Origin of the sequence: Porphyromonas sp. oral taxon 278 str. W7784 (assembly GCF_000467855.2) — a bacterium.
GTDB lineage: Bacteria > Bacteroidota > Bacteroidia > Bacteroidales > Porphyromonadaceae > Porphyromonas.
On record NZ_KI259258.1, the window covers coordinates 215584 to 256251 of the forward strand.

The 40668-nt window shown below is 55.2% G+C and carries 32 protein-coding genes, 5 tRNA genes and 1 pseudogene; 30 read left to right on the forward strand and 8 right to left on the reverse strand.

The window, feature by feature from the left end:
- Positions 1-342: 342 nt before the first annotated feature.
- The 8 genes from HMPREF1556_RS07420 (at position 343) to HMPREF1556_RS07455 (ending at position 5222) form a co-directional block, all read left to right on the forward strand.
- Positions 343-413 (forward strand) — tRNA-Gln (locus HMPREF1556_RS07420).
- Between the two features lie 159 nt (positions 414-572).
- A tRNA-Asp gene (locus HMPREF1556_RS07425) sits at positions 573-646 on the forward strand.
- A gap of 69 nt (positions 647-715) precedes the next feature.
- A tRNA-Pro gene (locus HMPREF1556_RS07430) sits at positions 716-790 on the forward strand.
- 175 nt (positions 791-965) lie between these two features.
- Positions 966-2654: a class I SAM-dependent RNA methyltransferase gene (locus tag HMPREF1556_RS07435; protein WP_021667808.1), complete on the forward strand. Its 1689-nt coding sequence runs from the start codon at positions 966-968 to the stop codon at positions 2652-2654.
- 89 nt (positions 2655-2743) lie between these two features.
- Positions 2744-2826: transfer RNA gene (locus HMPREF1556_RS07440), tRNA-Leu, on the forward strand.
- A 41-nt stretch (positions 2827-2867) separates the two neighbouring features.
- Positions 2868-2951 (forward strand) — tRNA-Leu (locus HMPREF1556_RS07445).
- 83 nt (positions 2952-3034) lie between these two features.
- Positions 3035-3874: a 4-(cytidine 5'-diphospho)-2-C-methyl-D-erythritol kinase gene (gene ispE, locus HMPREF1556_RS07450; protein ID WP_021667809.1), complete on the forward strand. Its 840-nt coding sequence runs from the start codon at positions 3035-3037 to the stop codon at positions 3872-3874.
- A gap of 34 nt (positions 3875-3908) precedes the next feature.
- Complete coding sequence (locus HMPREF1556_RS07455) at positions 3909-5222, forward strand: cobyrinate a,c-diamide synthase (RefSeq protein ID WP_021667810.1); 1314 nt, start codon at positions 3909-3911, stop codon at positions 5220-5222.
- Between the two features lie 16 nt (positions 5223-5238).
- Here HMPREF1556_RS07455 and HMPREF1556_RS07460 read toward each other — a convergent pair whose 3' ends face one another.
- The 4 genes from HMPREF1556_RS07460 to HMPREF1556_RS07475 all read right to left on the reverse strand — a co-directional run bounded on the left by HMPREF1556_RS07460 (position 5239) and on the right by HMPREF1556_RS07475 (position 10893).
- A complete protein-coding gene (locus tag HMPREF1556_RS07460) occupies positions 5239-6318 on the reverse strand; it encodes an acyltransferase (RefSeq protein ID WP_021667811.1) in 1080 nt (359 codons plus the stop codon).
- Between the two features lie 586 nt (positions 6319-6904).
- Positions 6905-9010 (reverse strand): M3 family metallopeptidase, encoded by a 2106-nt coding sequence (locus tag HMPREF1556_RS07465; RefSeq protein WP_021667814.1) that lies wholly within the window; start codon positions 9008-9010, stop codon positions 6905-6907.
- 36 nt (positions 9011-9046) lie between these two features.
- Entirely contained in the window at positions 9047-9562 is a 516-nt protein-coding gene (locus HMPREF1556_RS07470; protein ID WP_021667815.1) for an isochorismatase family protein, read from the reverse strand.
- 137 nt (positions 9563-9699) lie between these two features.
- Positions 9700-10893, reverse strand: coding sequence for a saccharopine dehydrogenase family protein (locus tag HMPREF1556_RS07475; protein WP_021667816.1), 1194 nt, complete (start codon positions 10891-10893; stop codon positions 9700-9702).
- A 354-nt stretch (positions 10894-11247) separates the two neighbouring features.
- On the opposite strand from HMPREF1556_RS07475, the gene HMPREF1556_RS07480 reads away from it, so the two are divergent.
- The 15 genes from HMPREF1556_RS07480 (at position 11248) to HMPREF1556_RS07550 (ending at position 30250) form a co-directional block, all read left to right on the forward strand.
- Positions 11248-13086, forward strand: a complete 1839-nt coding sequence (locus tag HMPREF1556_RS07480; protein WP_021667818.1) for a DNA polymerase III subunit gamma/tau — start codon at positions 11248-11250, stop codon at positions 13084-13086.
- A 54-nt stretch (positions 13087-13140) separates the two neighbouring features.
- Positions 13141-15192 (forward strand): S9 family peptidase, encoded by a 2052-nt coding sequence (locus HMPREF1556_RS07485; RefSeq protein ID WP_021667819.1) that lies wholly within the window; start codon positions 13141-13143, stop codon positions 15190-15192.
- Positions 15193-16073: 881 nt separating this feature from the next.
- Positions 16074-17738 (forward strand): formate--tetrahydrofolate ligase, encoded by a 1665-nt coding sequence (locus tag HMPREF1556_RS07490; RefSeq protein WP_021667821.1) that lies wholly within the window; start codon positions 16074-16076, stop codon positions 17736-17738.
- 91 nt (positions 17739-17829) lie between these two features.
- The gene (lpdA, locus tag HMPREF1556_RS07495; protein WP_021667822.1) at positions 17830-19176 is read left to right on the forward strand and encodes a dihydrolipoyl dehydrogenase; all 1347 of its coding nucleotides are present in this window, start codon (positions 17830-17832) and stop codon (positions 19174-19176) included.
- A gap of 623 nt (positions 19177-19799) precedes the next feature.
- Positions 19800-20876 (forward strand): 3-phosphoserine/phosphohydroxythreonine transaminase, encoded by a 1077-nt coding sequence (serC, locus tag HMPREF1556_RS07500; protein ID WP_021667823.1) that lies wholly within the window; start codon positions 19800-19802, stop codon positions 20874-20876.
- A 125-nt stretch (positions 20877-21001) separates the two neighbouring features.
- Positions 21002-21925: an NAD(P)-dependent oxidoreductase gene (locus HMPREF1556_RS07505; RefSeq protein ID WP_021667824.1), complete on the forward strand. Its 924-nt coding sequence runs from the start codon at positions 21002-21004 to the stop codon at positions 21923-21925.
- A 45-nt stretch (positions 21926-21970) separates the two neighbouring features.
- Positions 21971-23218 carry a DUF1015 domain-containing protein gene (locus HMPREF1556_RS07510; protein ID WP_021667825.1) on the forward strand — a complete coding sequence of 416 codons (1248 nt, stop codon included), beginning with the start codon at positions 21971-21973 and terminating at the stop codon, positions 23216-23218.
- 98 nt (positions 23219-23316) lie between these two features.
- Entirely contained in the window at positions 23317-24771 is a 1455-nt protein-coding gene (locus tag HMPREF1556_RS07515) for a fimbria major subunit (protein WP_198141871.1), read from the forward strand.
- A 426-nt stretch (positions 24772-25197) separates the two neighbouring features.
- Complete coding sequence (thrS, locus tag HMPREF1556_RS07520) at positions 25198-27159, forward strand: threonine--tRNA ligase (RefSeq protein WP_044125390.1); 1962 nt, start codon at positions 25198-25200, stop codon at positions 27157-27159.
- Between the two features lie 36 nt (positions 27160-27195).
- Positions 27196-27795 (forward strand): translation initiation factor IF-3, encoded by a 600-nt coding sequence (gene infC, locus HMPREF1556_RS07525; protein ID WP_021667829.1) that lies wholly within the window; start codon positions 27196-27198, stop codon positions 27793-27795.
- 83 nt (positions 27796-27878) lie between these two features.
- The gene (gene rpmI / locus HMPREF1556_RS07530; protein ID WP_009432744.1) at positions 27879-28076 is read left to right on the forward strand and encodes a 50S ribosomal protein L35; all 198 of its coding nucleotides are present in this window, start codon (positions 27879-27881) and stop codon (positions 28074-28076) included.
- Positions 28077-28190: 114 nt separating this feature from the next.
- Positions 28191-28535, forward strand: coding sequence for a 50S ribosomal protein L20 (gene rplT / locus HMPREF1556_RS07535; protein WP_009432755.1), 345 nt, complete (start codon positions 28191-28193; stop codon positions 28533-28535).
- A 407-nt stretch (positions 28536-28942) separates the two neighbouring features.
- Positions 28943-29368, forward strand: a complete 426-nt coding sequence (locus tag HMPREF1556_RS07540; protein WP_021667830.1) for a hypothetical protein — start codon at positions 28943-28945, stop codon at positions 29366-29368.
- Positions 29369-29380: 12 nt separating this feature from the next.
- Entirely contained in the window at positions 29381-29809 is a 429-nt protein-coding gene (locus HMPREF1556_RS07545; RefSeq protein ID WP_021667831.1) for a hypothetical protein, read from the forward strand.
- Positions 29810-29821: 12 nt separating this feature from the next.
- A complete protein-coding gene (locus HMPREF1556_RS07550) occupies positions 29822-30250 on the forward strand; it encodes a hypothetical protein (protein ID WP_021667832.1) in 429 nt (142 codons plus the stop codon).
- Between the two features lie 24 nt (positions 30251-30274).
- Here the strand turns inward: HMPREF1556_RS07550 and HMPREF1556_RS08690 are convergent, their stop codons facing one another.
- Positions 30275-30604, reverse strand: a complete 330-nt coding sequence (locus tag HMPREF1556_RS08690; protein WP_157047525.1) for a hypothetical protein — start codon at positions 30602-30604, stop codon at positions 30275-30277.
- Positions 30605-30704: 100 nt separating this feature from the next.
- Between HMPREF1556_RS08690 and HMPREF1556_RS07560 the strand changes: the two genes are divergently transcribed.
- The 4 genes and pseudogenes from HMPREF1556_RS07560 to HMPREF1556_RS07575 form a co-directional block, all read left to right on the forward strand.
- On the forward strand, positions 30705-31133 hold the full coding sequence (locus tag HMPREF1556_RS07560) for a hypothetical protein (RefSeq protein WP_021667834.1): 429 nt from the start codon (positions 30705-30707) through the stop codon (positions 31131-31133).
- 393 nt (positions 31134-31526) lie between these two features.
- Positions 31527-32255: a carbonic anhydrase family protein gene (locus HMPREF1556_RS07565; RefSeq protein WP_021667835.1), complete on the forward strand. Its 729-nt coding sequence runs from the start codon at positions 31527-31529 to the stop codon at positions 32253-32255.
- A 260-nt stretch (positions 32256-32515) separates the two neighbouring features.
- On the forward strand, positions 32516-33142 hold the full coding sequence (locus tag HMPREF1556_RS07570; RefSeq protein WP_044125391.1) for a TetR/AcrR family transcriptional regulator: 627 nt from the start codon (positions 32516-32518) through the stop codon (positions 33140-33142).
- Between the two features lie 148 nt (positions 33143-33290).
- Positions 33291-34565, forward strand: a pseudogene (locus HMPREF1556_RS07575) (malic enzyme-like NAD(P)-binding protein); the annotation flags it as partial.
- Positions 34566-34800: 235 nt separating this feature from the next.
- Here HMPREF1556_RS07575 and efp read toward each other — a convergent pair.
- The 3 genes from efp to HMPREF1556_RS07590 all read right to left on the reverse strand — a co-directional run bounded on the left by efp (position 34801) and on the right by HMPREF1556_RS07590 (position 36687).
- Positions 34801-35370 (reverse strand): elongation factor P, encoded by a 570-nt coding sequence (gene efp, locus HMPREF1556_RS07580; protein WP_021667839.1) that lies wholly within the window; start codon positions 35368-35370, stop codon positions 34801-34803.
- Positions 35371-35443: 73 nt separating this feature from the next.
- Complete coding sequence (locus HMPREF1556_RS07585) at positions 35444-35986, reverse strand: HD domain-containing protein (protein WP_021667840.1); 543 nt, start codon at positions 35984-35986, stop codon at positions 35444-35446.
- Entirely contained in the window at positions 35983-36687 is a 705-nt protein-coding gene (locus tag HMPREF1556_RS07590) for a CvpA family protein (protein WP_021667841.1), read from the reverse strand. The genes HMPREF1556_RS07585 and HMPREF1556_RS07590 overlap by 4 nt, the downstream gene beginning before the upstream one ends.
- Positions 36688-37175: 488 nt before the next feature.
- On the opposite strand from HMPREF1556_RS07590, the gene HMPREF1556_RS07595 reads away from it, so the two are divergent.
- The 3 genes from HMPREF1556_RS07595 (at position 37176) to HMPREF1556_RS07605 (ending at position 40541) form a co-directional block, all read left to right on the forward strand.
- Positions 37176-37796: an SIS domain-containing protein gene (locus HMPREF1556_RS07595; RefSeq protein WP_021667842.1), complete on the forward strand. Its 621-nt coding sequence runs from the start codon at positions 37176-37178 to the stop codon at positions 37794-37796.
- A 189-nt stretch (positions 37797-37985) separates the two neighbouring features.
- Positions 37986-39806, forward strand: a complete 1821-nt coding sequence (locus tag HMPREF1556_RS07600) for a DEAD/DEAH box helicase (protein WP_021667843.1) — start codon at positions 37986-37988, stop codon at positions 39804-39806.
- Positions 39807-39938: 132 nt separating this feature from the next.
- A complete protein-coding gene (locus HMPREF1556_RS07605) occupies positions 39939-40541 on the forward strand; it encodes a porin family protein (RefSeq protein ID WP_021667844.1) in 603 nt (200 codons plus the stop codon).
- Positions 40542-40668: the final 127 nt, after the last annotated feature.

Here is a 40668-nt window from a genome sequence, read left to right on the forward strand (position 1 = left end):
CAGTAGGTTTTTTCGACGACCTACCGTAGATCGTTTTTGCCCCCTCCGAAACCCGCTTATCCAGCGACTTTGAGCGAGCCCCCAATTTCCCTCCCCGCCTCCCCTCCCATTCTGCTGACTCAAGAGCCCTCTTACATAATATGTATTGCCTTCCCTCACCATGCCCCAAGTGTCCGATACTCGCCCGTCCTCCAGCCCGTTCTCCTCAGCTCTCTTCTCCCCGCACGTAGAGCCCTTCGGCAGGGAGCAAACAGGCGGGTCTTGCTCGAATCCATCCGAAGTACTATCTTTGCACTGCATTTCGTGCGCTCCTCTGTGGGTCTGTCACGGAATGGAAGGGCTTGTCTCGTGGTGTAATGGTAGCACAACAGGTTTTGGTTCTGTTTGTCAAGGTTCGAATCCTTGCGAGACAACAACGGTAGAGGGAGTTTCGGCTCCCTCTTTTCTTTTCCTCTCCTGCCCTAGCAATCGTCCATCTTTCCCGCAGGATGTGGGGCGGAACGTAGGGAATATTTGCAGGTATCGGAAAAAGTAGTATCTTTGCAACGTCAAAAGGCAAAACGGCCAAGCACGGTGTGGTAGTTCAGCTGGTTAGAATACCTGCCTGTCACGCAGGGGGTCGCGGGTTCGAGTCCCGTCCATACCGCTTAAAGGAGCTGTGTCATCCTTCTCTCACGGAGAAGATAGCACAGCTTCTCTGCCAAAAAGCCAAGCTCGGGATGTAGCGCAGTCCGGTTAGCGCACCTGCTTTGGGAGCAGGGGGTCCCAGGTTCGAATCCTGGTATCCCGACACAATAGGGAGGTCTGATGTAGAGCACTACATCAGACCTCTTTTCTTATATATCCAGCAGGGCAGGCTTAGAGCGCCTTCTGGAGCAGACTCTTCGACCGATGAGGGGCGCCTTCACGGGGAGAGTCGTATCTTTACGCCATGGGGCTATCTCCCCATCCCGACAACGAATCAGATGAAGCAAGAATCTCGCATGATCGCTAAGACGCTACAGGCTCTGGAGCCCGTCTTGGCACAAGAACTAGAAGCCCTCGGAGCGACAGATATAGAGGAAGGGCGCCGTATGGTCTCCTTCACCGGAGACAAGAAGCTCCTCTACAAGGCGAACTACTGCCTGCGCACCGCCCTACGTATCCTCCTGCCTATCGCTACCTTCCGAGCGACGAATCCCGACGAGCTCTACAGCCAGCTCAAGGGTCTCGACTGGAGCGCTTGGATGCGGTCTGGAGATAGCTTCGCCTTCGACACCGTGGTCTACTCGGAGACCTTCACCCACAGTAAGTATGTAGGCTATCGTGCCAAGGATGCGCTGGTCGACTACTTCGTGGAGCGTGGGGAGAATCGCCCCTCGGTACGTCTGGACAATCCCGATCGCCTCTTCCACATCCATATCGCTCATGACGAGGTGACCCTAGCGCTGGATAGCTCAGGGGAGAGCCTCCACAAGCGTGGCTGGCGTGTGGCGCAGACAGAAGCGCCGATGAGTGAAGTCCTTGCCGCCGGTATCCTACTTCTCGCAGGCTGGGACGGCTCGACGGACTTCGTCGATCCCATGTGTGGCTCGGGTACGCTCCTTATCGAAGCTGCGCTCATCGCCCGAGGGATCGCTCCGGGATCCTTCCGCCGAAGCTTCGCCTTCCAGCGCTGGCTCGACTACGATGCAGGGCTCTTCGACCTAGTCAAGCAAGAGGCCGAAGAGCAGCTTCGTCCCTTCGAGCACCATATATATGGGTCGGACAATTCGATCGAAGCCGTCAAGATCGCCCGATACAATGTACGTACGGCAGGCCTCGGGGACATCATCACCGTAGCGCACCGAGCTATGCAGGATTGCCCTGCTCCCGAGGCGCCCGTCCTTCTGGTAACTAATCCTCCTTACGGCGAACGCCTACGTCCACGCTCCATAGAAGATCTCTACCGAATGATCGGGGAGCGCCTCAAGCATAACTATGCCGGCTCCAAGGCGTGGATCATCGCCTACAAGCCCGAGCACTTCGACTCCATCGGTCTTCGGCAGAGCGTGCGTATCAAGATGCTCAACGGATCTCTCGAGTGTGAGCTCCGTGGCTATGAGCTCTTCGCAGGGAAGCGTGATGACTACAAGCGTGAGCGAGGTGGGGAAGGTCGCCCCGAAATGCCCCGCCGAGAGCGTGCCCCACGCTCTGAGCGTCCTCGCCGGGAGTTTGACCGCTCTCGTAGGCCATTCGACCGCTCTGATCGTCCTGACAGAACGGATCGTCCCGAACGTGATCGCAGGGATCGACCCGAGAGGGGGGAGTGCTTTGACCGATCCAGTCGCACTGATCGTCCCGAACGTGATCGCAGAGATCGCCCCGAGAGAGGGGAGCGCTTTGACCGAGCAAATAGATCCGAGCGTCCAGAGCGTACCGATCGGCCTAGTCGCCCTCGTCGAGACCGAGACTTCGATCGTGGCTCTTCGTCGGATCGTCCCCGTCGTCCTCGCCCTACAGATGACAGACCTCGGGAAGAAAGAGGCCCTCGCCGAGAGCACTCCGAGAAGAAAAAAGAGGGTGGTCTCTGGCCCAACGATCGCTTCCGTTACCGAGACGAAGAGGGGCGTGAACGTATTCGTTCTAAGCGCTCTAGCCATATCCAGGTATTCTCCCTCGACAAGGAGGAGTAGCCTGTAGAAGCCTCGCTAGGTACGGATATTCTCGGGAGGATATTTGGTCGTTTCGATTTTTGTTGTACCTTTGCAGTGCAAACGGGTCAGCCCAGGTGGCGGAATTGGTAGACGCGCTCGTTTCAGGTGCGAGTGTTCAAAAGACGTGCAGGTTCGATTCCTGTCCTGGGCACAGCCTGACGCTAAGCGTCTCAAGTTTGCAGAGCTTCAAATACGCGGGTGGTGAAATTGGTAGACACGCTACTTTGAGGGGGTAGTGCCGGTTACGGCGTGTGAGTTCAAATCTCATCCCGCGTACAAAGAAAGAGAGCGAGACTCCTTAAGAAGTAATTCTTGAGGAGTCTCGTTGCTTTTGTACAGATACAACGATCGTATAGCGCATGAAAGATAAGAGCATGACCGTCTATCCCAATGCCAAGATCAATCTTGGTCTCTTCATCACTGGCCGACGCTCCGATGGGTACCATCTGCTGGAGACCGGCTTTCTTCCTATTCCCCTTTGTGATGTCCTAGAGCTCTCCGTCCTAGTAGACGAAGAGGAGGATCGGCTAGAGGTCGTGGGGGGCATCGAGACGGGAGCGCTGAGTGACAACCTAGTGCTCCGTGCCGTGCGAGCCCTCCGTGCTGTCCGCCCGTTCCCTGCGCTCTCCCTTCGCCTGGCGAAGCACATCCCTTCGGGGGCAGGTATGGGTGGTGGATCGGCAGATGCTTCCTTCACCCTCACTGCTGTCAATGAGCTCTGCGCCCTCGGACTCTCCCCAGAGGAACTGGAGCAGATCGCCCTAGGCCTCGGAGCAGACTGTCCTATCTTCGTGCGCAATCAGCCTGCTTTGGGTCGAGGGATAGGCGAGGTGCTTACCCCCCTTACCCTACCACAGCTCGCTGGCTATCACCTAACGATCGTCAAGCCAGAAGTCCATATCTCCACCGCCGAAGCCTTCCGTGGACTCCTTCCCATTGAGCCTAGGGAGACTTTTCTCGAAGTACTCCTTAGTCAGCCCGTTTCCTCCTGGTCTTCGTCGGTAATCAATGACTTTGAGCCCAGCCTCTTCCCACGCTATCCTGAGCTGAAGGAGATCAAGGCGGAGCTCTACCGACTCGGGGCAGACTTCGCCCTCATGACAGGCTCGGGAGCAGCGCTCTATGCTCTGTCTAAGGAGCCCCTATCTCTAGAGACCTTCGAGAAGAAGGGCTACTTCCTCTGGCAGGACAGGATCTAAGCCCTCCCTCTCTCCCCAACCAAACCTTACCCCAATGACTCCCTCTACATCTATCCCCCAGCTACTTGTAGCCGCTGGCTCTTCGGGCAGTGGCAAGACGACCTTTACCCTCGGACTTCTTCGTGCATTGAAGAAGCGGGGTCTGAAGGTGCAGAGCTTTAAGTGTGGGCCTGACTACATCGACCCGAAGTTCCATCACCTAGCCAGTGGCAGTTCGTCGATCAATCTTGATCTCTTCATGATGAGTCCCGAGCATGTGCGTGCCGTCTATGCACGGCATACCCAGACGGCGGATGCTACCATCGTCGAGGGCGTGATGGGGCTCTATGATGGCTATGTGCGTATGCATGGCTCTTCGGCTGAGGTAGCACGGACGGTAGGTATCCCCACGGTGCTCCTGGTCGATGCCCGTTCGTCGGCCTATTCTGTCGGGGCACTACTCTATGGCTTCAAGCACTTCCGTCAGGACACGGAGGTCGTAGGCGTGGTCTTCAATCGTGTGGCGTCGGAGAATCATTACCGCTTCCTCCGTGAGGCGGCGGAGGACGCTGGAGTATGCCCCCTAGGCTATATCCCGAAGGCCAAGCTCCTCGAGATCCCCTCCCGTCATCTCGGCCTATCGCTCGAGGAACTGGAGCGTATGGATGCCTTGCCCGAAGAGGTAGCCCAGATGCTTGAGGAGCACGTCGATCTGGATCGCCTTCTCTCGCTCTGCTCCCGTCCCCGCCCTCAGCAGGTCGAGGAAGCACTCCCTCAGCCCACCAGCTCCCGACGTATCGCTATTGCCTGGGATGAAGCATTCAACTTCATCTATGAGGAGAATGTACTTCGTCTGAAGGACTTCGGGGAAGTCGTCTTCTTCTCCCCGCTGAGGGACGAGCCCCTACCCCAGTGTGATCTGCTGTATCTACCTGGGGGGTACCCCGAGTTCTACCTCACGGAGCTGACGAAGGCAGAGCACACCCGACGGAGCATCCAAGCTCATGCAGAGGCGGGTGGGAAGATCCTAGCCGAATGTGGAGGGATGATGTACCTCTGCCGGGCTATCCGTAATGAGGAAGGCCGTAGCTATCCCATGTGCGGGGTCCTTGACCTAGAGGCGACGATGGAAGGGATGCGCCTCAAGCTCGGTTACCGCAAGCTCTATGTCGGAGGCAAGGAATGGCGTGGGCATGAATTCCACTACTCCAGTATCGTCGCTGGAGTAGGAGGGGAAGAGACGACGGGACATCAGCTCACGGCTCGGGATGAGCCTGCGCCCACCCTCCTCTACCGCAAGGGGAATGTCTTAGCCGGCTACACCCACCTTTACTTCGCCGAGCAAGATCCCTTTGCCCTCTTCGACTAAGTCTATTCTTCGAGGATTATCTCCCACCTGATAGGATAGATAGTACTCGAGGAGCAACCTTCTTCATCACGGCGTAGCAAGCAAAGCTGAAGGCAAGTGTAAGTACTCCGATGAGGAAGTAGCCAAGCAAAGCACCAGAGCCCTCCTCTCGGAGAGCTGGGATACGGAAGACGATACCTCTTGCCCAGTTCACTAGGAGTACTGTATGTACGGCGTAGATGAAGAAGACATATTGGTTGAGGCTACTGAGGCGCTGGAGTACCTCGGGTGCTCTTCGCCCTACTCGTTGCATTAGTAGCAGGGCAGAAGCTGAACCCGTGAGGATGTAGATGCTCTCTACTGTCTTATATCCTGACCACTGGCTAAGCAGAGGGAGGATAAAGACTGTCGCTAAGGCGATGAGACCAGCGATATACTTGACCCTCTGGAGCTTCTCCAGGGGGTCAATTTGTTTGATGCCAAGGTATCCGCCAAACATGAAGCAGAAGAAGGAGATGGTGCCGAAGCCAAACTCCGCAAAGCTACACTCCCAAGCCATAAGGAAGCATACGAATAGAGGGAGAAGGATATAGCCCCTGCTCCATGTGATGAGTCGATAGAGGATGGGGCTAAGAGCACAGAGTACGATTAGATCTCGTAGGTACCAGAGAGGGTAGACGATGACCTCATTCCAATAATAGCTTAGGAACTCGGGGATACTTGTGATATAGAATGGATCGTGAGGACCTGAGCCTAGTCTGGTCTCTAGCTGGGTCTTGGATAGGAGTATGATGATGTAGAGACTATTCCAAAGGAGATAGGGTACAAGTAGTGTCTTTACTCGCTTCTTCAGTTCGATAGTCCATACCGAGCGTTGGCTCCAATCCTTCTTGTAGAAAGCATAGTAGCCAGAGATGAAGAAGAACATGGGTACAGCGATTCGAGCTAAGCTATGAGATATAAACTCGGTGGTATATAGGTAGAACCAGTCCGAAGTGCCCCACTGTGGTAGCCTCAGATCTTCTCCGACGAGGTGAATGGCTACGACGAAGAGGATGAGAGGGAAGCGCAGGGCTGTGATGACAGACGAAAAATTAGGGGTAGAGCTTGTACTCATAGGGGGAGAATAGTGAAATAGAGGATTTGTCTTGCGAGGCAAAAATAGCTATTTCCTCTTACTCTAACTCCTTAGCTTATCCTTCCACTAGGGCTGAGGTATGATAGTGTACCTCTCTGATCACGAGCCTGCATCTGAGGAAGAGCTAGGTGCGCATGCCGAGCAGGAGAAGAGTCGCATCACTAATTCGATCGCTGTGTCCAGCTCGCTACCGCATCTGACTTGCTAACAAGGGGGAAGAAGTAGACCCCGAAGTAGGGTGGTTTGGGGATCTACGGTGGATCGCTTCGACGACCTACCGTGGGTCGTCAAGGCGACCTACAGTAGGTTTTTCTTGCGACCTACCGTAGGTCACTTTTTAGCCTCTTTGTGGGAAGGGGAGAAAGGGGCTGTAGATCCCGCTTGGTAAGCGGGGAGTCTCGACCTTGGATGGGGTGAGGTGAAGGGATGAGAAATGACCCGATTTTTGTCCCCTTTCTGAGGGGTGAAGACGAAGGCGATTTTCCTACCCAAATGATAAAAATGAGTAAGCCCCGAGCATCAGATCATCTGATGCTCGGGGCTTGCTCGTTGGGGCAGTCGGAGCTTACTTTGCTAGGCCACGAGAGCGGAGTAGGCTCGACATATCGGGCTCGGTGAGCCCTGTGAATTCGGTGAAGAACGTGCCGACGGGCTTCGTGTTGCCTCGTGAGATGACGAGGTCACGGAAGCGCTGACCATTCTCACGAGTCATACCGCCGTGCGCCTGGAACCAGTCGAAGATATTGTCATCGAGGACTTCGGTCCAGAGGTAGGAATAGTACCCTGAGGCGTAGCCACCACCGAAGACATGGAGGTAGTAAGCCGAGCGGTAGCGGGGAGGCACGAGGGTGAAGGGAAGACCCGACTTCGTCAGGGCTTCACGCTCGAAGGCATCCACGTCGGTGATCTTCGTCCCTGCAGGGAGTAGTCCCCAGGCCATGTCGATGGTCACGGAGGCGAGGTTCTCACCGAGCGCATAGGACTGACCGAAGTTCGCCGAGGCCTTGAATTTGTCGATCAGTTCCTGAGGCATGGGCTCGCCCGTCTGGTAGTGGCGTGCGTAGTTGCGCAGGACGACGGAGTCGGTCATCCAATGCTCGTTGAACTGCGAAGGCATCTCGACGAAGTCTCGTGGGGTGTTAGTCCCCGAGAGGGTCTCGTACTTCTGCGAAGCGAAGATGCCGTGGAGTGCGTGCCCGAACTCATGGAACATCGTCTCTACGTTGTCCGACGACAGGAAGGCAGGAGCTCCCTTGGCAGGGGCGGGGAAGTTGCAGACGTTGTAGATGACAGGCTTCGTACCGAAGAGGGTGCTCTGCTGGACGAAGTTGGACATCCAGGCGCCACCGGTCTTGGTGGGGCGACGGAAGTAGTCGGTGTAGAAGAGGGCCAGTGGGGTGTTGTCCTTGTCGAAGACCTCATAGACCTTCACGCCGTCTGCATAGACGGGGATGTCAGGACGAGGCTTGAAGGTCAGACCGTAGAGGCGGTTAGCGGCGAAGAAGATACCATTCTCTAGGATGCTGTCGAGGACAAAGTAGGGCTTGAGGTCGGACTCATTGAGGTCGAACTTCTCCTTCTTCAGACGTTCGGCATAGTAGTCCCAGTCCCAAGCTTCGAGTTTGAACTCTTTACCTTCGGTCTTCTGTGCGAAGGCTTGTAGCTCGGCAGCATCTTCGGCTACCTTGGCACGGCAGGCTGGAGCGAGCTGGTCGACGAGGCGAAGGACGGCCTCGGGGCGCTGTGCCATCTGGTCACTCAGAGCCCAGGCAGAGAAGCTGGAGAAGCCGAGGAGCTTGGCCTTGGTGGCACGAAGCTCTGCGATGCGGGTGATCGTGGCGTGGGTGCCTGTGCTATCGCTTCCGGAGCAACGATTGAGCGAGGCTTCGAGCACACGACGACGCAGGTCTCGGTTGTTCAGCTCGGCGATATAGCCTGGGCGGGTGGTGTTGGCTTGCTCGAGGAGGTACTTACCTTTCTGCCCAGCCTGAGTAGCCGCTTCGGCAGCACGAGCGATGGCTTCTTCGGAGAGGCCATCGAGGTCTTCTACTCGATCCACGAGGACGGCGGCGGCCTTAGTCCCTGCATTCACCTGATTGGTGAACTTGGTCTGAAGGACGGCGATCTCGCTATTGATCTTCTTGAGCTCCTCCTTGTCTTGGGGTGAGAGGAGCGCTCCTTCATGGACGAACTGATCATAGAGGAGCTCGGTGAGGCGTAGGTCTTCGCCCTTGAGACTAGCGCGCTGGTCGTAGACGGCCTTGATACGGGCGAAGAGCTTCTCGTTCAGCAGGAGGGCATCCTGATGATCGGAGAGCATGGGGGTAGTCTCTTCGTCGATCTTCTGGAGCTCCTCCGTGCCGTCGGCACCGACGAGCCCTGAGAGGATGGCGGTAGCACGGGCAAGGAGTCGTCCGGACTTCTCATACGCTAGGACGGTATTCTCGAAGGTCGGAGCTTCGGGATTCTTGGTGATGCTGTCGATCTCGGCCAGCTGGATACGTATCCCCTCTTCGATGGCGGGGATGAAGTGCTCAGGGCGGATCTTGCTGAAGTCTGGCGCATGGTAGTCCAGAGTACTCTCGGTGAGTAGCGGGTTCTCCTTCGTAGAGGAGGAGTGACAGGCTGCGAGCATAGCTAGGAGGCTAAGGGTAGCGATGAGTCGTTTCATTGTCGTATGGGTTAGCTCGTATGGTTAGCGGTGGGGCTAGAGAAGAGGCTGGGGCTCACCGATCCAAGCGATACCCTGGTCGATGGTGCGGATCTCTGTGATGTGGAGCAGGCGACGTAGGTCTTCGATGGTGCACTTGACGCAGTAGTCACCCGCCAGACCTGCTATGTCGACACGCATGGCATTCATCAGGAGGTCGGGCACGGCATCATGGAAGGCACTGTAGGCATCCTTCTGACGGGTCATGGCCTTAGGGATGAAGAGGACGTTCATCCCCTTGCGCTTGAGGTCCATGATGACGTCTGCTAGAGGAGGGTAGAGCGCAGCCCCGACGGTGAAGCGGACGCAGTGGATGGGCCACTGTCCCCCCTGTACTTCGAAGCTACAGTGATCAGCAGGATGCTGGTCCATGGTGATGATGATGGCATCGTACTCCGCATGGTGCTCTCGGGTCCAAGCGGTGATGTAGTCCATCGCAGCGGTTGCTCCTGGGACAGGGAGGGTACCGGTGATGAAGTCGTTCTGAGGGTCTACGATGAGTAGGACGTTCATAATCTGTAGTTGAGCGAGGTGATGTGTGAGATGTGTGATGTGTATGGTAAGGGCAGAGGCTGTACCCCGACCTTGTCCCACGAGGGGACTAAGCGAAGGATACAGCCTCTGTCATGTGTGCTAGGAATATGGGGGGATCAGAGCTCGAGATCCAGGTCGAACTGCTCATGCCAGGGCAGACCCTGCTTCATGAGCTGCTCCATGAATGGATCGGGATCGAACTCCTCTACATTATATACACCTGGACGGCGCCACAGGCCCTTGAAGAACATCAGGGCACCGATCGTAGCGGGTACGCCCGTCGTGTAGCTCACGCCCTGGGCACCCGTCTCCTGGTAAGCGGCCTGATGGCTGCAGTTGTTCCAGACGTAGTAGGTCTTCTCCTTGCCGTCCTTGATCCCACGGATACGACAGCCGATGGAGGTCTCGCCGGTGTAGTTCTCACCGAGCTCTCCGGGGTTGGGGAGGATCGCCTTGAGGAACTGGATAGGTACGATCTCTACGCCGTTGTAGAGGACGGGGTCGATGCGGGTGATCCCGATGTTCTGCATGACGCGTAGGTGGGTGAGGTATTCCTGCCCGAAGGTCATCCAGAAGCGTGCACGACGCAGGGTGGGGTAGTTCTTGACGAGCGACTCCAGCTCCTCGTGATAGAGGAGGTACGACTCACGGACACCGATGCCGGGATAGGTCAGTGGCTTGTGGATCTCCTGTGGCTCAGTCTCACGCCACTGTCCATCTTCGTAGTACTTCCCCTTCTGGGTGATCTCACGGATGTTGATCTCGGGGTTAAAGTTCGTAGCGAAGGCCTTGTGGTGGTCACCCCCGTTGCAGTCTACGATGTCGAGGTAGTGGATCTCGTCGAAGTGATGCTTGGCGGCGTAGGCGGTGAAGACGCCCGTGACACCGGGGTCGAAGCCACAGCCGAGGATAGCCGTCAGCCCTGCTTCCTCGAAGCGCTGCTTATAGGCCCACTGCCAGCTGTATTCAAACTTCGCTTCGTCCAGCGGCTCGTAGTTCGCCGTGTCGAGGTAGTTGACACCGGCCTCCAGGCAGGCATCCATGATATGGAGATCCTGGTAGGGTAGTGCTACGTTGATGACGAGCTCGGGCTTGAAGGCCTTCATTAGGGCCACCAGCTCGGGTACATTGTCAGCATCGACGGCAGCCGTCTGGATCTTGACGTTGGTGATCTCGGAGGCGATCTTATCGCACTTACTCTTGGTGCGGCTAGCGAGCATGATCTCAGTGAATACGTCGCTATTCTGTGCCACCTTCTTGGCCACTACCGTGCCGACACCGCCGGCACCGATAATGAGGACTCTTCCCATACGCTATTTCTGTCTTCTTTGGACTAAAGGATATTGATTGATCGAATGTGGTGTCTCACCCTCTGTAGGGTGCAGACTGCTACAAAGATACGAAAAGTAGAGCAAGCGACTCACTCCGATACGTTTACCTGCTTCTCTTTGGAGCCTCGGAGTGGGGGTGCTCGGGAAGGGGGAAACGGACCCTACGGTAGGTCGCACTTGCGACCCACGGTAGGTCGGTGAGACGACCCACAGTAGGTTTTTTCGACGACCTACCGTAGGTTGTTTTCCGGCCCTAATACGTATCTTTGTTCCTACGCTCCGAAATGGGTGGTTTTTACCCTAAGGACGAACCCTAGCATCGAGATCAATCTAATGACAGACCACTACGTCGTCTCCGCACGCAAGTACCGCCCTGACACCTTCCAGAGTATCGTAGGTCAGGGGGCCATGGCCTCCACGCTACGTACGGCGGTCCTCTCGGGCAAGCTCTCCCACGCCTACCTCTTCTGTGGCCCTCGAGGGGTCGGGAAGACGACGGCGGCCCGTGTGCTGGCCAAGACCATCAACTGCATGAACCTCTCCCCCGAAGGTGAGGCGTGCAATGCGTGCGAGAGTTGCCGAGCCTTCAACGAGCAGCGCTCCTTCAATATCTTCGAGCTGGACGCTGCTTCGAATAACTCCGTCGAGGATATTCGCCAGCTCACCGAGCAGGTGCTCATGCCTCCCGCTCTGGGGCGCTACAAGGTCTACATCATCGACGAGGTGCACATGCTCTCCTCGGCGGCCTTCAACGCCTTCCTCAAGACGCTCGAAGAGCCCCCGTCCTATGCGATCTTCATCCTCGCCACGACGGAGAAGCACAAGATCCTGCCCACGATCCTCTCCCGCTGTCAGATCTATGACTTCAAGCGGATCACCGTCCCCGATATCACCCAGCATCTGAAGTATGTGGCGGAGAGCGAAGGCATCGACGCCGAAGAAGCAGCTCTGGGGCTGATCGCTGAGAAGGCGGATGGCGGGATGCGAGATGCCCTGTCGATGTTTGACCGCATAGCGAGCTTCGCTGGCGGGCATATTACCTATGAGCATGCGCTTGATAGCCTGAATGTCCTTGACTACACCTACTTCATCCGAGCCTTTGAGCTCCTACTGGCGGGGAACTATCGAGGGATACTTCTCCTGCTGGACGAACTGCTAGACAAGGGCTTCGAAGGGCAGACGATCCTCTCGGGGCTCTCGTCCTTCGTCCGTGACCTGCTGGTGGCTCAGCACCCCGAGACACTCTCCCTGCTGGAGAAGCCCACCGAAGTAGCCGCCTCCTACCAGCGTATCGCTGGGCAGTGCCCCCCGGCAAGTCTCTTCGCTGCACTCAAGACGCTTGTACAGGCCGACCAGCAGTATCGAACGGCGACGAATCGCCGTCTGCTCCTCGAGCTGAGCTTCCTGAGTCTGATCTCGCTTTTTCGCACCGGCTCTGAGCTAGCCCCAGCGCCTTCGCCTCAGAGCCCACCTCAGTCCAGCCCTTCCCCCCAGACAGCTCCTCAAGGGAATGTCTCAGCGCCAGCCCCCCGACCTGCCGTAGCTCCTGAGGCTACAGTAGCACAGCCTCCAGCCTCGCCTGTGAGGACGGAGGCTACGGCTAGTGTGCCTGCTCCCACGCCCTCCGAGCCCCAGCCTCGTCCAGCGACGGCACCTGTAGCTCCTCAGCCTGAGAGCGTCACGCCCGCCCCTTCTGCAGGGCGACCTACCCAGCGACTCTTCGGAGCACGTCGGCGGGTGGCCCCTGTAGAGACCGAAGCGACAGTTACGACCACTGAGCCCGCTCCGCCTCAGGAGGATCAACCCTTCACCGAGGAAGATCTCCAGCGGGCCTGGGTGCGCTTCGTCGAGCAGGAGCTTCGCCCCGAGCAGATCATCTGTCGCAATATCCTCAAGGCAGAGCTCCCTACGCTCCTCGAAGGGACGACGGCAGAGGTGGCCCTACCTCCAGGGGATGCTATCCGCACGACCGTCATGGAGGTGCACCCACAGCTAGAGGCCTTCCTCCGCACTAGCCTTCGTAATAGATCCCTTAGCCTCACACTCCGAGAGAAGAATCCCGAAGAGCAGGCGCAGGTAATACTCACCCCCGAAGACCGACTGCGTAAGCTCGCCGAGAGCAATCCCGATGTGCTCAAGCTCAAGGAAGCCTTGCATCTGCACTTCGCTTAGCAGTGGCACGGCGCTCCTGCCTCCTCCGCCCTTACCTATACATATATACATCCTATGAAGATCAAGAAGCAACTTACTGCGCTCATCGCTGCCTCGACGCTCGTGGGTACACTCCCCGCCTCAGCACACGAAGGACAGCACATGACCCCTGAGATGATGCTCTCGCTAGCACGTGTCGGAGCTTCGTCCCTCTCGCCCGATGGTAAGACGATCGTCTATAGCGTCGGCTTCCCCAACATCAAGGAGAATAAGATCCGCACCGAACTCTTCTCCATCGCAAGCAACGGCACGGGTCGCCGTCAGCTCACCAAGGGTATCGCCGGTCTGCACGGAGCCCGCTGGATCCAGCAGGGACGTCGTATCAGCTATATCTCTTCGGAGAGTGGCGAACCTCAGGTCTGGACGATGGCTCCCGATGGCACCGACCGCAAGCAGGTAACTCGCATCGAAGGCGGGCTCTCTGACTACCTCTTCTCGCCTGACGAGACCAAGCTGGCTTATATCAAGGAGATCACCTTCGGCAAGAGTACGAAGGAGGTATATCCTGACCTGCCGAAGGCCACGGGTCGTATCGTCACCGACCTGATGTACAAGCATTGGGACGAATGGGTAGAGACCATCCCCCATATCTTCATCGCTTCGGTGGGGAGCGAACCGATCACTTCGGGCAAGGATATATTAGAAGGCGAACCCTATGAAGCTCCTACCAAGCCCTTCGGTGGTTCGGAGGAACTCTCCTGGAGTCCCGACGGGAAGACGCTAGCCTATTCCTCCCGCAAGAAGACGGGACTTGAGTATTCCCTCTCCACGAATACCGACATCTACCTCTATGACCTCGCTTCGGGTGCTACCCGCAATATCACCGAGGGTAACGGAGGCTACGACACGCACCCACGCTTCTCTCCCGACGGATCGAAGATCAGCTGGATCAGCATGGAGCGTGATGGCTACGAAGCTGACCTGAAGCGCCTCTTCATCCAAGAGCTCAAGACGGGGAAGAAGACCTTCCTCACCGATGGCTTTGAATACGATGTCGACGAGACGGTCTGGTCTCCTGACAGCAAGTCTATCTTCTTCCTCGCCACGAAGCACGCCGAAGCCCAGCTCTGGGAGCTCGCACTCAAGGGCCGAAAGATCCGCCAGATCACCACGGGCATGCATGACTACACGTCCCTGGATCTTCAGGCGGGGCGCCTCCTTGCCGGTAGACAGAGCTACACCCTGCCCACCGACCTCTACCTCGTAGATCCAAAGACGGGACGTGCAGACCAACTTACCCACGAGAATAAGGAGACCCTCGACCGCCTCAGCCCGATCTCCGTCGAGAAGCGCTGGGTCAAGACCACCGACGGTGGTAATATGCTCGTCTGGGTCATCCTCCCACCGAACTTCGACAAGACTAAGAAGTACCCCGCACTGCTCTTCTGTCAGGGTGGACCTCAGAGTGCCGTCAGCCAGTTCTTCTCTTACCGCTGGAACATGCGTCTAATGGCTGAGCAAGGCTATATCGTCATCGCCCCGAACCGTCACGGTGTCCCCAGCTTCGGCAAGGCTTGGAATGAGCAGATCAGTGGCGACTATTCCGGGCAAAACATCCAGGACTACCTCACCGCAGTGGACGAAGTGAAGAAGGAGCCTTGGGTTGACGCCGATCGTCTTGGCTGTGTCGGCGCCAGCTACGGGGGCTATTCGGTCTTCTACCTAGCGGGTGTTCACCAGAAGCGTTTCAAGGCCTTCATCGCCCACGCCGGTATCTTCAACCTCGAGATGCAGTACATGACGACCGAGGAAATGTGGTTCGCCAACTGGGACATGGGCGGAGCGCCTTGGGAGAAGGACAATGCTGTCGCTCAGCGCACCTTCGCCAACTCCCCGCACAAGCTGGTGGGCAACTGGGATACACCTATTCTTGTCATCCACGGCGAACGTGATTACCGCATCCTCGCAGGCCAAGGCATGGCGGCCTTCAATGCGGCGAAGCTCCGAGGTATCCCTGCCGAGCTGCTGATCTACCCCGATGAGAACCATTGGATCCTTCGTCCGCAGAACGCTCTTCTTTGGCAACGCACCTACTTCGATTGGCTTGACAAGTACCTGAAGAAGTAATTCCGCCTTCCCCTACTATCGTCCGCACCCTGCGGAAATAAGTAGCCCCGCCCGCACTCGCCTTTGAGTGCCGGCGGGGCTTCTTCTTTTCCTCTCCCTCCTTCCCGAAGAAGGGGAGCAAAGTGACTGAAGAAGCGGGTCAAAGTAGCCGAAGCGGTAAGGCAAGGTCTCTTCTGTCGAAGGATTAAGCATTCGAAGTCGAAGGTCAAAGTAGCTGAAGTAGCAAGGCAAGGTCTCTACAGTAGAATGTCAAAGCGCCTGAGTAAAACCCGCAAAGCATCTGAAGGAAAAGCTAGAAACCATTGCACGTAAATGAAGAAATGCCTTATGAATAGTTAAATCCACGCTCGTTGATCTATGGAGCAACGAGCGTCGCTTAATAAAACCACGAGCGTAGTTTTATTAAGCGACGGACGTGGTTTTAATTTTTCATACTTCACTTTCTCACTTTTCTTCCTTCACTCTTCAGGTTTTAGTCCTTCACTTTCCAAGTTTTCTTACTGTGTTTCGCCATTTACATGCAATGGTTTCTGGCTTTTCCTTCGGTTGGTTTGGCCTCCAGCTTCGGGCGCTTTCACCTTCCCCGTCGGCTACTTTGCTTCGTTCCTTCGGTTAGTTTTCCTTTCGTTCTAAGGTGATTCGGAGCATCTTTTCAGGCACTTCGGAGGCTTTCGACAGAGGAAAGGGAAGAGGACTGCGGGAAGGCGACAAGCGAAGAGAAGGAGACGGCAGGCGGTCCGGCAAGAAAGTCCCTTCGGAAGTGACGTCACGGGGCGAGGAAAGTGCAGGCGGATCTTGCCCCGAGAATTATCGGTTACGGGGTGGAGTAGAGGCTATTAATTCGTATATTTGAGGCATCATTTACATAGAAACGCAAGGCTATGAAGACCGACATCGAAATCGCCCGCTCGATTGTGCTTGAGCCGATCGAGAAGATAGCAGACCAAGTCGCTATCCCCACACACCACTTAGAGCACTACGGCAGAAGTCTTGCCAAGGTGGATCTAGCAGAACTCAGTTCGCCTAACAAGCCCGGCAAGCTCATCCTTGTCACAGCCATCACCCCGACAAAGGCCGGTATCGGTAAGACTACCGTGTCGATCGGTCTGGCGCTGGGGATGAATCGCCTCGGAAAGAAGGCCGTAGTCGCCCTCCGTGAGCCGTCACTCGGCCCCTGCTTTGGGATGAAGGGCGGCGCCGCTGGAGGTGGTTACGCCCAAGTTCTCCCGATGGAGAAGATCAACCTGCACTTCACGGGGGACTTCCACGCCATCACTTCGGCGCACAACATGATCACCGCCCTCCTGGACAATTACATTTATCAGAACCGCAATACCGATAAGGGCCTCAGCGAAGTCCTCTGGAAGCGCGTCCTCGATATCAATGACCGAGCTCTGCGCTCCGTAGTCACGGGGCTCGGCGGTACGATCAATGGCGTGCCCGCTGAATCAGGATTCGACATCACGCCAGCATCGGAGATCATGGCGATCCTTTGTCTCTCCACGTCGCTGGACGATCTTCGCCGCCGACTTGAGAATATACTTCTCGGCTACACTAAGGCAGGCGAGCCCTTCACCGTACGTGATCTCGGCGTGGCTGGTGCCATCACCGTCCTGCTATTAGACGCCATCAAGCCCAACTTAGCACAGACGACGGAGCACACTCCAGCCTTCATCCACGGCGGACCATTCGCCAACATTGCCCACGGATGTAATTCGATCCTCGCCACTCGCATGGCACTCGCTCACTCGGAATACACAATCACCGAGGCGGGATTCGGTGCTGACCTCGGCGCTGAGAAGTTCTACAACATCAAGTGCCGTACAGCGGGACTCCAACCAGCGCTAACGGTGCTCGTCGCTACCCTCGGCGGGCTGAAGATGCACGGCGGAGTCGACGAAAAGTCACTGAAGGAAGAGAACCTCGAAGGCGTACGTCAGGGCTTGACTAACCTCGATCGGCACATCGCTAACCTGCAGAGCTTCGGCCAAACAGTAGTAGTGGCCTTCAATCGCTTCGCTACCGACACCGACCGAGAAATAGAACTCGTCCGCGAGCATTGCCAGAAGCAAGGCGTTGGTTTCGCAGTCAACACCGCCTTTGGCGAAGGCGGGAAGGGCGCAGAAGCTCTTGCCGAGCTCGTCATCAATACCATCGAGGAGCAACCTTCTGCACCGCTCCGCTTCACTTACCCTCTCGAGGCTTCGATCGAAGAGAAAGCCACCGAGGTCGCACGGCAGATCTACGGTGCTCGCTCCATCAATTTCTCCGCAAAGGCTCGTAAGCAGCTCGACCGTATCGCACGACACGGCTGGTCACGATTCCCCATTTGCATCGCCAAGACTCAGTATTCCTTCAGCGATGACCCGACGGCCTACGGCAGTGTGCGGGACTTCGACCTCGAGGTACGTGATGTCGTCATCAACACAGGCGCAGAGATGATCGTCCTTGTCCTAGGGACGCTCGTGCGAATGCCTGGTCTTCCGAAGGTGCCACAGGCCGAGAAGATCGACTTCATCGACGGACATATCGAGGGACTTAGTTAGACTGCTACATTGTAATCAATGGGGTTATCCCATATATAATTAGCGAGACTACTCCATTATATATATACTTCACCCAACTCAACGAAGCGCAATGAACTACGACTTAGCTATCATCGGTGCCGGTCCCGGTGGAACGGACGCTGCAGAGCACGCAGCCGCACACGGACTCAAAGTAATCCTCTTCGAGAAGAACAAGCTCGGCGGGGTCTGCCTTAATGAAGGTTGCATCCCGACAAAGACTCTTCTCCGCTCCGCTCACCTGCTCTCCGAAGCCCTCGAAGGGAAGAAATACGGCGTGACTATCCCTGAAGCTTCCTTCGAGCTATCGAAGGTCATGTCCCGCAAGACAAAGATCCTCAAGAAGCTGGGCGCTGGTATCCGACTTGGTCTCCAGAATCACGGCGTCGAGATCGTCACCGAAGAGGCTCGCCTCACGGATAAGACGGCCGACGGCTTCACGATCGCAGCCGGCGAATCCAGCTATTCGGCTCGCCGAGTGATCATAGCCACGGGCTCCAAAGCCTTCATCCCGCCGATCGATGGACTGAGCGACGTCCCCTACTGGACTGCACGCGAAGCCCTCGAAGTAGAAGAACTCCCCAAGAGTATCGTGGTACTCGGTGGTGGAGTCATTGGGATGGAGTTCGTCTCACTCTTCTCTACGCTCGGCATCGACGTGACGGTCGTGGAGATGCTGCCTAAGATCCTCGGACCGATGGACGAAGAGCTCTCGACGGAACTACAGCAGGCCTTCGAGAAGCGTAAGGTGAAGTTCCACCTCTCGACGAAGGTGACCGCCGTGCGTGACGGCCGGGTTATCGCCGAGCATGAGGGTGAGCAGCTGGAGATCCCCTTCGATAAGCTCCTGGTCAGCGTAGGACGCCGAGCCGTGACTGATGGACTTGGGCTGGAGACTGTAGGTGTCGAGCTCCAGCGTGGCGCTATCGTCGTGGACGAACATCTTGAGACTTCGGTGCCGGGTATCTATGCCGTCGGCGACGTCAACGGCGTGTCCATGCTCGCTCATACCGCAGCTCGTGAAGGACAGGTGGCTGTCCACCACATCACTGATTATCCAGATGCGATGAGCTATCGGGCTATCCCAGGGATCGTCTATACAGATCCCGAGATCGCTTCTGTAGGACAGACCGAGCAAGAGCTCCGTACTGCAGGGGTAGACTATCAGGTACACCGAGTGCCGATGTCCCTCTCTGGGCGCTTCGTCATCGAGAACGAGCAGGGTAATGGTTTCTGCAAGCTCCTCACCGATAGCGAAGGAGTGATCCTCGGCGCACATATGCTCGGCAATGGTTCTTCGGAGATTCTCGTCCCTGCTATCATGGCGGTAGAGCAGCGAATGACACTCGCTGAGCTGGCCCGTATCGTCTTCCCACACCCGACGGTATCGGAGATCGTCCGTATCGCTGCCCTCAGCTAGGGGCGCAAGTATTTGGGATGCGGGAGCTCTTCGCTCGTCCGCACCTCCGTCATCTATTGGGCTGGACACCTTCTTTGGAGGGTGCCCAGCCCTTATTATTATGGAGTCGGTGCCTCAAGCAGTAGGATGTCCAGATCTCCATGTATATGGTGACCGAAGTTCGCTACAGGTGATGTTGATGATTCTTACCCGTAATAGTATCCCCAATTATTTGTGATGGCTGTCCTACTTGCTCATTGTACCACCCTCGCTTGTAGGTAGGGCGCCTCTTCCTTCTCCGAGAAGGGCTACTCCCTTTGCCGTCCGTCTGGCTGGATGCTCTTGACGTTTGTCTACGATTCAGCCGGAGGTGAGTGGTGAGTTTTACGGAAGTCCGTGTCATTATCACAGGATAAGCGGGTCGGAAGTGCAGTAAAAGTGGATGCTTAATTATTTTAGTATGCTGTGTTTTAGAGGCTTGCTGACGGTGCTTTTTATCCGTATGTACAAAGGGTTTGTCAGCGCTTGCGATTAACCTTTTTATTGATAACTTTGCTGTGAGTAGAGCTAATGGTCCCGGTGTGCGCGACCACTTTACTCTCGAATACGTTTCTAAATATTCATCTACACAAATATCTGCTCTTATGAAGAAGCACAATTTCTCAGCCGGACCATCGATCCTCGATGAGAGCGTGATCAGAGACGCCGCCTCTGCAGTACTCAATTATCAGGGTACAGGTCTATCTATCCTCGAAGTATCTCATCGTGCAAAGGAATTCTCTGCTACGATGGAGGAAGCTCGTAATATCATGAAGGAGCTCCTCGACATCCCTGAAGGCTACGAAGTCCTCTTCCTTGGGGGCGGTGCTAGCTTGCAGTTCGCTCAGGTCCCAATGAACCTACTTAAGAAGAAGGCTGCCTATATAGACTCAGGTACGTGGGCTAATAAGGCTGCTAAGGAAGCAAAAGCCTTCGGGGAAGTTGTCACGTTCTCCTCTAAGGATGACAACTATGTCTGGTATCCAAAGCCTTGGGAAAAGAACGAAGTCCCCAGTGATGTCGACTACCTCCACATCACGACCAACAACACGGTCTATGGTACTGAGCTTCGCTACGACCCTAATGTCAACGTCCGCCTCGTCGGTGACATGTCCTCGGATATCTTCACTCGCCAAGTAGATGTATCGAAGTACGACCTGATCTATGGTGGTGCTCAGAAGAACATCGCACCTGCAGGGGTCACCTTCGTCATCGTACGTCGTGATGCAGTCGGCCATATCGAAGACAATCGTATCATCCCCACGATGCTGAAGTACGATGTACACTTCAAGGATTCGATGTACAATACGCCTCCTGTCTTCCCAGTATACGTAGCTCTTCAGACAATGAAGTGGTACAAGGAACTCGGTGGTGTGAAGGTCCTCGAACAGATGAACCTCGAGAAGTCTGCTATCCTCTACGACGAGATCGACCGCAACCGCCTCTTCCGTGGCACGGTCAACGCCGAAGACCGCTCCATCATGAACGTCTGCTTCGTACTCAATGACGAGTACAAGGAGCTGGAACAGGAGTTCCACGACTTCGCTGTCTCTCGTGGAATTTACAGCTTCAAGGGACACCGCTCTGTTGGTGGTTTCCGTGCTTCTCTCTACAATGCGCTTCCTAAGAGTAGCGTAGAGTTCCTCGTGAATCTCATGAAGGAATTCGAACGTAAGCACTAATTCGCTCCCACTCTCGTACGAGATCTATACGACGGCACAGATCATCCCGACCCTCCTCGCTGTGGGCGCGAGTGGTCTGTGCCGTCGCTCTATCCTAGTCTACACACAATACACATCAATACATCATGTCAAAGGTTCTCATCGCCACCGAAAAGCCATTCGCAGCACCTGCTGTAGCTGGCATCAAGCAGATTCTATCCGAAGCTGGATTTGACGTAGTCCTCCTGGAGAAGTACACCGCAAAGTCCGAACTCCTAGCCGCAGTCGCTGACGTCGATGCGATCATCATCCGCAGCGATATCATAGACAAGGAGGTCTTCGATGCTGCACGTCAGCTCAAGATCGTAGTACGTGCCGGAGCTGGATACGACAATGTCGACCTCGAAGCTGCTACAGCTCACGGTGTCTGTGTCATGAATACGCCTGGTCAGAATGCTAATGCGGTGGCCGAACTTGTCTTCGCTCTCCTGCTCTTCTCCGTGCGCAATCGCTTCAATGGTGCCTCTGGTACGGAGCTCAAGGATAAGAAACTCGGCCTCCTTGCTTATGGCAACACGGGGCGCAATGTAGCACGTATCGCTAAGGGTATCGGCATGGATATCTATGCTTATGACCCATTCACCCCCGCAGAAGTAATAGAAAAGGAGGGTGTACATGCCGTAGCTTCGCAGAAGGAACTCTTCTCTACCTGTGACGTCGTATCGCTACACATCCCTGCTACTCCAGAGACCAAGGGCTCGATCGGTCGTGAACTGGTGAGCCTCTTACCTAAGAAGGCGATCCTGGTGAATACTGCCCGCAAGGAGATCATCAACGAACCCGAGCTCATCGCTCTGCTGAAGGAGCGTGAAGACCTTCGCTATCTGGCTGACATCCGCCCTGCAGCACACGAAGAGTTTGAGGCAGCTGCTGGCGAACGTTACTTCTCCACGCCTAAGAAGATGGGTGCACAGACTGCTGAAGCTAATACAAATGCCGGGCTCGCTGCGGCTCGTCAGATCGTCGGCTTCATCAAGGAAGGCAACGAACGCTTCCGTCTCAACAAGTAGTTCGCCCGTAAGTATCACCCCATTCTCAATAGATACCGATCCTCTATGGCTATCATCAAACCGTTCCGTGGCATACGTCCTCCTCAGGAACTCGTAGAGCGTGTGGCTTCTCGCCCCTATGACGTACTCAATAGTGACGAAGCTCGCGCCGAAGCTGAAGGCAATGAGATGTCGCTCTATCATATCATCCGCCCAGAGATTGACTTCCCTGTGGGCACCGATGAGCATGAAGAGAAGGTCTACCAGAAGGCAGCTGAGAACTTCCGTCTCTTTAGAGACAAGGGCTGGCTCGTACAAGATCCCAAGGAGAATTACTACATCTACGCCCAGACTATGGGTGGTAAGACGCAGTATGGCCTTGTAGTCTGCGCCGCTGTCGAAGACTATATGTCTGGAGTCATTAAGAAGCACGAGCTGACTCGCCGTGATAAGGAAGAAGACCGCATGAAGCACGTCCGTGTGAATAATGCGAATATCGAACCCGTCTTCTTCGCTTATCCCTCGAAGGACGAGATCAACAAGATCGTCGCTAAGTACACGGCTAAGGAGCCTGTCTACAGCTTCGTCGCTCCTCTCGATGGATTCGGGCACGAATTCTGGATCATCGACGAGGCAAGTGATATCAAGCGCATCACCGAGCTCTTTGCTGAGATGCCTGCGCTCTATATCGCCGATGGTCACCATCGCTCGGCTGCGGCTGCTCTTGTGGGAGATGAGAAGCGCAAGCAGAACCCCAACCACACCGGCAATGAGGAATACAACTACTTCATGGCCGTGTGCTTCCCTGACGATCAGCTGACGATCATCGACTACAATCGTGTTGTCAAGGACCTCAATGGCCTCACTAAGGAAGAACTTCTCAAGAAACTCGAGAAGAACTTCATCGTCGAGGACAAGGGGACAGAGATCTACAAGCCTCAGGCTCTGCACAACTTCTCCCTCTACCTAGGTGATCACTGGTATTCGCTCACAGCTAAGCCCGGCACCTATGACGACCACGATCCGATCGGGGTACTTGACGTGACGATCTCCTCTAACCTCATCCTCGACGAGATCCTCGGTATCAAGGACCTCCGCTCAGATAAGCGCATCGACTTCGTCGGCGGTATTCGCGGCCTCGGTGAACTGAAGAAGAGAGTCGATAGTGGTGAGATGAAGTTCGCACTTGCCCTATATCCCGTCTCGATGAAACAGCTCATCGACATCGCAGATTCAGGTAATATCATGCCACCTAAGACGACATGGTTCGAGCCTAAGCTCCGCTCCGGTCTGATCATTCACGAGCTCGTCTAAGAGCACTCTCTTACGAAACCTCCGAATAGTGCCCTAAGCCTATTCGGAGGTTTTCTTTTTCCCCGACCTTCTTACCTACCACACACCCCATGATCATCATGAGACGCACTTCTTCCCTTCGATACATCCCAGCAGTCATCTGCTGTATTGCCCTCTTCGTGGGGCTTGTACTCACAGCTTGCTCTCATAGAGACTCAGGCTATCCGCTCCCACAGCCCCAGCCGAAGGGCTCTGTACTTCACCTCTCGATCGCCACACCTCGCTCCATCGTCCTTCGTGGGCTGGAGGCCGAAGACCCGATGCTTCGGATCTCCTCTCTGAGATTTGTCTTCTATTCTCCTGAGAAGTCCGTGGTGACACAGGTCAGAGAGCTCTCGGTCTCCCCGTCGACTGACCTCTCAGATCTCGTACTCGCTTTGCCCGAAGGCAATTATAAGCTCGTCGTCATCGCTAATCCTACGACCAAACTTGTCGCACGCACAGCCGTCGGGAGTCCTCTCACCCAGCTCACAGGCTACGAGCACTATTATACGGACGAGCTAGCTACCCAAGGATCGCAGCTCACGGTGAGCCTCCTCAACGAACAAGGGCCCGTCACCGTCACGTCGGCCGCCTTCTCCAGTACCACACCTCAGGTCCGGATCCAGCTGGAGTCGGTGCTGGCTCGTGTGCTGGTCTACGGCGAGCCACGGCTAGCGGGGGGAGCGAAGCGTGGTAGTGCGCCTGCGGGCTACGTGCTATCTCCCCAGGCTCGCTATACAGCGCCCCTGCGTCCACTGGGACTTCTTCGCACCGGTGGTAGTGAAGTGGCGGGTGATGGGTCGCACCCCGAGGCCCGCTATCCCACGAGTCGCATGTGTCAGGAGTGGAAGGACAGCGCTCCTCGGTCGCTCACTGAGCTCCTCTCGCACTTTGCTCTGGATAGGATGACGAGCCACGAAGGCGGGGAGGATATCTATCTGGCTAGACTCCTACCCGATGAGCAGGCGCTCGCTACGGCTGTCTCCAACATCCATGCCTATGCACGTGAGACGACGCTTCCGCCGACGGCTTACCTCGTAGGCGCTCTTCCCTCGCTCGTCATCCGCTTCCCCTACATCCCCGGTGGGCTAACGCTCCGGGAAAATGAAGGCTGGGTGAGCTTCCGTGGCAAGTACTACACGGAGAGTCAGATGAAGGAGTGGATCCGTTCAGACGACTTCGACGACTCCACTCTAGCTGAAGCGGTGAAGGCGGCTCGCATCAATGAGGACTCATTCACCGCTCCATTTGAGAAGGGCGATCTACGCTTCTACTACCGAGGGTATAATTACTACGTCGTGCCCATCCGCCACTTCGACGACACGAAGGCGCCGACCAAGACCTCGATCGGTCGCTATGGGGTGGTGCGTGGCGCTGAATATCGCATCCGTCTCACGCAGATCCTTCGCCCAGGGACGCCTGTGCCACCCGACCTTACGGCTGATCTCACCCCCGTCGCCGAAGAGAAGAACGTGCATGCCATCGTCAGCGTTCGCCCGATCGTCGTCCATTCCTCCGAAATCCATATTTAGCAGGGATGGCGAATGGTAGCACTTGCCTTCGCCCTTACTTTGTCGAGATAAGGCCATTTCCTTACTGAAGCGCCTTCTGCTGAGGCTAATCCCCCTTCCGTCACCTGTGATCTCTCGTGCTATTACCTGCAATGGAGCGTGAGATCACAGGTGATTTTTTGTCTTCTTACGGCTTGTCGTTCGGATGCTAAGCGGTGAGAAGGCCCGTATCTTCGATGGAGCACCGAGTCTTTCACCTAGGAGAAGTCGGGGCTTTGCCCTTGGTCGTTCGTCGCCCTTCGGGTAAGTCGGGCGGGGCCTTCGGTCGAAGGAGGGCGTCCCCGATCGAAAAGGCAGGCGAGATTAGTCGCTCTTACATAGCGTTCCTACAGAATTGTCGTATCTTTGTAGGAACGAATAAGTAAACATTTCATCGTAATGAGCTCAATGATAAAAGTCACATTCCCTGATGGTAGTCAGCGTGAATATCCCGTAGGTACGACCTCTTGGGATATAGCTGGTGATATAAGTCCCCGCCTACAGCAGGATGTCCTAGCTGCCGGGGTCAATGGTCAGATCTGGGATCTCATGCGTCCCCTCAAGGAAGACACCGAGCTGAAGCTCTACAAGTGGGAAGATCCCGAAGGGAAATACGCCTACTGGCACTCGAGTGCGCACCTGATGGCCGAAGCGCTTCAGGCACTTTACCCCGGCGTGAAGTTCGGGATCGGCCCCGCCATCGAGAATGGCTTCTACTATGACATTGATCTGGGTGAAGGCGTACAGCTACGTGACGCCGACTTGAGCGCTATCGAGGCCAAGATGGCTGAGTTCGCAGCCCGCAAGGAACCCATCATCCGCAAGGATATCACGAAGGCCGATGTGACGGAGTTCTTCAAGCAGAAGAATGACGAATATAAACTCGAGCTCATCGCTGACCTACCCGACGGCTCGATCACCACGTACACGCAGGGCGAATTTACGGACCTGTGCCGTGGTCCTCACGTGCCAAACACGGGCTACATCAAGGCCATCAAGCTGCTGAGTGTGGCCGGTGCCTACTGGCGTGGCGATGAGAAGCGCAAGCAGCTGACCCGTCTCTACGGGATCACCTTCCCGAAGAAGAAGATGCTCGATGAGTATCTCACCCTCCTCGAAGAAGCAAAGAAGCGTGACCATCGCAAGATAGGCAAGGAGCTTGGTCTCTTTGCTTTCTCCCAGAATGTAGGCTCAGGCCTCCCTCTTTGGCTACCACGTGGCACCCAGCTTCGCCTGAGACTCGAGGACTTCCTCAAGCAGATTCAGAAGGAATTTGGCTATCAGCAGGTCATCTCTCCCCATATCGGCTCGAAGCAACTATATGTCACGTCGGGTCACTGGGCGAAGTATGGGGCAGACTCCTTCCGTCCCATCACTACGCCACAAGAGGGAGAAGAGTTCATGCTCAAGCCGATGAACTGCCCCCACCACTGTGAGATCTTCAAGGCCATTGGCCCTCATTCGTACCGAGATCTCCCACAGCGACTGGCCGAATTTGGTACAGTCTACCGCTACGAGCAGAGTGGTGAGCTCCACGGTCTGACGCGCGTCCGAGGCTTCACGCAGGATGATGCGCACCTATTCTGCCGTCCCGACCAGATCAAGGAAGAGTTCTGCAAGGTGATGGATATCATCTTCATCATCTTCAAGGCGCTCAACTTCGAGAGCTTTGAGGCTCAGATCTCCCTGCGTGACCAGGTAAACCGAGACAAGTATATCGGTAGCGAGGAGAATTGGGAACGTGCCGAGCAAGCCATCATCGAAGCTTGCGCCGAGAAGGGACTGCCAGCTAAGATCGAATATGGTGAAGCGGCCTTCTACGGACCAAAGCTTGACTTCATGGTCAAGGATGCCCTCGGCCGTCGCTGGCAGCTTGGTACGATCCAGGTAGACTACAATCTCCCCGAGCGCTTCGACCTCGAATATACGGGAGCAGATAATAAGAAGCATCGCCCTGTGATGATCCACCGAGCTCCCTTCGGTTCCATGGAGCGCTTTGTGGCCGTACTCATCGAGCACACCGCAGGTCACTTCCCTCTCTGGCTCACACCAGACCAGGTCGTCATACTGCCGATCAGTGAGAAGTTCAACGACTATGCGCACCAGGTAGCAGCTAAGCTCAACGCCCAGGATATCCGTACTCAGGTAGACGATCGCAATGAGAAGATCGGTCGAAAGATACGTGACAATGAGCTCAAGCGCATTCCCTACATGCTCATCGTAGGTGAAAAGGAAGCCGAGAACGGCGAAGTCTCTGTGCGTGTGCAAGGTGAAGGTGATAAGGGTTCGGTAAAAATCGCTACCTTTGCCGAGCAAATCACGGCAGAAGTCCAGCGTCAGCTCAATGCCTGGCATGCTGAACAGCAGTAGAGGACTTCAGTGATAGGATACAATCAATAATACTGAATGGCAGTAGACAACAAACAAAAGTTCCAGTACCGCACGAACGAGGCTATCCGAGTCAAGGAAGTCCGACTCGTCGGGGACAATGTAGAGCAAGGGGTGTACACGATACAGCAGGCTCTTCGTATCGCAAATGACCAAGAGCTTGACCTCGTAGAGATCTCTCCCAATGTCAACCCTCCAGTATGTCGCATCGTAGACTATCAGAAGTTCATCTTCCAGCTGAAGAAAAAGCAGAAGGAACAGAAGGCTAAGAGCGTGAAAGTCGTCGTCAAGGAGATCAGATTCGGTCCCCAGACTGACGATCATGACTACAACTTCAAGCTGAAGCACGCTAAGGGTTTCCTTAGTGAAGGCTCGAAGGTCAAGGCTTATGTCTTCTTCCGTGGTCGCTCTATCCTCTTCAAAGATCAGGGTGAAGTGCTCCTACTTCGCTTTGCTAACGACCTCGAAGACTATGGACGCGTCGAGAGTATGCCCGTACTTGAGGGGAAGCGCATGACTATCATGCTCGCCCCTAAGAAGGTGGCTACCCCCGCTCCATCGGCTAAGAAGGACAAGGCTCAGCGTGAAGAGCAGAGCGAAGATACCGCTGCCGAATAACAAGCAACCCCATCCCAGCACCTCGCGCATAGGCTGCGTCAGTGGAGTTGGGTCAGTAAATAACTCATATAAACAAAAAGAAAATGCCTAAGCTGAAGACAAACTCCAGCGCTAAGAAGCGTTTCGCGCTCACTGGCTCTGGGAAGATCAAGCGCAAACATGCCTTCAAGAGTCACATCCTCACGAAGAAGACGAAGAAGCAAAAGCGTAACCTCACCTACTTCACTACTGTGGACAAGGTGGACGTACGCGAAGTAAAGGAACTCCTCCGCCTTCGCTAAACGGCAAGTTTGCACAACGATTATTCAGTAACAGAGAGGTAAGCCAAGCCAAGTACCAGCCCACGGGGCTCGCCCCTACGGTATGGTCGCTACCAATCACAAAGAAGAAACATCATGCCAAGATCAGTCAATCATGTAGCTTCTCGCGCTAAGCGCAAGCGCATCCTTAAGCTCACGCGTGGGTACTACGGTGCTCGCAAGAATGTTTGGACAGTCGCCAAGAATACTTGGGAGAAGGGACTCACCTACGCTTTCCGTGATCGCAAGAACAAGAAGCGTAACTTCCGTGCACTTTGGATACAGCGTATCAACGCCGCTGCACGTCTCGAAGGTCTCTCCTACTCACGTCTCATGGGCGCTCTTCACGCTCAGGGCATCGAGATCAACCGCAAGGTCCTCGCTGACCTCGCTGTCAATCACCCCGAAGCTTTCAAGGCGATTGTAGCTAAGGTAAAGTAGTCGCTCTAGAGCGTACTATTCCAACGCATAGCAGGAGCTCTATCCGACGAGGTCAATTACCTCTCGGGTGGGGCTCCGCTTTTTGTATACCTCCGGCGCCTAGCCTGAAGAGGTCCACGGCTTTACCTGTAGCGGGCGCTTGTCTTTACCTGTAGTGGGCGCTCCGATTACCTGATATTTCAGTAGGCTTCTCTATGAAGCTTCCCGCCCATCCACTGCCGTGAGGTAGGGGAGTGTGATGATTACGAGAGCCGATTATGGCTAGTTTTGATTGTTGTTTTATTGATTTACTATGTTTATATGTGGTTGATTTATAGTTAAATAAAATAAAATATCCGAATTATTTTGATATAATGAACCTTGTTCCTATATTTGCCGTAGAGAATATTAACTAAACCAAACGTGCAATGAAAAGGAATTTCTTCACCTCAGTATTGCTCCTTCTCGGCTTATTCTTTAGTATCGGGCTTGTCTCTTGTGGAGAGGGAGCTCCCGATTTGTCAAAGAAGGAGCGTGATCCTCGCCTAATAGGAGCGTGGAGTTTAGAAAATAAGGATGCTTCATTTTCTCCTAAAACCAAGCATATCGAGTTTAAGGCCGATGGTTCGTGTGTTGGCTTCAGCTATCCTGGCGGTAAACGACTGTTCTACACCAAAGAAAATCATCAGCTCTATCTCTTTGTCTATGGTGAAGGACTAAAGCTATCCAATCGAACTTACGAGGAGTATTACCTGATTGAGCGAGATACTCTCTATCTTTGGTTATCCAAGGACGAGATGCTTGCACGTCAATATAAGCATGCTCTAGCTTATACTAGGACTTCTAAACCTTAGCCTGCAGGTGCAATGAAAAGGAACTTCTTCACCCCAGTATTACTCTTTCTTGGCCTGTTCTTCTATGTCGGGTTAGCCTCCTGTAAGCAGGAGGCGCCCGACTTTAGCAAGAAAGAGCGGGATCCTCGCCTGATAGGCACTTGGTATCTTATCAAGCAGGAGGGGATAAATCTTGATCCGGGCTTTAATGTTCTGGAGTTTAAGGCTGATGGTTCTTGTACTGGCTTTAACTATCCAGGAGGTAAACGCCTCTTTTATACCGAGGAGGATTACCGTCTCTTTATCTTTGTCTATGGCGATTGGCCCAAGTTAAACAACCGGATATACAATAGATTCTACGTGTTTGAAGGTGATAAACTTCATACTTGGGCGGGGGAGAGTGATATGCTTGCCCGTAGGTATAAGATTGGACGGACTTATACGAAGACTCCGCAACCCTAAAAGATTAGCGTTATGAGAAGGAACTTCTTCATCTCAGTACTTCTTCTTCTCGGCCTGTTCTTTAGCATTGGGCTGGCCTCCTGCAGGGAGGAGATACCCGATCTGTCGAAGAAGGAGCGTGATCCTCGCCTTCTTGGGCAGTGGACTCGTGTCGAAGAAGATGAGGATACCCTCCCTTCGGAAGTGCGAACTTTAGAGTTCAAACTACCTGGTTATTGTATTAGTTTCGCCTATTCAGGGAGTTGGGATTTCTTCTATACCGAGGAGGACAATCACCTCTTTATCGTCAACCCTGCTCCGGGATTTAAGTATTCTGGCTGGGCTCACGAATACTATTACTTGGTTGAGAAAGATAAGTTCTACCTTTGGTCAAGTAAGGCTGATATGCTTGCCCGGAAGTATCAGGCTGCGACGGCGTATATCAAGGCTCCCAAATCTTAGACTTCAGGCGTTATGAAAAGTGACTTATTCGTATCTGTAGCATTTCTGCTTGTGCTCTTCTTTAGTGTCGGGCTTGCGTCTTGCAGGCAGGAGACCTTTGACCTGGATAAGAAGGAGCGAGATCCTCGCTTGGTGGGAACTTGGCGACTTATTGAAAAGGGTGGAGATGTTTCCTTCCCAGTGTCGGAGACGATCAAGTTCAAGGACAGCGGCTATTGCATTGGTCTGACTTATCCCAAGAGTAGAGACCGGTATTATACCGAGGAAGCGAATCAGCTTTTCATCGTCACCTCTCCCTTGACCTTTGAGTATACGGGCTGGGCTGAGCGATACTATTACGAGATCAATCAGCATCGTCTTTACCTTTGGTCGGACAAGGAGGACATGCTTGCACGAAGACATAGAGAGGCTTATACTTATGACAGGGATACGAACTCTTAGAATCGTGTGTGCGATGAAGCGAGACTTCGTCAGATCTGTCGTGATCTTCCTCGTGCTGTCGCTCGTCTTCGCACTCGTCTCTTGCGAAGAGAAGATCCCCGATCTGTCGAAGAAGGAGCGGGATCCTCGTCTCGTCGGTGGCTGGTATGCCGTAGAGAAGGAGGGCGAGACGACTCATCCGAAGGATCGGTTCGTAGAGTTTCTCGCGGATGGCTCGTGTCGGGGCTTCACCTTCGCTGGAGGTGGACGCCAATTCTACTATACCGAGGGTAGCGATCGCCTTATGTTCTTCGTCCAGGGCGATTGGTTGAAGATCACCAATCGAGTCTATGATTACTACTATGAGATCAAAAGCGACACGCTCTTCCTGTGGTCGGAGCAGAAGCATATGGAAGCTCGGAGGTACAAGTCGGCTCGTGCCTACGTGCGAGAAGGGAAATAGTCGGTCTGTTCGTATGCCGACGAAGAGGAGCTAGTGGGCACTTGGCTCACTCGTTCTCGATAGATCAGCCTGGAGGCTGGTCTAGCTGTGCGGGTTTTTATTAGTCGTAGCCTCGGGGATGAGTCACGGAGCGTCGTGATCCTTCCCTGGGGCTACAGCGCATCTACGGGTATCAGAGACTGGTTTCTCCTGTAATGGCGGAGGAATTATCAGGATACGGCTGAGGCGTTTCCCTTAGATCAGAGCAATGCTGCTAGGATATATGAATAAAATTGTTATTTTTGAGCGAGGAGTTTTTAAATTCGGCTATCGACAGAGTATCAGAAAAAGCGGAGATAAAAACCCTTAACGGGTACAAGATTCAATTATTCATCACTAACTAAAGAGAAACTTATGAAGAAGATCTTTGTGCTCTCCGCAGCCCTGCTCATGCTAGCCTCATGCGCTGGTCAGAGCGAACAGAAGTCCACCGATACGGTGACTACCGACTCGACTACACCGATCTCCCAGGTGCTTACCGGAGAAGAGCAAGCCCGACTGACGCCCGATGCGGTGCTCGAAAGCCTGAAAGCGGGCAACGAGCGCTACGTAGCGGGCAAGCCGATGGCCCGTGATCTCAAGTCTCAGTCCGTGGCAAGCCTCGAGGGACAATTCCCAGAAGCGATCGTCCTATCGTGTATCGACAGCCGTGTGCCCGTAGAATATATCTTCGACAAGGGCGTCGGCGACCTCTTTGTCGGCCGAGTGGCGGGCAATGTGGCTGGTGCTTACATGCTCGCTAGCTTAGAATACGCCTGCGATGTATCGGGATCGAAGGTGATCCTGGTGCTGGGTCACGAAGACTGTGGCGCTGTCAAGGCGGCGATCAAGGGCGTAGAGCTGGGCAATATCACGTCGCTGATGAAGGAGATCAAGCCTTCGGTGGATGCGACAAAGTATGACGGCGAGCGTACCTATTCGAATAAGGCCTTTGGCGATGCCGTAGTGCAGGAGAATGTCCTGCAGACGATGGACGAGATTCGCAGAGATAGTCCGATCCTCAAGAAGCTAGAAGCTGAGGGGAAGATCAAGATCTGTGGCGCCGTCTACGAGATGTCTTCGGGCAAGGTACGATTCCTCTAGTCTTCTCTTAGCTGTCCCTCCGCCCTTGGTCTCCTTGGATGGAGGAGGGCGGGACGGGTAAGGGGCGGAGAGACTTCAGTCTAGCTCCTTGTAGATGAGCCGTCATGAGGCTCGAGCCTACCCAATACTCGGGGCGCTGATGGCCGTCATCTCATTCACTCCAGCATCTAATCCTACAGGAAATCTCGGGAGATAAGTCCTTATCTTTCGGGATTTCCTTATCTTGCAAAAAGAAGATGCAGAGCCAACTCTAATCTAGTATGTACAAAAGAAGATATTCAGGAAGACGAACAGCACGTCAGATCGAGCGTGATGTGATGGATGCTATCGCTCATATTATCGAGGAGAAGGGCGTCTCCTCGGTCACAATCAAGGAGGTGTCTAAGGTATCTAAGACTGACGTCATCGTGCTGGAGCGACGCTACAAGACGGACGAAGGGCTCGTGCGTGCCTATACTTCGCAGTTCGATTTCTTCCTCAACGACCATATCGGACTCGATGCCGAGCAGTACGCTACCTCAGAAGCCTTCTTCACAGATCTCATTACTCGCTTCATCGATGCGATATATAAGAACAAGGATATGCAGTCGATCATGGTGTGGGAGATGTACGAAGATAGTGCGCTCACCCGCAAGAGTGCCCGTAGACGTGAGGATACGTTGACGGAGTTCTTACCAGGCTTCACTAAGCTTATCGATGAGAAGCGGATCATGCCAGAGGCGCTCTTTGCCGTCCTTACGGGAGGACTGTACTACATCCTGCTGCGAGGTAAGCGCTCGACCTTCTGTGGTATCGACTTTAGTACCAAGGCAGGGCGACAGCTACTGGCTGATACTCTGCTGGAGATCACACGTAAGTTCCTCATCGATCACCCTGCATCAGAGTAGGGAGAAGGGGTGGGGAAGAGCCTTACTTCCCGTACCGATCCATTTGTCTTCCCATTGATTCGCTTGTCGCTATATGAAGCGGGGAACATTCGTGCGCCTCGCTTGTTGTAGTCTCGCAAGTACAATTATTCTTATTTACCCGAAACATATGCCCACCAAGATCACCCGAGAAGCCGCATTACGCTACCACGAAGAAGGTCGCCCCGGCAAGATCGCTATCATTCCTACGAAGCCTTATGCCACAGCTTACGACTTATCGCTGGCCTATTCGCCTGGTGTCGCCGAGCCGTGCCTAGCTATCGCCGAGCGCCCTGCCGATGCGTATCGCTATACGAGTAAGGGGAACCTCGTGGGGGTGATCTCTAATGGTACTGCCGTCCTCGGTCTGGGCAACATCGGTGCTGAGGCAAGTAAGCCCGTCATGGAGGGTAAGGCACTCCTCTTCAAGATCTATTCGGGGATCGATGCTTTTGATATTGAGGTCGACGCTACGGATCCAGAGGCCTTCATCTCTGCGGTCAAGGCTATCTCACCTACCTTTGGAGCGATCAATCTGGAGGACATCAAGGCACCCGAATGCTTTGAGATCGAGCGCCGACTCAAGGCCGAACTTCCCATCCCTGTCATGCACGACGACCAGCACGGTACGGCCATCATCTCGGGTGCTGGCCTGGTGAACGCCCTGGAGCTAGCAGGTAAGTCTATAGGGGATGTACGTATCGTGATCTCGGGTGCAGGTGCAGCGGCGATCGCTTGTGCTCGCCTCTACTGCGCACTGGGCGCTAAGCGCGAGCACATAGTGATGACGGACTCGAAGGGAGTCATCCGTGCTTCCCGCACCGATCTCAACGAGATGAAGCGGGAGTTCGCTACTAAGGACGAAGGACTCACGACACTTCAGGAAGCGCTCGTCGGTGCAGATGTCTTCGTCGGACTATCGAAGGGCGGTATGGTCACAGGGGAGATGGTGAAGACGATGGCTGATCGGCCGATCATCTTCGCACTAGCTAATCCCACTCCAGAGATATCGTACGAGGAAGCAAAGGCTGCTTGTCCCGAAGTGCTTATGAGTACAGGGCGAACGGATTACCCCAATCAGATCAACAATGTCCTTGCCTTCCCCTATATCTTCCGTGGAGCACTCGACACTCATGCCACAGCGATCAATGGAGAGATGGAGCTTGCCGCTACTCGTGCCATAGCAGCGCTGGCCAAGCAACCCGTCCCCGACTACGTATGTCAGGCATATGGAGCTAAGGAGCTTGCCTTTGGTCCAGAGTACTTCATCCCTAAGCCCGTCGACCGTCGCCTCATCGTCGAAGTCTCTACGGCTGTAGCTCGGGCTGCGATAGAGAGTGGAGTAGCACGCCATACCATCACCGACTGGGAGGCTTATGCCGAGCACCTCACCTCGCTCCTCGGGTAAGAATCACCTGGCACTATAGCGAAGGAGCCTCTGCGCCTAAGATAAGCGGTACCTCCCTCTGTAGTAAGGTGCCCCTTTCCACCAAGAGAACTCCTACCGATCACTAAGGTAGATCATGCTTTGCCCTAAAGCTACGCCCTCTTACCTACCCCCTAGATACAAAAGCCCCCGCCCCGACATCTCACCGGAGATATCGGGGCGGGGGCTTTTCTTTAGCTTGTGGAGGGCGAGCTTATGCTTCCTTCACTCGGCCGATGTAGGCACCGTTGCGGGTGTCGATGGTGATTAGTTCGCCTTCGCTGATGAAGAGGGGTACGCGAACTTCTGCACCGGTCTCGACGGTAGCAGGCTTGAGGGTGTTGGTAGCGGTGTCGCCCTTGAGGCCTGGTTCGGTATAGGTGACACGAAGGTCTACGTGAGCAGGGAGCTCGCAGGTCAGCACCGTCTCAGAGGCTGCGTGGACCATAGCCTCGACAGTGTCCCCTTCCTTGAGGAACTGAACTCCGTCGATGACAGCTTCGGGGATGGAGATCTGCTCGAAGGTCTCAGGGTGCATGAAGTTGAGCCCCATCTCATCCTTGTAGAGATACTGGTAGGGGCGACGCTCGATGCGAACTTCTTCGACCTTCACGCCGCTATTCCACGTCTTGTCGATGACACGACCTGTAGCCACGTTCTTGAGTTTGGAGCGAACGAAAGCTGGACCCTTACCAGGCTTGACGTGGAGGAATTCGACGATGAAGTAGTACTGCCCATCGATGTCGAGGCACATACCATTACGGAAGTCTGCTGTAGTAGCCATAGATATTTATTTAGAAATGTTTGCTCAGTTTATGCAGTGCAAAAATAGGAAAATCTAGGGAATAGCCTTGAGACTAAAGCCCATACTTCTCGTGGAGCTTATCGAAGCGACGAAGGGCAGCCTCGCCGTGCTTGGCGAAGCCACTACGCACCTTGTCGAGGCTTTTCTTCTGGCCGAGCTTGGTCTTAGAGAAGAACTTGTCGGCATAGCAGATCAGCTCCTCTTCGGCGCTCACGGGCGTATAGATCCCAGGGGGAAGGGGGATGCCTCGATTCTGGATCTCCTCAGGGGTAAGACCGCTACCGGTATGTCGCTCGGCTACGTGCGCATGGCGTGGTAGGCCTAGGCTACGTAGGAGTTCTGCCCCGAGGAAGCCGTGTAGGATGTAGGGCGCCTCGCCTGTGCAGTAGATGTCGGGAGCATTGGTCTGGAAGATCCCGATGTCGTGGAGCATGGCAGCCTCAGCGACGAAGGTGCGGTCGAGCTTTATCTCGGGGTGAGCGTCGAGGAGCTCTAGGGCAAGCCCTGTGACGTCCTCGGAGTGGAGACGCAGGACGCGCTCGATGTCGCTCCCTGGCTGGTAGTATCGGTGGATGAGGGCTAATGGGTCGATCACTTGCGGGTAGACTTGGAGGTGTGAGATGCGGGTGTCGAAGGCTTGTGCGAGCGAGAGGCCGGTGCCTTCTGCTTAGCGGGACGGGTCGCTGGGCTGGAGGCCTTGGGCCCTGTCGTCCGAGGCTTTACGGGTTCGGGCGCAGGTGTGGCGGGGAGCACGGGTTCGGGAGTCACCGGTACGGAGTCCTGAGCTTCGTCCCCACCGAAGAGGACGGTCTTCACACGGCGGATGTCGTCGACCGAACTGATAAGCCGAGGATAGAGGTAGGAGCTCTGACGTGCCGAGGGAGGCGTGCCGCTCGCTGCGTCGTAGGGCACTGTGGGGAAGATCCCTTCGATGAGCAGACAGCCGTAGCCCAGGAGGTAGACCCCGACGAGTAGGCCTAGAGCGAGCCCGATGATCCTGTCGAGGACGAAGAGGAATGTCCCCTTGGTGAGCGAACTGAACCAGCTCCCCACCATACGGATAGCCATATAGATAAGGGCGAAGGAGATCAGGGGGATGATGAAGCCCCAGCCCCCGATGCTCTGCCCGTCGCCTCCGCCGAAGAGGCTCTCGATCCACGGGGCTAAGCGCCACGCCTCACGGAAGGCGATGATCAGGGCGGCTATCTGGATGACACGTCGTACGGCACCACCAAAGAGCCCGCCGAGGGCAAAGAGGAGGATACCTCCTCCGAGGAATAGATCGAGTTGGTTCATCGCTTGCTTATGCTGTCTGTATGAGGGTACTATTTCTTTCTGTGCCCAAAGTTAGTGCATCCTCGGCATTCGTAGCTCCGAGCTAGGGAAGACCCTACCAAAATCGAGGGACGATCTGCCCCGCTGGATAAGGGGCTTAGAAGCCCCCAAAAAGGACCCTACGGTAGGTCGTCGAAAAAACCTACAGTAGGTTTCACTTGCGACCTACCGTGGGTCGTATCGACGACCTACCCGTTCTTGACCCCTCTTGTGGTGAGGGGAAAGGAGGGCTGGAGAAACGCCTCGTTCTCCCGTGGAAACACCCCTTGAGAAGTCGCCCTTCATCGTGGCTTTTCTTCCCTGATAGATTTCCGCTTTTTGCCCCTCGGTGGGGAAGGCCGATCACCGACGGGCGAGCGCCTTATCCCTCGGCTAAGAAGTCCGCCAGAGATGCTCTCGTCGGAATAGTGTATCTTTGTCTACGAGAAAACGTTTTGCCCTCAAGCGACATGTCTAAGCAATATACCATCCCGGAGATCCTCGCCGCCGAGGTCGATGCACTCCGCTCTATCCCCGCCACCAACGACTACGAAGCAGCTATCTCCTTGATTCTGGATCGTGTCCATCAGAAGGGGGGGCGTCTCATCACCTCGGGGATGGGCAAGGCTGGACAGATCGCCCACAACATCGCTACGACCTTCAGCTCCACGGGTACGCCCGCTTACTTCCTGCACCCCAGCGAAGCCCAGCACGGTGACCTGGGGATGGTCTGTGCCGATGACCTGATGCTCCTGATCAGCAATTCGGGCAAGACACGTGAGGTGCTCGAGCTCGTCGCTCTCGCGCGCCGCATGTATCCTACGCTCCCCTTCATCCTCATCACAGGGAATACAGGGAGCCCGCTCTCAGAGCTTGTAGAGGTCACCCTCTCCACGGGCAATCCTCCCGAAGTCTGCCCGCTAGGGCTTACCCCGACGACCAGTACGACCGTGATGACGGTGCTGGGTGACCTCCTCGTGGTGAGTGTGATGCAGCGCATCGGCTTCACCTATCAGGACTATTCCCTCCGTCACCACGGAGGCTACCTCGGAGATAAGAGCCGTGAGCTCGTCACTCCCGAGACGAAGTAGCTGGTCCTGCTTAGTCTCTCATCAGAGTACCCTCGGTGCGTCTCGGGAGAGGCGTAGAGCGGGGGACTCATCCTTTTCATTATTCATGGTATGCCCCCAGGAGGTCGGTCTGATGGACTTCAGCGGAGTATACACCCCTCACCACCCACCCTCACCAAGGGCTGGGGTGAGGAGAGCAAAGTACATTAGATGACATTCGAAGAACTAGGGGTCAGTGCCCCTATCTGCCGTGCCGTAGCAGAGCTCGGCTATCAGCAGCCCATGCCTGTGCAGGAGGCTGTGATCCCCTACCTCCTAGGCGAACCTATTGACCTCATCGCCCTAGCACAGACAGGGACGGGGAAGACCGCTGCCTTTGGCCTCCCCCTCCTGCAGAACGTAGAGCGAAGCCTCAGCTCCTCGGGTGGAGCGACGGGTGTGCCCCGTGCCCTCGTGCTCTGTCCCACTCGTGAGCTGTGCCTACAGATCGCCGACGATCTCACCGCCTACAGCAAGTACCAGCCTACGGTACGTATCCTCCCCGTCTACGGGGGCTCCTCTATAGAAGCACAGATCCGCACCCTGCGTCGTGGGGTGGAGGTCATCGTGGCTACCCCCGGTCGCCTCATAGACCTCATGGAGCGAGGTGCTGCTAGTCTCGACGCCATCGAGACGGTGGTCCTCGACGAAGCCGATGAGATGCTCACCATGGGATTCTCCGAGAGTCTGCAGACGATCCTCTCACAGGTGCCTCGTGAGCGCCATCTCCTACTCTTCTCCGCTACCATGCCCCGAGAGATCAGCTCCATCGCTGCCTCCTACATGCACGAACCTAAGGAGATCATCGTCGGGACGAAGAACGAAGGCAACAAGAACATCCGTCACTACTACTACGTCGTCTCCGCTCGGCACAAGTATCTTGCCCTGAAGCGTATCGCCGACTACTACCCTGATATCTATGGGATCATCTTCTGCCGTACTCGCAAGGAGACGCAGGAGATCGCCGACCAGCTCATCCGTGATGGCTACAATGCCGATGCTCTGCATGGCGAGCTATCGCAGGCACAGCGTGACTATGTGATGCAGAAGTTCCGCATCCGCAATCTACAGCTCCTCGTCGCTACCGACGTGGCTGCTCGTGGTCTGGATGTCAATGACCTGACGCACGTCATCCACTATGGTCTTCCCGACGATATAGAGAGCTACACCCACCGTAGTGGACGTACTGCCCGTGCTGGTAAGCTGGGTATCTCCATCGCTATCTGTCATAGCCGTGAGCGTGGACGCCTCCGTGATATCGAGCGCATCTCCCACGCCACGATCGAGCGTAAGCAGCTACCCTCCGGGAGCGAGATCTGCCAGAAGCAGCTCTTCCACCTGGCCGATCGTATCGAGCGTGTAGAGCTGACGGACGACACGACACTCGATACGGTCCTGCCCGACCTGGTGCGCAAGCTCGACTGGATCGACCGTGAGGAGCTCGTGCGCCGTCTCATGCTCCTCGAGCACCGTCGCCTGCTGGACTACTACGAGAGTGAGGAGGTGATCGAGGAAGCCGACGACAAGGGACGTCTGCCAAGCGAACCCAAGGAGGGTAAGAAGCGAGACAAGCGTAATGCTGTAGCCGAAGAAGGGATGAAGCGTCTCTTCATCAACTTTGGGAAGCTCGACCGAATGTTCCCCAACAAGCTCATCGAACTCATCAACAAGTGCGTCCCCGGACGTGTGAAGATCGGCAAGATTGATCTCCTACCTCGCTTCTCCTTCTTCGAGGTCGAAGAGGCTGACGCTCAGGAGGTCATTCGCTCGATGAGTAGCTACGAAGTCGATGGCCGTCGTATCGCCGTAGACTACGCTGATGCTTTGGGCTCCGAAGGCTCGGGGCGCAAGGAGCGTCGTCCGAAGCGCTCGGCAGGTGGCTTCGATTCCGAACGTAAACCACACCGCAAGGGAGGCGCTCGATCAGGAGAAGGCGCCTTCGATAAGTATAAAGATAAGGACCGCACTAAGCGTAGCCGCTCCCGTCGTTAGGGACTGGAGCCTCACCCTCCCGAGCTACAGGGATGATACAAGAGCGTCACCCCGTAGCGTTATGTCATTAGTATGCAAGTTACCTGCTCTAACGCAAACTCTTCTCACAGAATCAACAACTCAAAGCAACACATGATCATGAAGAAGTTCGTCTATGCCCTGATCGCCCTCCTCAGTGTAGGCGCAGTGACTCAAGTACAGGCACAGGGCATCCATCCACGTGTCGAAGTTGCGGGCAACTTCTCGACACACATCGTCAACAATTCGAAGGGCCTCTCAGTCAAGGACTACAAGATGCGCTCGGGCTTCCGTGTCGCAGGTGCTGTGGAGTTCAGCCTGCTCGGCCCGCTCTACTTCGCCCCAGGTCTTGCTTTCCAGCAGAATGGGAGCAAGGTCGGTGACCGCGTAGCTACGCTCAACTACCTCAGCGTGCCCGTCAACCTCGGTCTGCGTGCTGGGCTAGGCAATGTAGTCGCTATCTCCGTCGAAGCTGGTCCCTCCTTCTCCTACGGGATCTCCAGCAAATCCTCCTTCAACGATGTGCTGAAGAACCTCGAGAACGAAGGCTTCCGTCGCTTCGAAACGGGCGTGAATGCTTCGGTCGCTCTCTCGCTGAGTAGCTTCTACGTACGCCTCGGCTCCGATATCGGTCTTACCAATATCTATAAGAAGAAGGCCGATGCAGAGAGCCTGAAGAATGCCTCCTTCTACCTCGGGGTAGGGCTACGCTTCTAGGGCGAAATCATCCCTACACCCTCTACGGGTAAGTCGAGCCCCTCATGAGCCGTCCATCAAGCGACTCATGAGGGGCTTCTCTGTACCCTCGTCGGACGACCTACGGTAGGTCGTCGATGCGACCTAC

Coding starts and splice junctions, on each gene's coding strand:
- HMPREF1556_RS07435 (WP_021667808.1), top strand. CDS start 966: ATGAAGCAAGAATCTCGCATGATCGCTAAGACGCTACAGGCTCTGGAG.
- ispE (WP_021667809.1), top strand. CDS start 3,035: ATGAAAGATAAGAGCATGACCGTCTATCCCAATGCCAAGATCAATCTT.
- HMPREF1556_RS07455 (WP_021667810.1), top strand. CDS start 3,909: ATGACTCCCTCTACATCTATCCCCCAGCTACTTGTAGCCGCTGGCTCT.
- HMPREF1556_RS07460 (WP_021667811.1), bottom strand. CDS start 6,318: ATGAGTACAAGCTCTACCCCTAATTTTTCGTCTGTCATCACAGCCCTG.
- HMPREF1556_RS07465 (WP_021667814.1), bottom strand. CDS start 9,010: ATGAAACGACTCATCGCTACCCTTAGCCTCCTAGCTATGCTCGCAGCC.
- HMPREF1556_RS07470 (WP_021667815.1), bottom strand. CDS start 9,562: ATGAACGTCCTACTCATCGTAGACCCTCAGAACGACTTCATCACCGGT.
- HMPREF1556_RS07475 (WP_021667816.1), bottom strand. CDS start 10,893: ATGGGAAGAGTCCTCATTATCGGTGCCGGCGGTGTCGGCACGGTAGTG.
- HMPREF1556_RS07480 (WP_021667818.1), top strand. CDS start 11,248: ATGACAGACCACTACGTCGTCTCCGCACGCAAGTACCGCCCTGACACC.
- HMPREF1556_RS07485 (WP_021667819.1), top strand. CDS start 13,141: ATGAAGATCAAGAAGCAACTTACTGCGCTCATCGCTGCCTCGACGCTC.
- HMPREF1556_RS07490 (WP_021667821.1), top strand. CDS start 16,074: ATGAAGACCGACATCGAAATCGCCCGCTCGATTGTGCTTGAGCCGATC.
- lpdA (WP_021667822.1), top strand. CDS start 17,830: ATGAACTACGACTTAGCTATCATCGGTGCCGGTCCCGGTGGAACGGAC.
- serC (WP_021667823.1), top strand. CDS start 19,800: ATGAAGAAGCACAATTTCTCAGCCGGACCATCGATCCTCGATGAGAGC.
- HMPREF1556_RS07505 (WP_021667824.1), top strand. CDS start 21,002: ATGTCAAAGGTTCTCATCGCCACCGAAAAGCCATTCGCAGCACCTGCT.
- HMPREF1556_RS07510 (WP_021667825.1), top strand. CDS start 21,971: ATGGCTATCATCAAACCGTTCCGTGGCATACGTCCTCCTCAGGAACTC.
- HMPREF1556_RS07515 (WP_198141871.1), top strand. CDS start 23,317: ATGAGACGCACTTCTTCCCTTCGATACATCCCAGCAGTCATCTGCTGT.
- thrS (WP_044125390.1), top strand. CDS start 25,198: ATGATAAAAGTCACATTCCCTGATGGTAGTCAGCGTGAATATCCCGTA.
- infC (WP_021667829.1), top strand. CDS start 27,196: ATGGCAGTAGACAACAAACAAAAGTTCCAGTACCGCACGAACGAGGCT.
- rpmI (WP_009432744.1), top strand. CDS start 27,879: ATGCCTAAGCTGAAGACAAACTCCAGCGCTAAGAAGCGTTTCGCGCTC.
- rplT (WP_009432755.1), top strand. CDS start 28,191: ATGCCAAGATCAGTCAATCATGTAGCTTCTCGCGCTAAGCGCAAGCGC.
- HMPREF1556_RS07540 (WP_021667830.1), top strand. CDS start 28,943: ATGAAAAGGAATTTCTTCACCTCAGTATTGCTCCTTCTCGGCTTATTC.
- HMPREF1556_RS07545 (WP_021667831.1), top strand. CDS start 29,381: ATGAAAAGGAACTTCTTCACCCCAGTATTACTCTTTCTTGGCCTGTTC.
- HMPREF1556_RS07550 (WP_021667832.1), top strand. CDS start 29,822: ATGAGAAGGAACTTCTTCATCTCAGTACTTCTTCTTCTCGGCCTGTTC.
- HMPREF1556_RS08690 (WP_157047525.1), bottom strand. CDS start 30,604: ATGCTGATTGATCTCGTAATAGTATCGCTCAGCCCAGCCCGTATACTC.
- HMPREF1556_RS07560 (WP_021667834.1), top strand. CDS start 30,705: ATGAAGCGAGACTTCGTCAGATCTGTCGTGATCTTCCTCGTGCTGTCG.
- HMPREF1556_RS07565 (WP_021667835.1), top strand. CDS start 31,527: ATGAAGAAGATCTTTGTGCTCTCCGCAGCCCTGCTCATGCTAGCCTCA.
- HMPREF1556_RS07570 (WP_044125391.1), top strand. CDS start 32,516: ATGTACAAAAGAAGATATTCAGGAAGACGAACAGCACGTCAGATCGAG.
- efp (WP_021667839.1), bottom strand. CDS start 35,370: ATGGCTACTACAGCAGACTTCCGTAATGGTATGTGCCTCGACATCGAT.
- HMPREF1556_RS07590 (WP_021667841.1), bottom strand. CDS start 36,687: ATGAACCAACTCGATCTATTCCTCGGAGGAGGTATCCTCCTCTTTGCC.
- HMPREF1556_RS07595 (WP_021667842.1), top strand. CDS start 37,176: ATGTCTAAGCAATATACCATCCCGGAGATCCTCGCCGCCGAGGTCGAT.
- HMPREF1556_RS07600 (WP_021667843.1), top strand. CDS start 37,986: ATGACATTCGAAGAACTAGGGGTCAGTGCCCCTATCTGCCGTGCCGTA.
- HMPREF1556_RS07605 (WP_021667844.1), top strand. CDS start 39,939: ATGATCATGAAGAAGTTCGTCTATGCCCTGATCGCCCTCCTCAGTGTA.